At 52.8% G+C, this 57,671-nt stretch carries 50 protein-coding genes (2 of these 50 cut by a window edge); 24 read left to right on the top strand and 26 right to left on the bottom strand.

Annotated elements, in window-relative coordinates; all coding sequences use genetic code 11:
* Window positions 1-285, top strand: the end of a protein-coding gene (locus J9253_RS00850) for a glutamine synthetase III family protein (protein ID WP_210222879.1). Its footprint begins 1,890 nt before the window's first position; the window shows 285 of its 2,175 coding nt (coding positions 1,891-2,175); its start codon lies off the left edge, out of view; its stop codon occupies window positions 283-285.
* Window positions 286-417: 132 nt separating this feature from the next.
* The gene (gene glnA, locus J9253_RS00845; RefSeq protein WP_210222878.1) at window positions 418-1,827 is read left to right on the top strand and encodes a glutamate--ammonia ligase; all 1,410 of its coding nucleotides are present in this window, start codon (window positions 418-420) and stop codon (window positions 1,825-1,827) included.
* 71 nt (window positions 1,828-1,898) lie between these two features.
* Here the strand turns inward: glnA and J9253_RS00840 are convergent, their stop codons facing one another.
* From J9253_RS00840 to J9253_RS00830, 3 genes are all read right to left on the bottom strand, one after another.
* Window positions 1,899-2,684: a hypothetical protein gene (locus J9253_RS00840; RefSeq protein WP_210222877.1), complete on the bottom strand. Its 786-nt coding sequence runs from the start codon at window positions 2,682-2,684 to the stop codon at window positions 1,899-1,901.
* 100 nt (window positions 2,685-2,784) lie between these two features.
* On the bottom strand, window positions 2,785-3,111 hold the full coding sequence (locus J9253_RS00835) for a hypothetical protein (RefSeq protein WP_210222876.1): 327 nt from the start codon (window positions 3,109-3,111) through the stop codon (window positions 2,785-2,787).
* A 93-nt stretch (window positions 3,112-3,204) separates the two neighbouring features.
* Window positions 3,205-3,495 carry a hypothetical protein gene (locus tag J9253_RS00830; RefSeq protein ID WP_210222875.1) on the bottom strand — a complete coding sequence of 97 codons (291 nt, stop codon included), beginning with the start codon at window positions 3,493-3,495 and terminating at the stop codon, window positions 3,205-3,207.
* 699 nt (window positions 3,496-4,194) lie between these two features.
* Here J9253_RS00830 and J9253_RS00825 point away from each other — a divergent pair.
* The 5 genes from J9253_RS00825 to J9253_RS00805 all read left to right on the top strand — a co-directional run bounded on the left by J9253_RS00825 (window position 4,195) and on the right by J9253_RS00805 (window position 11,087).
* Window positions 4,195-4,887, top strand: a complete 693-nt coding sequence (locus J9253_RS00825) for a class I SAM-dependent methyltransferase (protein ID WP_210222874.1) — start codon at window positions 4,195-4,197, stop codon at window positions 4,885-4,887.
* 244 nt (window positions 4,888-5,131) lie between these two features.
* A complete protein-coding gene (locus tag J9253_RS00820) occupies window positions 5,132-5,884 on the top strand; it encodes a WecB/TagA/CpsF family glycosyltransferase (RefSeq protein WP_210222873.1) in 753 nt (250 codons plus the stop codon).
* Complete coding sequence (locus tag J9253_RS00815) at window positions 5,881-7,110, top strand: glycoside hydrolase family 18 protein (RefSeq protein ID WP_210222872.1); 1,230 nt, start codon at window positions 5,881-5,883, stop codon at window positions 7,108-7,110. The genes J9253_RS00820 and J9253_RS00815 overlap by 4 nt, the downstream gene beginning before the upstream one ends.
* A 123-nt stretch (window positions 7,111-7,233) precedes the next feature.
* The gene (locus J9253_RS00810) at window positions 7,234-8,814 is read left to right on the top strand and encodes a sulfatase-like hydrolase/transferase (RefSeq protein ID WP_210222871.1); all 1,581 of its coding nucleotides are present in this window, start codon (window positions 7,234-7,236) and stop codon (window positions 8,812-8,814) included.
* A 224-nt stretch (window positions 8,815-9,038) separates the two neighbouring features.
* A complete protein-coding gene (locus J9253_RS00805) occupies window positions 9,039-11,087 on the top strand; it encodes a hypothetical protein (RefSeq protein WP_210222870.1) in 2,049 nt (682 codons plus the stop codon).
* Between the two features lie 9 nt (window positions 11,088-11,096).
* On the opposite strand, the gene ntrC is transcribed toward J9253_RS00805, so the two are convergent.
* Both ntrC and glnL read right to left on the bottom strand, forming a co-directional pair.
* Window positions 11,097-12,515, bottom strand: coding sequence for a nitrogen regulation protein NR(I) (ntrC, locus tag J9253_RS00800; protein ID WP_210222869.1), 1,419 nt, complete (start codon window positions 12,513-12,515; stop codon window positions 11,097-11,099).
* On the bottom strand, window positions 12,502-13,557 hold the full coding sequence (gene glnL / locus J9253_RS00795; RefSeq protein WP_228291459.1) for a nitrogen regulation protein NR(II): 1,056 nt from the start codon (window positions 13,555-13,557) through the stop codon (window positions 12,502-12,504). The genes ntrC and glnL overlap by 14 nt, the downstream gene beginning before the upstream one ends.
* Window positions 13,558-13,973: 416 nt before the next feature.
* Between glnL and J9253_RS00790 the strand changes: the two genes are divergently transcribed.
* Entirely contained in the window at window positions 13,974-14,228 is a 255-nt protein-coding gene (locus J9253_RS00790; RefSeq protein WP_210222867.1) for a DUF4212 domain-containing protein, read from the top strand.
* 14 nt (window positions 14,229-14,242) lie between these two features.
* A complete protein-coding gene (locus J9253_RS00785) occupies window positions 14,243-16,171 on the top strand; it encodes a sodium:solute symporter family protein (protein WP_210222866.1) in 1,929 nt (642 codons plus the stop codon).
* 68 nt (window positions 16,172-16,239) lie between these two features.
* Here J9253_RS00785 and nhaD read toward each other — a convergent pair whose 3' ends face one another.
* Entirely contained in the window at window positions 16,240-17,649 is a 1,410-nt protein-coding gene (gene nhaD / locus J9253_RS00780; protein WP_210224488.1) for a sodium:proton antiporter NhaD, read from the bottom strand.
* A gap of 145 nt (window positions 17,650-17,794) precedes the next feature.
* Between nhaD and J9253_RS00775 the strand changes: the two genes are divergently transcribed.
* From J9253_RS00775 to J9253_RS00755, 5 genes are all read left to right on the top strand, one after another.
* Window positions 17,795-19,144 carry a dicarboxylate/amino acid:cation symporter gene (locus tag J9253_RS00775; protein ID WP_210222865.1) on the top strand — a complete coding sequence of 450 codons (1,350 nt, stop codon included), beginning with the start codon at window positions 17,795-17,797 and terminating at the stop codon, window positions 19,142-19,144.
* Between the two features lie 55 nt (window positions 19,145-19,199).
* Window positions 19,200-21,353, top strand: coding sequence for an HAD family hydrolase (locus tag J9253_RS00770; protein ID WP_210222864.1), 2,154 nt, complete (start codon window positions 19,200-19,202; stop codon window positions 21,351-21,353).
* On the top strand, window positions 21,350-22,219 hold the full coding sequence (locus tag J9253_RS00765) for an HAD-IIB family hydrolase (protein ID WP_210222863.1): 870 nt from the start codon (window positions 21,350-21,352) through the stop codon (window positions 22,217-22,219). Before J9253_RS00770 ends, J9253_RS00765 begins: the two co-directional genes overlap by 4 nt.
* Window positions 22,220-22,283: 64 nt before the next feature.
* Entirely contained in the window at window positions 22,284-22,982 is a 699-nt protein-coding gene (locus J9253_RS00760) for a S1C family serine protease (protein WP_210222862.1), read from the top strand.
* 2 nt (window positions 22,983-22,984) lie between these two features.
* Entirely contained in the window at window positions 22,985-23,890 is a 906-nt protein-coding gene (locus J9253_RS00755) for a carbohydrate kinase family protein (RefSeq protein WP_210222861.1), read from the top strand.
* A 12-nt stretch (window positions 23,891-23,902) separates the two neighbouring features.
* Here J9253_RS00755 and J9253_RS00750 read toward each other — a convergent pair whose 3' ends face one another.
* The 5 genes from J9253_RS00750 to J9253_RS00730 form a co-directional block, all read right to left on the bottom strand.
* Window positions 23,903-24,964, bottom strand: coding sequence for a succinylglutamate desuccinylase/aspartoacylase family protein (locus J9253_RS00750; protein WP_210222860.1), 1,062 nt, complete (start codon window positions 24,962-24,964; stop codon window positions 23,903-23,905).
* Entirely contained in the window at window positions 24,964-25,869 is a 906-nt protein-coding gene (rimK, locus tag J9253_RS00745; RefSeq protein WP_210222859.1) for a 30S ribosomal protein S6--L-glutamate ligase, read from the bottom strand. Before rimK ends, J9253_RS00750 begins: the two co-directional genes overlap by 1 nt.
* A 28-nt stretch (window positions 25,870-25,897) precedes the next feature.
* Window positions 25,898-26,362: an ATP-dependent zinc protease family protein gene (locus J9253_RS00740; protein WP_228291457.1), complete on the bottom strand. Its 465-nt coding sequence runs from the start codon at window positions 26,360-26,362 to the stop codon at window positions 25,898-25,900.
* Window positions 26,359-27,933, bottom strand: coding sequence for a bifunctional GNAT family N-acetyltransferase/carbon-nitrogen hydrolase family protein (locus J9253_RS00735; protein WP_210222858.1), 1,575 nt, complete (start codon window positions 27,931-27,933; stop codon window positions 26,359-26,361). The genes J9253_RS00740 and J9253_RS00735 overlap by 4 nt, the downstream gene beginning before the upstream one ends.
* 83 nt (window positions 27,934-28,016) lie before the next feature.
* Window positions 28,017-28,370, bottom strand: a complete 354-nt coding sequence (locus J9253_RS00730) for a winged helix-turn-helix transcriptional regulator (RefSeq protein WP_210222857.1) — start codon at window positions 28,368-28,370, stop codon at window positions 28,017-28,019.
* A 103-nt stretch (window positions 28,371-28,473) separates the two neighbouring features.
* On the opposite strand from J9253_RS00730, the gene nfsB reads away from it, so the two are divergent.
* From nfsB to J9253_RS00710, 4 genes are all read left to right on the top strand, one after another.
* Window positions 28,474-29,130 (top strand): oxygen-insensitive NAD(P)H nitroreductase, encoded by a 657-nt coding sequence (gene nfsB / locus J9253_RS00725; protein WP_210222856.1) that lies wholly within the window; start codon window positions 28,474-28,476, stop codon window positions 29,128-29,130.
* Between the two features lie 9 nt (window positions 29,131-29,139).
* On the top strand, window positions 29,140-29,451 hold the full coding sequence (locus tag J9253_RS00720; RefSeq protein ID WP_051542877.1) for a putative quinol monooxygenase: 312 nt from the start codon (window positions 29,140-29,142) through the stop codon (window positions 29,449-29,451).
* 36 nt (window positions 29,452-29,487) lie between these two features.
* The gene (locus J9253_RS00715; RefSeq protein WP_210222855.1) at window positions 29,488-30,162 is read left to right on the top strand and encodes a haloacid dehalogenase type II; all 675 of its coding nucleotides are present in this window, start codon (window positions 29,488-29,490) and stop codon (window positions 30,160-30,162) included.
* A 110-nt stretch (window positions 30,163-30,272) separates the two neighbouring features.
* Complete coding sequence (locus J9253_RS00710) at window positions 30,273-31,538, top strand: Lcl C-terminal domain-containing protein (protein ID WP_210222854.1); 1,266 nt, start codon at window positions 30,273-30,275, stop codon at window positions 31,536-31,538.
* A 71-nt stretch (window positions 31,539-31,609) separates the two neighbouring features.
* Here the strand turns inward: J9253_RS00710 and J9253_RS00705 are convergent, their stop codons facing one another.
* The 5 genes from J9253_RS00705 to J9253_RS00685 form a co-directional block, all read right to left on the bottom strand.
* Entirely contained in the window at window positions 31,610-33,502 is a 1,893-nt protein-coding gene (locus tag J9253_RS00705; protein ID WP_228291600.1) for an aspartate ammonia-lyase, read from the bottom strand.
* A gap of 31 nt (window positions 33,503-33,533) precedes the next feature.
* Window positions 33,534-36,590: an efflux RND transporter permease subunit gene (locus tag J9253_RS00700; RefSeq protein WP_210222852.1), complete on the bottom strand. Its 3,057-nt coding sequence runs from the start codon at window positions 36,588-36,590 to the stop codon at window positions 33,534-33,536.
* The gene (locus J9253_RS00695; RefSeq protein WP_210222851.1) at window positions 36,587-37,789 is read right to left on the bottom strand and encodes an efflux RND transporter periplasmic adaptor subunit; all 1,203 of its coding nucleotides are present in this window, start codon (window positions 37,787-37,789) and stop codon (window positions 36,587-36,589) included. The genes J9253_RS00700 and J9253_RS00695 overlap by 4 nt, the downstream gene beginning before the upstream one ends.
* Window positions 37,790-37,877: 88 nt before the next feature.
* Entirely contained in the window at window positions 37,878-38,339 is a 462-nt protein-coding gene (locus tag J9253_RS00690) for a GbsR/MarR family transcriptional regulator (RefSeq protein WP_210222850.1), read from the bottom strand.
* A gap of 130 nt (window positions 38,340-38,469) precedes the next feature.
* The gene (locus tag J9253_RS00685; protein WP_210222849.1) at window positions 38,470-39,072 is read right to left on the bottom strand and encodes a zinc ribbon domain-containing protein; all 603 of its coding nucleotides are present in this window, start codon (window positions 39,070-39,072) and stop codon (window positions 38,470-38,472) included.
* Between the two features lie 211 nt (window positions 39,073-39,283).
* On the opposite strand from J9253_RS00685, the gene J9253_RS00680 reads away from it, so the two are divergent.
* Window positions 39,284-39,700, top strand: coding sequence for a hypothetical protein (locus tag J9253_RS00680; RefSeq protein WP_210222848.1), 417 nt, complete (start codon window positions 39,284-39,286; stop codon window positions 39,698-39,700).
* 315 nt (window positions 39,701-40,015) lie between these two features.
* Here the strand turns inward: J9253_RS00680 and J9253_RS00675 are convergent, their stop codons facing one another.
* From J9253_RS00675 to J9253_RS00640, 8 genes are all read right to left on the bottom strand, one after another.
* Window positions 40,016-41,248, bottom strand: a complete 1,233-nt coding sequence (locus J9253_RS00675; RefSeq protein WP_210222847.1) for an efflux RND transporter periplasmic adaptor subunit — start codon at window positions 41,246-41,248, stop codon at window positions 40,016-40,018.
* Window positions 41,249-41,253: 5 nt separating this feature from the next.
* Window positions 41,254-43,617 carry an ABC transporter permease gene (locus J9253_RS00670; protein ID WP_210222846.1) on the bottom strand — a complete coding sequence of 788 codons (2,364 nt, stop codon included), beginning with the start codon at window positions 43,615-43,617 and terminating at the stop codon, window positions 41,254-41,256.
* A 19-nt stretch (window positions 43,618-43,636) separates the two neighbouring features.
* Entirely contained in the window at window positions 43,637-44,362 is a 726-nt protein-coding gene (locus tag J9253_RS00665; protein ID WP_038140629.1) for an ABC transporter ATP-binding protein, read from the bottom strand.
* Window positions 44,363-44,416: 54 nt separating this feature from the next.
* A complete protein-coding gene (locus J9253_RS00660; RefSeq protein ID WP_210222845.1) occupies window positions 44,417-46,240 on the bottom strand; it encodes an SLC13 family permease in 1,824 nt (607 codons plus the stop codon).
* An 80-nt stretch (window positions 46,241-46,320) separates the two neighbouring features.
* Window positions 46,321-47,442: a PQQ-dependent sugar dehydrogenase gene (locus tag J9253_RS00655; protein WP_210222844.1), complete on the bottom strand. Its 1,122-nt coding sequence runs from the start codon at window positions 47,440-47,442 to the stop codon at window positions 46,321-46,323.
* A gap of 22 nt (window positions 47,443-47,464) precedes the next feature.
* Window positions 47,465-48,793, bottom strand: a complete 1,329-nt coding sequence (locus tag J9253_RS00650) for a mechanosensitive ion channel family protein (protein ID WP_210222843.1) — start codon at window positions 48,791-48,793, stop codon at window positions 47,465-47,467.
* Window positions 48,794-48,843: 50 nt separating this feature from the next.
* Window positions 48,844-50,208 (bottom strand): magnesium transporter, encoded by a 1,365-nt coding sequence (gene mgtE / locus J9253_RS00645; RefSeq protein WP_210222842.1) that lies wholly within the window; start codon window positions 50,206-50,208, stop codon window positions 48,844-48,846.
* Window positions 50,209-50,211: 3 nt separating this feature from the next.
* The gene (locus tag J9253_RS00640) at window positions 50,212-51,546 is read right to left on the bottom strand and encodes a hemolysin family protein (protein WP_210222841.1); all 1,335 of its coding nucleotides are present in this window, start codon (window positions 51,544-51,546) and stop codon (window positions 50,212-50,214) included.
* Window positions 51,547-51,771: 225 nt separating this feature from the next.
* Here J9253_RS00640 and J9253_RS00635 point away from each other — a divergent pair, with 225 nt between their 5' ends.
* From J9253_RS00635 to J9253_RS00615, 5 genes are all read left to right on the top strand, one after another.
* Window positions 51,772-52,953 (top strand): DUF481 domain-containing protein, encoded by a 1,182-nt coding sequence (locus J9253_RS00635; RefSeq protein WP_210222840.1) that lies wholly within the window; start codon window positions 51,772-51,774, stop codon window positions 52,951-52,953.
* Between the two features lie 177 nt (window positions 52,954-53,130).
* Window positions 53,131-53,766, top strand: a complete 636-nt coding sequence (locus J9253_RS00630) for a paraquat-inducible protein A (RefSeq protein WP_210222839.1) — start codon at window positions 53,131-53,133, stop codon at window positions 53,764-53,766.
* Window positions 53,750-54,406 carry a paraquat-inducible protein A gene (locus J9253_RS00625; RefSeq protein ID WP_210222838.1) on the top strand — a complete coding sequence of 219 codons (657 nt, stop codon included), beginning with the start codon at window positions 53,750-53,752 and terminating at the stop codon, window positions 54,404-54,406. Before J9253_RS00630 ends, J9253_RS00625 begins: the two co-directional genes overlap by 17 nt.
* Complete coding sequence (locus J9253_RS00620; protein WP_210222837.1) at window positions 54,403-56,079, top strand: PqiB family protein; 1,677 nt, start codon at window positions 54,403-54,405, stop codon at window positions 56,077-56,079. Before J9253_RS00625 ends, J9253_RS00620 begins: the two co-directional genes overlap by 4 nt.
* A 15-nt stretch (window positions 56,080-56,094) precedes the next feature.
* Window positions 56,095-56,685, top strand: a complete 591-nt coding sequence (locus J9253_RS00615; protein WP_210222836.1) for a PqiC family protein — start codon at window positions 56,095-56,097, stop codon at window positions 56,683-56,685.
* Here J9253_RS00615 and J9253_RS00610 read toward each other — a convergent pair.
* Both J9253_RS00610 and J9253_RS00605 read right to left on the bottom strand, forming a co-directional pair.
* Window positions 56,682-57,572, bottom strand: coding sequence for a mechanosensitive ion channel family protein (locus tag J9253_RS00610; protein WP_210222835.1), 891 nt, complete (start codon window positions 57,570-57,572; stop codon window positions 56,682-56,684). The two genes, J9253_RS00615 and J9253_RS00610, sit on opposite strands and share 4 nt — an antisense overlap.
* On the bottom strand, window positions 57,559-57,671 hold the end of the coding sequence (locus tag J9253_RS00605; protein WP_210222834.1) for a hypothetical protein. 133 nt of this gene lie beyond the right edge of the window; 113 of the gene's 246 nt are visible here — the last part of the coding sequence; its start codon lies beyond the right edge, outside the window; its stop codon occupies window positions 57,559-57,561. The genes J9253_RS00610 and J9253_RS00605 overlap by 14 nt, the downstream gene beginning before the upstream one ends.

Here is a 57,671-nt window from a genome sequence, read left to right as displayed (position 1 = left end):
TCAGCAACCGCTGGTAGCCTGCAAGAACTTGGCATCACACTGGACAACGCTGTTGCCAAAAGCATTGCTGCTGAAGCCAATGCATTAATGGCAGCCGTAGGCAAACTGAGCGAAGCCAGTGCCAAACATGACTTTACAAGCGTACAAGACCACATGCGCTTCCTGGCTGACACAGTACGCGAGCTGATGAACGAGGTTCGTGCCCATGCTGACACACTCGAAACACTGATCTCTGACGAGATGTGGCCTCTGCCTAAATACAGCGAAATGCTGTTCATCAAGTAAGCTAACACCTGACTGATCGAGGGCGTGATTTATCACGCCCTTTTTTTCACACGTTGTTTACAGCCCCCTTCAGTCTGAGTAACATTCCCGATCATCAGAAAAGTCCTACCCTACAATCATCAGGAGACAACCATGTCTGCACAAGACGTTCTCAACATGATCAAAGACAATGACGCGAAATACGTCGATTTTCGTTTCACTGACACCCGTGGTAAAGAGCATCACGTCACTGTCCCTGCCTACACTGTGGAAGAAGATACGTTCACTGAAGGCAAAATGTTTGATGGCTCTTCCATCGCTGGCTGGAAAGGTATTAACGAATCCGACATGATCCTGATGCCAGACCCTGCCACTGCCTTTGTTGACCCGTTCTTTCAAGACGTTACCGTCAACATTTCTTGCGGCATCGTTGACCCGACCACGATGGAAGGCTATGAGCGTGACCCACGCTCCATTGCACAACGTGCAGAAGCCTACCTACAATCCACCGGTATTGCTGACACGGCCTTCTTCGGCCCTGAACCTGAATTCTTCATCTTTGATGACGTGCGCTGGGGTTCAGACATGAGCGGCTCTTTCGTCAAGATCGACTCGCAAGAAGCAGGCTGGAACTCTGAAAAAGTCTACCCTGACGGCAATATGGGGCATCGCCCAACCACAAAAGGTGGCTACTTCCCCGTACCACCGGTTGACTCTTTCCAAGACATCCGTTCCACCATGTGTAACATTCTGGAAGAAGTCGGCGTTCCGGTTGAAGTGCATCACCACGAAGTCGCCACAGCAGGCCAGTGCGAAATCGGCACACGCTTTGCGACCCTGACGACCCGTGCTGACTGGGTACAACGCCAGAAATACGTTATCCACAACGTAGCGCATCAATACGGCAAAACCGTCACCTTCATGCCTAAGCCTATCGTCGGTGACAACGGCTCCGGGATGCACGTCCACATGTCGTTGGCGAAAGATGGCGTCAACACCTTCGCAGGCGACGGCTACGCAGGCTTGTCTGAAACCGCACTGTACTACATTGGCGGTGTTATCAAGCACGCCAAAGCCCTGAACGCGATCACCAACCCTGGCACCAACTCTTACAAGCGTTTGGTTCCGGGCTTTGAAGCACCGGTTATGCTGGCATACTCTGCACGTAACCGTTCCGCCTCCATCCGCATTCCATTCGTATCCAGCCCGAAAGGCCGCCGTATCGAAGTGCGCTTCCCTGACCCGTCTGCTAACCCATACTTGGCCTTCGCTGCCCTGATGATGGCTGGTTTGGACGGTATCAAGAACAAGATTCACCCCGGTGAAGCGATGGACAAAGACCTGTACGACCTGCCCCCAGAAGAAGACAAGCTCATCCCACGGGTTTGCCACTCTCTGGACATGGCGCTGGACGCACTGGACAAAGACCGTGAGTTCCTGACTGCCGGTGGTGTCTTCACCAACGACATGATTGATGCTTACATCGACCTGAAAATGGAAGAAGTCACCCGCTTCCGCATGACCACTCACCCGGTCGAGTTCGATATGTACTACTCGCTCTAATCGCTCGCGCAGATTAGCAGCATCAACAGAAACGCCCCATCAAAGGGGCGTTTTTGTGATACCTGCACACACTATTTCAAGCATTGCTCATAAGACACGCGAGTCAGCTTACCCACGATCTCAACCGCCGCCAGCTCCACCAGTGAGCGTACCGCCTGTGCCTGCCCCTCATTACGGTTCAGGTTAATATCGAAATAGACACCGAACTTGCTAATGCTGGCATCCGCATCCAGTGAGTCGCCTCTCTGAAAGATGGCTACCGAGTTTTTCGATGAAACACCTGGTACGACACTCATATCGGCTGTCTTCACGACATTTAAATCCAGCGCAACAACACTTAAGGAAGAACCCCGAGCAGCACCAAAACCGCCATCACGACGTGCAAATAAACCGACACTTGCATCGGCACTTATCACACCTTTATCGAATTGACTAATAGATCCTTGAATATCATACAGTGGCACTGATTCATAAACTTTATTATTGTTCGCCGCCTTTAAAAAAGAAATAAGATTACCCGAATCTTTCCCGTACAAAATGAGTTTAATACCATGACTCTTAAATGTCATTTCGGAAACGGCAGAAATCAGCATGTCCCTAACACCCATTTTAATGGCATCAGTCTTATCTTCAACATCCTCAATCATCACAGGAATGTTACTGACATTCTTTGACAGCATTAAGTCATCCATACAACGCAGTGAAGCCGAAAAGTCAGTAATACTTTTATAGGGCGCACCACGTGGCCCTTGTTTTATTTCTGCGAACTCACTTTCCAGTTTTGAATCCAGACTCACACAGCCATTCAAAATGAATGAAGCAATAATACTTAAAGCAAAGCGCTTTGTTTTGTTCATAATAGGCCATTGCACTCCAGAATTTTTTATTTTTTGAAAATAAGAATCCACTCCCCCAGCCTAAAGGGAGAGATTGTAATAACTCAGATAGACTATCTGGTTAACGACAGTTATTAGACTGCATAATATCACCCTGTACAAATACAGTAATATCGTTTGGCACGCCTGTGGTACCATCTAGCACGACATTACCCACATTGAGATTACAACCATCAGTACCCAGCGCACCTACCGCAAAGGGGTCAATATCCGTGCCTGAACTTCGGTAATCTACTTGATAAGCCCTTAATTTTGCGCGATTTTTTGCAAATTTTGATGACATATCCATCATGGAAGGGGGGGCGCTACTGTCAGGCAGCGCTGATGCTTGGCTAGCGAGCATCGCTAACACTGAAAACAATGTGAGCTGTATGGAAAAATATTTCATGGCACATCCCTCTCTAATAAAAAAACCTGTTTTTATATTATACTGTCTTACTAAAATGCCCCTGTCAAAAGACAGAGGCACAACACTTAAGCGTTATTTAGCATTGGTCGTATCACAATCACAAATAGTTGCAATAGTTGCTGACTGAGTGCCATTTTGCCCTTTTTGTTTCTGATAGATTTTGGAATTATGGACATAGATTTTTGCCCGACCATCAAATTGATCATTAACGTGTGAAATGACGGCACGTTGTGTCAAATCAGTACCATCTTGTGCCTGGTAAATTTCAACATCATGTACCAGCATATCAATATCAACTTCGGTAGCAAATGCGGAAGCACTGGCAAAAACCAACATAGCGGAAAGTGTTGCAATCCTTTTCATAACTTAAATACTCCTAATATTTCACTTATCGACACTCATCCCCCGCTGGGGACTAAATAAGCATAGGCTATCTTCTGTAATATTCAAGCCACAATTGTCTTTTTTTAGACACAAAATTTTAAATGGCAATTGTTTGTTTTTTATATGACTATTCGCAAAAAATCATAAAAAAATATTATATTACATTTTAAAAAAACAACTACCATTAAAAAATAGGATAGTCTAATTTTTTAACAAGAATTAAACACCATCTATAAATATGGATTTTTGGAATTCCCATGGAACTTCACATAAATCAAGTAAATCGACAGGATTCGCTTACAAAGTAAAAAACATCAACAAATTGATTAATAAATAATTAATCAGATGCTGTAATTATGATCAACACTCTCCCTACGGGAATTTCCAAAAATTCATAAATATGAAAAATATTGCATAGTCTCAGCCTATTTGATAAATTCTCATGCCATCAATGATAAGAAAAATTATTTAATATATGTAAAAAATAACAACAAATATCAACATAAAAAGTATTTTTATGATTATACTTCAGCAGTGAGGTTATTATCTTTTTAAGTAACTGAGCGGACGTTTTCGTACATTACCTTAAGCTAACCTTTTGAATTAAAAGCCATTAAATTCACGGAAGCTTATGTTCATGTACTTATTAGAAAAATCAACTGATTAGCGAGTGTTATCATGAAAAAAGCTATTGAAGGCGTATTACGATTCGTTGATATGGCTATTTTTTTTGCTGTTTATCCAGCCGCTTATTTTTTAAAAACAATCAGAAAAGCAGGTGATGCTGAATTCCTATACAACCTGATCCGCCTGAAAAAGCCCGCCAGAATTTTTGAGATCGGTAGCGGCAATTCCACCCTCATGGCAATCCAAGCCATCAAAAAGAATCAAGAGGAAGACCCGACTTACCATTGCAAGCACCTCTGCGTCGAACCTTACGAAATGCCGTGGCTGGACAAAACTGGCGTCACCGTCGTCAGACAACGGGTAGAAAAACTGGGCAAAACCCTGTTCCAGCAGTTGGAGGCAGGTGATCTGCTATTCATTGACTCCTCCCACATGATCCGTCCGCAAGGTGATGTGCTGTTTGAATACCTTGACCTACTACCTTCCCTGAACAATGGCGTCATGGTGCATATCCACGACATTTTTTCACCACGTGACTACCCCAGCGAGTGGATCACGGACGAAGTGCGCCTGTGGAATGAACAATACCTGCTGGAAGCATTCCTTTCCTGCAACCAAAGCTGGAAAGTGCTGGCAGCCGTCAACTACCTGCATCACAACCACTTCAGCAAACTCAAGGAGAAATGCCCATTCCTGAGCGATGTCAACGATCCGGGATCTTTCTACATCCAAAAATTGGCTTAGGCGGAAAATGAAAATGAAATCTTTCTGGTTGCGCCGCTGGGCAACGGCGAGTTTACGCAAATTCGATGCAACTTTTTTCAGCCCACCGCAAGTCAGGATGCCTGCGCCTGAACAAACCCCCGCAAAAAGTGGTTGGGCCATAATGCTGGAATCAGCCAGCCGATGCTGGTCAACATGGCATATATAGCACTAGCTAATGGATAACATCTTCGCCAAAAAAATCTCCTGATGAAAGGAAAATCACATGATACCTGTAAATTTTTGTGGAATTAATTTTTCTTGCCTTGAAAACAAGCAACTCTTCACCGAAGAGGAAGAAACCCGTTTTATTGTCACTGTGAACGCTGAGTTTATCGTCAAGGCCAACCACAACCTGAAGTTTATGAACATAATCAACGCCAACTACGCCACGTTTGATGGTCAAATTCCCTATCTATTTGCCCGTATGCTGAACCGGCGACAACATTTCAGTAAAATCAGTGGTTCTGACCTGATTTACGATGCCTGTGAATACGCCCAACTACACCATAAAAGTCTGTTTCTACTGGGTGGTAACAGCACCTCAAACGCCGTGGCAGTTGCGAATATCAGGAAACAGTACGGCATCCGGGTAGAGGGGTATTCGCCGCTTTATGAAACGTATCCTTTCATCCCTGAGCATGACCAGCTCATCCTCGAAACAATCCGCCAGTTCAAGCCGGATTTTCTGTTTGTCGGCTTTGGTGCTATCAAACAGGAATACTGGATCAATGACCACCTCGACTTTCTGCGGCAACAGCAGGTGCGTTTGGTGGTAGGATGCGGCGGCACATTCGACTTCGTATCCGGGCAGGCCATCCGCGCCCCGCGCTTTGTGCAAAAAGCTGGCCTTGAAGGGGTCTGGCGGTTTCTGACCGAACCGCGCTTATTCCGACTGAAACGACTATTAGAAAGTACCCGTTTTTTCAGCGTACTTTATAATCACCACATCGCCCTAGGCAGGAAACACTGGCTTTGAAACCTCATTTTGACATGCACATCCCACCGCGTCGGCTGATCATCATGCTCGCTGTCCTACTCGCCGTCTTGCTGATCCTCGGCTTATGGTATGCGAACACCCGACGCCACCCGACAGAAGCACCACACTACAACGCCCACCCGTGGGTAACGGGCTACCTGCCCGCCTATCACCACAATGGGCGGGAAATCGCCTTTATGGATGAAGCCGATTACACCATGCTGACCCACATCACCCACGCTTCCGCCACCCCCAGCGCGGATGGCTCGCTGGATGTGAATACCAACAGCTACCAACCCGACAGCCGCCGCCTTGCGGTAAAACTTGCCCACGAACACCAACGCCCTATCCTGCTGGTGATTACCGGGCAACACGAACAGTTCAGCCCCGCCATCAGCCCGCGTGTGCAACAAACCTTTATCCGCAATATCCTGCAAATGCTGGATGCAGACGGCTATGACGGCGTAGACATCGACATGGAACCCGTCACGCTGGATGAAAACCAAGATAACCCCGACTTCACCGCGTTTATCACCGAGCTGCACAAAGCCTTGCAAACCCGCACCAGCGCCTTGCTGGGACGCCCACCGCTGCTGACCACGGCCATTAGCAGCCGCGACCGCTACATCATGGCGTCCCTCGCCGACAAGTTCGACCAGATCAACCTGATGAGCTACGACATGGCACAACCTTATGAAGGCTGGATTCCGTGGTTCGACAGCGCCCTGCACAATGCTGGGCTGGTGTTCCCCGGTTACAGCCACCAAGTGCCTTCGGTTGAAAATTGGGTAAACGATTTTCTGGCAGCAGGCGTACCGCGCCGTAAACTGGGCATCGGCATCAGCTTTGACGTGGCTTGTTGGCAAGGCGGCGAAACCGCCAGTGGGCAAGGCGTCACCCGCCCGCGCGAATCCTGGCTCAAGCCACCGCAGTATTTCAAACGTAGCTTTGCGGACATGCATCAGCAAAACCTCATCCCCACCGATTACCAATGGGATGATGTGGCGCAAATGGCGTGGTTTAGTGTGGATGCGGCTGATCCGGCACAAGACATGTTCTGCAACTTCAATGATGCCCGCGCCATTCAGGCCAAGATCGACTTTGCCCGTCAGCAAGGGCTGGGTGGCGTCATCATCTGGGAACTCGCACTCGACCAGCGCAACGACCAACCCGCCGGTCAACGTCGCCCGCTACGTCAGGCACTGGAAAATGCCCTGCAACAATAAAACCCATGAGCTGCAACTAATATGACAATTTGATGACAAACTGGTTATTCTGCCTCTATCCTTTATCTGCTCGGAATAATCATGTTGTCATTCAGGCGAAGCCTTATTTCCCCCGTAATTGCCATGCCAGCCACCCTGTGCATGGTGTACATACTGTTTGCTGACAGAGGCAATGCGGGAGCGTGGGGTTTCGCTTATAACCGTCTGTACATCATCATCATTTGGGCACTATTGTTCAGTGGTGTGTTGTGGTTATCACGCCGCCCGTGGTCTGCGGCTGGTATTACCTCGGTGATACTCGGCGGGTTGTGGATCGGCGCAGGCATCAAATACCAATTTCTCGGCTCACAACTGCTTGCCCCCGATTTGGTGATTGCTGCCCTGAGCGCCGAAACCTTGCTGGAAATGGGCTTGCTGCCTACCTTGCTGGTCAGCGGCTACTTGCTGTTGCTGATGGTCAGTTTCTGGCTGGAAGCACCGACCACAATGCTGGGGCGCAAGCACTTTGCCTTGGGCTTTGCCAGCAGTGCCACGCTGTTCAGCGTCTTGAATCTGCCCGTGTTTTACGTCGACCTGCAATGGACGGCGCAGTACAAACAAACCTTGCCAGTTTTGGTGCAAAGCATCTGGCGCACCCAACTGGAAGAACCCACCCAACCGCACGAAACCAGCTATTGCTGCTTCAAAGCCGACCAGAAAGCCGAAGCCTTCACCGAAACCCCAGACAAAAAGCCCAATATCATTGTGATTCTGGAAGAATCCACTTTCCAGCCGGAACAAGTGCTGGGTTTCAAGCCGCAAGGTGAGTTCTTTCAGGATGCCTACCCGCTGAAGGTGTATACCGCTGGCGGCTCGACGTGGGTACAGGAAATCGCTTTTCTGCACGGCGTTGCCCCACCGCTGTACGGCAATGGCTGGAAGTCGATCAACCTGTTCGCCCCCGGACGGCTGGATGGCAGAATTGCCCAACAACTGGCACACCAAGGCTACAAAACCAAAACCATTTACCCGATTGCCGGGCGCTTTTATGGCGGGCAACGCTTCCACGAACAACTCGGCATTCAGGACTTCATTGACTGCAAAGCCATGCCAGAATGCAATAAACGCCGTTGGAACAAGCTGCCTGACGAAATCTTTTTCGATGAAGCCCTCAAACAGCTCAAGCTCAACGAGCAACCGTTATTTACCTTCATCGCCACCATGCGCCAGCATTCCCCACATGACAAAGACATGACACCGGATGTCCGTCGCTGTAAACCAAGCTTATCCGCCAAACAATGTTCCATCATGCTGGACTATAACGAACGCCTGAAACTCTCGGTCACAGCCTATGAGAACTTCCTTGCGCAACTCAAGAAGCTGCCAGAACGCACCATTGTCGTCGCCTTTGGCGACCATATCCCCGGCGATGTCGCAGCGTATTTCAAGGAAGCTGATTTTTACAAGCAAGACCGCTTCCGTACCTATTTCAATGCGTGGGACTCAGCACGGGGTTATGTCACCCGCAAAGTGCTCGACGGCATGGCCTTTGAAACCGTCGACATCGCCATGCTGGATGCACTGACCTTGCGTTATGCTGGCTTTGAAAGCCGTTACCTGACCGATAAACTGGTACACATGCAAGCCTGTTCTGGGGCTTTTTGTGGTTTTGAAGACGCTGTACCCAAAAATCAGGCCATGCTTAAACGTCCTTCAACGCCTTAAAATCCCTCACTGTTAGCCCCTGGCAAATATTTTACTCATGTGTTCACAGTCACATTCAATCACCATTTATTTGTTTATATTATACGTTAGCTCAATGAAGCAGGCTCATTACTGATATTTATGAACCATAACGGGCAAGACAGAAAACACCTTATCGAGTAAAGCTATAGACAGGTGACAGTGGGTATCATGCGGTAATCCGCAAATATTATTGGGGACATCAAATGTATTTGTTAAGTACAGTATTCAGGTTTAACCAGAAACTTCGCATCAGCATAAATAAGCAAGTGCGGCGCAATATTATTGCTTTCCCTGCCGTCCTGCTGATCGCCTTCCACCTCTCTGCTTGCGGCGGCGGTGGAGTAACAACGGTGACACCTGACTCCGCTACACCCGCTGTAGAAACCCCTGGAAATACTCAAACAGAAAACACCCAACCTGATAGTGGCAGTAGCGATCCTGCGACCTTGCCCGAAATCCTTATGGATCAGAGCGAACCAGTATCGGGCGCGGTAAAACTTTCACTCAGCAATCATTTTCCGTACCCGTCAGTCTCTTGGTATTCAAACCTTCGCCTGATTGGTGTTGGCACGGATACTACCTGGAAGACTACTGATGAAAAAAATGGCACATACTTGATATTAGCCAAGATCCAGCTAGCGGATGGCACTTACGCAGAAATACGCCGCAATATCACGGTTGCAGATGGCAATTTGACAATCAGTGCGGAGATTAACGGTGTAACAGGAACTATTGGTGTCGGGGTATTCGCAAGTTCAAAATACGGTGTTGCCAAGGTTGAGGCATCGTTTGACGGCAATCCGGCTAGCTCTCTGGCTGAACCCAACGGATGCACAGGGCAGAATTGTTTTCGTGTTTTTGGTGTAAAAAATTCTTTTCGCTTTTATCTGGATGCCATGACCGCCGGTTCCGGCGATCACAGCGTGCTGCTGACCATGACGGATACGGCGGGCAACAGCAAAAGCCTTACCGTCCCCTTTACCATATCCAACCCCCCAATAGTCAATATTTCATCACCTTCAACCGATAACATCTTTGCCAATGGCACACTGCTTATCGCTGGCAATTATACCACTGACAAGAAGGATGTAGTAACGGTCACTGCCAGCCTTGGTGACTACACATTCATGCAAACCAGCGATCAACAATTTGCACAAACGTTGGATCTGAGTGGCATAAAGGTGGGCACTTATAACTTAACAGTACAAGCCAAGGACAGCACCGATGGCGTGACCACTATGTCATACAAAGTGATTGTCACCTCAACCCCCGCCTACCAACCCCTCTTTACTATTGATTCCAACAGCCAGTTACTCGCGGCTGAAGGGGATAACGTATTGTATTCAAGCGCATCTCAGGAATTCCGGGTACGCAATACAACCACTGGTCAAGAAATCATCCTGAACAGTGAGATTTCTCTATACAACTGGCAAATCAGTAATGGCTATATCTATGCTTCTGGTCAGTGTACCGAGGCTGACTACCTCAGTAAATGCATCTACCAGTCGTCACCTGACGGTTCAATGCGTAATCTCTCAAACAGCAACAGTTCTCTCAACTCTTTCAACTTTATAGTACATGGTCATTACGTCATGTGGGGCAACGATAATGGAACGTATACGCTCTATGATACGAATTCACAAACGGATACCCAAGGTATTATGCCTTCCCCTGCCATTAGTGGTGATTACGATTTTAATGTCCAGAATGGAATCGTCAGCATTGTTTATCAGGCACTCACGGAAGGATCAGGCTATGACATATTCTGCTGGACATCTGATACCCAAACATCAACGCGCCTGACAAATGACAACATGGTCAAAAACACGATAAAGACCGACGGGATTCAGGTAGCGTGGAGGCAGTACTCCCCCCAAACACCATCCTCATCCTTGCTGGTACAACCAATTTCCGGTGGTAATGCCACCACACTTTCTTCTGATGTAAAGAACTACGCCCTTGCCGGTAATGGCATCGTGAGTTGGCAGGAAACGGGTATGTTAAAGGTTAAAACCCAAACGGGTATCAGCATACTCGCCAGCAACGACCCGACACTGTATGGAGCAGGTGATGGGCAGGTGATATTTAGTGAAGGTGGCAAAACCTATAGCTGGAATGCCACAACAGGCATATCGACATTACGCCTTGACACCACGCCCACTCAGACCTTTATTACCAATGGCAGCGCGTACTTTGTCATTGGTGATGACTATAGCAGCCGTAAGACAGTCTACCGCGTGAGCCTTGACTGACAGCAGCAGCTACTGATCTTCAACCTCCAACTCCTTGAGTTTGCGGGTCAGGGTATTGCGCCCCCAGCCCAACAAATCGGCGGCTTCGATCTTGCGCCCGCCGGTTTTTTTCAGCGCAGCTTGCAGCAAAATACGCTCGAAAATTGGGTTGAGTTCGGTCAATAGATTGGTAGCGCCTTTGTTGAGCTTGTAATCGGCAAACTGTGCCAGCGCTTTTTCCCAGTTGTCTGGCACTTCGGTTTTAGCCGGGTCACTATCCAGCAATTCGGCGGGCAAATCATCCATGACGATTTCACGCCCGGACGCCATTACCGTCAGCCAGCGGCAGGTGTTTTCCAATTGGCGCACATTCCCAGCCCACGGCAGGGTTTGCAAGTGTTCGGTCACCCGAGCGGAGAGGGCTTTAACTTCCACCTGCAACTCTTCCGCCGCACGGTGCAGAAAGTGGTTGAGCAGCAAGGGAATATCTTCGCGACGTTCGCGTAACGGCGGGTTGTGGATGCGGATGACGTTCAGGCGGTGGAACAAGTCTTCGCGGAATTGCCCTTTATGCACCAGCTCTTCCAAATGTTGATGGGTGGCGGCAATGATACGCACGTCCACTTTCACCGGGGTATGCCCGCCGACACGGTAGAACGTGCCTTCTGCCAAGACCCGCAGCAGCCGGGTTTGCAATTCCGCTGGCATGTCGCCGATTTCATCCAGAAACAGTGCGCCGCCATCCGCTTGCTCGAAACGTCCCTTGCGTTGTGCATACGCCCCCGTGAATGCACCTTTTTCGTGCCCAAACAATTCAGACTCCAGTAATTCACGCGGGATGGCAGCGGTATTCAGCGCAATAAAAGGCTTGGTGGAACGGGGGCTGTGGGTATGCAGCGCCTTGGCGACCAATTCCTTACCCGTGCCGGACTCGCCAGTAATCAGCGCAGTAATGCTGGATTTGGAAAGCCGACCAATCGCGCGGAACACTTCCTGCATTGCTGGGGCATGACCAATAATGTCGCGCCCCCCCAGCAACTCCACTACCGGATCGGCAGGCTTTTCGCCCTCACGCTCACGACGCATCTTACAGGCACGGCGTACCAGTTCCAGCGCTTCGTTGACATCGAAAGGCTTGGGCAGGTATTCAAAAGCGCCGCCCTGATAGGCTGACACCGCACTTTCCAGATCGGAATGTGCTGTCATGATAATCACCGGAATGGTGGGATATTCCCGTTGCATCCGCTCCAGCAGCACCAAGCCATCCGTACCCGGCATTCGGATGTCGGTCATCAACGCATCCGGCTGTTCACTGCGCAAGGCAGCGATCACCTGATCCGCCGTCTCGAAACTGCGGGTGGCGATGTCTGCCTTTTGCAGGGTGCGCTCCAATACCCAACGGATCGAGCGGTCATCATCGGCTACCCAGACATTTTCAGTGTGCGACATGGTCATCCTCCAGCGGGATCAGAATGGAAAAACAGGTGCGCCCAGCAACGGACTCACAATGGATCAGGCCATGATGGCGGCGCACCAGCCGTTGGGCAATCGCCAAGCCCAGACCGCTGCCTTCGGAATGACCACTAACCATCGGCAGGAAAATCTTGTTCAGCAAATGCTCCGGCACACCCGGCCCGTTATCACAGATTTCGACTTTCAAGACATGACGGTAACGGGTTTGATGGATCGTGCACTGCCGCAAGACGCGGGTACGCAATTCGATCATGCCCTTCCCATCCAAAGCACGGGTGGCATTGTTGACGATATTCAACACCACCTGCACCATCTGGTTACGGTCGCCCTGAAACTCCGGCAGGCTGGGGTCGTAATCGCGCGAAAACCGCACATCAGCAGGCACTTCCGCACTGACCAGATGCCTGACATGTTCCAACACTTCATGGATATTCACGCTTTCCGTGAGGGGCAAACGGCTAGGCCCTAGCATCCCATCCACCAGATGTTTAAGGCGGTCGGCTTCGGAAATGATAATCTGGGTGTATTCCTTCAGCTCCGGGTTGTCCAGCTCACTTTCCAGCAATTGTGCCGCACCCCGCAGGCCCCCTAGGGGATTTTTGATTTCGTGGGCAATGCCGCGCACCAATTCATGTACCGCCTGTTGCTGATGAATCACTTGCTCTTCACGCACGATGCGTAATTTACGGTCAACACGATGGACTTCCAACAGCAGGTGATTTTGCCAGTCATTCAGGGCAAGTGGGCTGATCACGCAGTCAATGGTTATTTGCTCACCATGTGCCACTTCAATCACGCACTCACGCAGGGATTGCGGGTCACTCAAACTCAAGGCCAAACCCAAATGTTCCAGCACTTCAGCGCTGCGCAGCAGCAAGGCCACGGGAATTCCCGCCGCACGTTGCTGACTTTGCCCAAACAGCATTTCTGCCGCCTGGTTCAGGTAAATAACGTGCAACCCCGCATCCAGCACCACAATAGAGCCAGTCAGGGTATCCAACAGATCACTTTTATTCACGTTTACCTTATTCATGAATAGAACATTGCAATTTTAATGCCAATTAAATTTATACATTTTTTTCAAAGCCTTATGAAACATGCACTACAATATCACCTTATCACACGACTATAGCGCACCATTATAGTGCAGCTTCTTGCCATGATGGCATCCTGTCACCAAAGTACTTTGTAGCGACACATACAATACCGGTATAATGCGTGGATTTCACCTGCTACACAGTTGCTCTAAAAACCGGGATTGTCGACAATATAAAAGTCAATATGCCTAAAATCCCCTACTAAACCCCTTAAACACTGCACAAGAATCTACAAAATGTTAGGCAATCCATAAAATTCACCGTGCTGGCAATTTACATTCTATTTACATTCAGGCTAAACTCATCGCGTTTGTACAACAACGGAGGAGTCTTAATTATGTTGGATAAATCTGCAAAGGCATATTGGGCAGCGAATGTTCGCCTGCTCACGATCTGCCTTTCTATTTGGTTCATTGTGTCGTTTGGTTTTGGTATTTTGTTGTTAGATCAACTGAATACTATTCACCTCGGCGGTTATAAACTTGGCTTTTGGTTCGCCCAGCAGGGTTCCATCTATGTCTTCATCGGCTTGATCACGTTCTATGCATGGCGCATGGGCAAGATTGACCGTGAATTTGACGTTCACGAATAAGGGGAAAGCATCACATGACTGAACTTCAAATTTGGACTTATACACTAGTCGGCCTCAGCTTCATCCTGTACTTTGGGATTGCTTGGTGGGCGCGTGCTGGCTCTACCAGTGACTTCTACGTAGCGGGTGGCGGCATCGGCCCTATCCAAAACGGTATGGCCACAGCAGCTGACTGGATGTCAGCAGCATCCTTCATCTCCATGGCGGGTATCATCGCCTTTAAAGGTTACGATGCTTCTGCTTACCTGATGGGTTGGACAGGTGGTTACGTACTGATGGCAATGCTGTTAGCACCTTACCTGCGTAAATTCGGTAAATTTACCGTTCCTGAGTTCGTGGGTGATCGCTACTACTCCAAAACTGCGCGTGTCGTAGCAGTTGCTTGTTTGATCGTTATTTCCCTGACTTATGTAATCGGCCAGATGAAAGGCGTCGGCGTTACCTTCTCGCGTTTCCTCGGCGTTAGCATGGAAATGGGTCTGGTTGTTGGTATGATCATCGTCTTCTTCTATGCTGCCTTCGGCGGTATGAAAGGGATCACCTACACACAGATCGCGCAATACGTTGTCTTGATCTTGGCTTACACCGTTCCAGCTATCTTCATTTCCTTCAACTTGACTGGCAACCCTATCCCACAATTGGGCTTAGGCTCTACGATGGCTGACGGCAGTGGCATGTACATGCTCGACAAACTGGATCAGGTGGTCACGGATCTGGGCTTCAAAGCGTACAGTATGCAAAACGACAGCACGATCAACATCTTCATGTTAACCATGACGCTGATGATTGGTACTGCGGGTCTGCCACACGTTATCATCCGTTTCTTCACAGTTGCTACTGTAAAAGATGCACGTTCTTCTGCTGGTTGGGCATTGGTTTTCATCGCACTGCTATACACCACCGCTCCAGCGGTTGGCGCAATGGCTCGCTTGAACTTGATGCAAACCGTTCAAACAGGTGAAGTTGGCTCGGCTGACGGTAACTTGGCATTCGACGCACGTCCAAAATGGATGGCAAACTGGGAAAAAACCGGCTTGATCGCCTTCCAAGACAAAAACGGCGATGGCAAAATCCAGTACTACAACGACGGTGGATTAAGCAAAGCACAAGCTGACTTGGGCGCTGCTGAAAAAGCGTTGAAAGAAGCACAGGACAAGGCTGGTAATACAACCGCAGCGCAAGCTGAAGTTGATAAAGCCAAGACCGCCGCTGATGCAGCCATGACTAAATACATGAGCGACGAGAAGACCAAAAAGTTTGCTGATTTTGGTTGGAAAGGTAACGAAGTCACCAAGGTCGACAACGACATTATGGTACTGGCTAACCCTGAAATCGCTAAACTGCCTAACTGGGTTATCGCGCTGGTTGCGGCCGGTGGTATCGCAGCGGCACTGTCTACAGCAGCAGGCCTGTTGTTGGCAATCGCCTCTTCCGTTTCTCATGACTTGTTGAAAGGCATCATGATGCCTAACATTTCTGAGAAAAACGAACTGATGGCTTCTCGTGTTGCCATTACTATCGCGATCATTGTGGCAGGCTACATGGGTATGAACCCACCAGGCTTTGCGGCAGAAGTCGTGGCCTTGGCGTTTGGTTTAGCGGCATCCTCCATCTTCCCTGTGTTGATGATGGGTATCTTCTCTAAGCGCATGAACACTCAAGGTGCTATCGCAGGTATGTTGGCTGGTATCGGCTTAACACTGCTGTACATTTTCTGGTTCAAAGGCTGGTTCTTCATCAAGGGCACTGAAATGGCACCAAACAAACCAGACAACTGGTTCTTGGGCATTTCTCCTGAAGCGTTTGGTACTGTGGGTGCGATGGCTAACTTCGCTGTTGCCTTCATCGTGGCCAAGTTCACACCAGAACCACCAGAGCATATTCAACACTTGGTTGAAGATGTACGTATCCCGCGCGGTGCGGGTGGTGCAGTCGCTCACTAAACCGACTTTCAACTCGGTTGAAAAAAGGCTCCCTCGGGAGCCTTTTTTTATGGGGAGGATTTCTTCTGTCACATCAATAAAGCATTAATCCACAAATGCGCCCAGATACTCACGATATAGCCCAGTGCCACCGCCCACGTCCATTTGAGGTGTGAGCCAAAGGTGTAGATACCACGCGCCTGCCCCATCAGCGCAACCCCTGCCGCCGAACCAATGGAAAGTAAGGAACCACCCACACCCGCCGTCAATGTCACCAACAACCATTGCCCCTGCGACATTTCCGGGTGCATGGTGATCACTGCAAACATCACCGGAATGTTATCCACAATCGCGGACAGAATGCCGACCATCACGTTTGCCCAGGTTGCGCCCATGCCGGTATAGAGCACTTCTGAAACCATCGCCAGATAACCGAATGCCCCCAACCCCCCCACACACAGGATCACCCCGTAAAAAAACATCAGCGTATCCCACTCGGCACGCTGCAACTGGTTGAAAATATCAAACCGACCAACACTGCTGTCAGTGTTATCATTGCTTGGGTCATTATCGAACATTTTCAAATACCAGCCGTAGACTTTCAGCACGCCCAAACCGGTCATCATCCCCAGTACTGGCGGCAAGTGCAGCGAGTTGTGAAAAACAACCGCCATGGCAATCGTCGCAACGAACAAGCCTAACACCACAAAGCCACCTTTTTTGACCACCACTACGGCATTAATCGCAGCAGGCTTACCCTTCTCAATAAAGAACGACATGATCAAGGCTGGAACAAACCAGTTCAGCACCGAAGGAATAAATAACGCAAAAAAATCAGAAAATTTGATCAGACCGGCTTGCCACACCATCAAGGTCGTAATATCACCAAACGGGCTCCATGCGCCCCCTGCATTGGCCGCCACCACAATATTAATGCAGCCCATCGCCACGAATTTGGGTCTGTCAGCAGCGACTGCCACCAGTACTGCCGCCATCAGCAAAGCGGTGGTCAGATTATCGGCAATCGGGGAAATGAAGAACGCCAACACACCCGTAATCCAGAAAATCCAGTACAGCGAAAAGCCCCGCGACACCAGCCACGAACGCAACGCCGCAAACATATTACGTTCATCCAGCGTATTGATGAACGTCATCGCCGCCAACAGGAACAGCATCAGCTTGCCGTATTCCAGCAAATTGTGATCGAGGATTTCCTCCACCTTGTCGATCTGCCCAATCCCCATATAGGCAATGGCAACCAATACCCAAATTATCCCCGCCGCTACAATGACGGGTTTGGATTTGCGCATGTGGATTTGTTCTTCGCCTATGACCAGAGCGTAGGCAAATACAAACAGGATCAAAGCAGTCAAGCCCAACCCTGTTCCGGTCAGGTGTGCGACCTCTGCCCCCCCTTCACTGGCTAAACTGATCACGGGAAACAAGAATACTGCCAGCCCAATCAGACAGGCACTCCAAACATAGCTTAAGTTTTTCATCATAAAGGATTTTTCGTTGCTAAAAACAAACAGATAGTAACATTTTTGGCCTTATTACGCACCATAATCCGGCCTACACATCCCCCTAACCTAGCCCTATGTGTTAACCTCTGTTATTCCACAACCTGAGGAAACGGGAGCCTAGATGAACATCACCAAACCCAACCTAACACTTCAAGTTATCATTGCCATGCTGGCAGGCATTACCGTTGGCTTATTACTCAATATCAGCGGCCTGAACAGCACGGGCAGCTTTGTTAATGAATACATCGTCAATGGCCTGTTTCAGGGTATCGGCAAACTGTTCATCAATGCCCTTAAAATGTTGGTAGTACCCTTGGTATTATTTTCATTGATCTGCGGCGTGTGTGGCATCGGCAATCTTTCGATCTTAGGAAGGGTTGGCATGAAATCCTTTCTGCTTTACATCCTGACCACTGCCATCGCAGTCGCCACAGCCATACTGTTTGCCACGACTACCGGTATCGGGCAAGGGATGCAAGCCAGCGCAACGGCCAGCTTCAGTGCTAAAGAAGCCCCAGCGTTAATCGACGTACTCACCAACATGATCCCCACCAATCCCTTCGCCGCGATGGCCAACGGTGAAATGCTGCAAGTCATTTTCTTTGCCATCCTGCTGGGTGTCAGCATCCTGATGGTCGGCAGAAAAGCCAAAAGCCTGATTGAAGGCGCTGAGCTTGCCAACGAAGTCATGATGAAAATGGTCTCGATTGTCATGGCTGCCGCCCCCTACGCCGTCTTCGCACTGATAGCCAAGGCCATGGCAGAACTCGGTTTTGATTTACTGAGCGTACTGGCAGGTTATGTACTGGTCTTGATCGCCGCCTTGATGTTCCACCTGTTTGGCACGCTGATGGTGTTATTGAAACTGCTTTCCGGCCTCAGCCCGATGCATTTCATCCGTAAAATGCGCAATGTACAAGTATTTGCCTTTAGTACCTCCAGCTCCAACGCCACCATCCCCGTCACGATACGCACCGTGACGGAACGCCTAGGGGTGAATAATTCTGTCGCCTCATTCACCGTGCCATTTGGCGCCACCATCAATATGGACGGCACCGCCATCATGCAAGGCGTCGCCACCGTTTTCATTGCCAACGTCTACGCCGTGCATCTGGGTCTGACGGATTATCTGGTGGTCATTGCCATGGCAGTCTTGGCCTCCATTGGTACAGCGGGCGTGCCGGGCGTAGGTTTGATCATGCTATCCATGGTATTCGTGCAAGTTGGCTTGCCGGTGGAAGGCATCGGCCTGATCCTCGGGGTTGACCGTTTGCTGGACATGATCCGCACCGCCGTGAATGTTTCCGGCGACTCTATGGTCTCCGTCGTCGTCGCCAAAAGCGAAGGCAAACTCAATGAAACCATTTACAACGACCCAATGGCGGGCGTAACTTCCGATACGATCAAGCTGGATCAGGAGGTAGAAAATGAAATGGCCAATGTCATAGAGACCCTACACGCCCGTAAATAACGGAAACTTAAAGTGATACTAAGATTTTGAATAAACGGGAAAGGGAGTGCCAAACATGTCAACAAAGCAACATCAACCCTATATTGTCCTGATCAGCATCCACGGGCTGATTCGCGGGCAAAACCTGGAACTGGGGCGCGACGCCGATACCGGCGGGCAAACCAAATATGTCGTGGAACTGGCTCGCGCCCTCGGCGAACAAGCCTCGGTAGGACGAGTAGACCTGCTCACCCGCCGAGTCGTCGATGCAGCCGTCCATCAAGACTACGCCCAAGCCTGTGAAGCCCTGTCGACCAAGGCACAAATTGTGCGGATTGAGTGCGGTGGCGAGGGCTACCTCCCCAAAGAAGAACTGTGGGATTGCCTCGACAGCTTTGCCGATTCCGCACTGGAATACCTCAAGCAACAACCGCGCCTGCCTGACATCCTCCACAGCCATTACGCGGATGCCGGTTATGTCGGGGTACGCCTTTCCAACCTGCTGGGCATTCCGCTGGTGCATACCGGGCATTCACTCGGGCGCAGCAAACGCCGCCAATTGCTGGCAGCAGGCCACAGCAAAGCAGCCCTCGAAACCCGTTACAACATCACCCAGCGTATTGAAGCCGAAGAAACCACCTTGGGCGTTGCTGAACGTGTCATTACCAGCACTCAGCAAGAAGTGCAGGAACAATACGGCCTCTACAACCATTACCAGCCCGAACACATGCGCGTCATTCCCCCCGGCACTGACCTGCAACAATTTCACCCACCGACAGGCGATGAAGCCAGCCACCCCATGGCAGCAGAACTGGCACGCTTCCTTGCCAACCCGCACAAACCCATGATCCTCGCGCTTTCCCGCCCCGACCCGCGCAAGAACATTGCGGAACTGGTGTGTGCTTACGGTGAATCACCCGAGCTTCAGCAACAAGCCAACCTGATCATCATTGCAGGCAACCGTGACGACATCCGCGACCTCGACACTGGGGCGCAGGAAGTTCTCAACGACATCCTGCTCACGGTTGACCAATACGACCTGTACGGCAAAGTGGCCTACCCCAAACACCACCAATCCAGCGACGTATCCGCCCTGTATCGGCTGGCAGCCCTCAGCAAAGGCGTATTCGTCAACCCTGCCCTGACTGAACCCTTCGGCCTGACCCTGATCGAAGCCGCCGCCAGCGGTTTACCCATCGTCGCCACCGATGACGGCGGTCCAACCGACATTATCGGCAACTGCCACAACGGCTACCTGATTAACCCGCTAGACCGCGCCGATATAGCCGCCCAGTTACTGCAAGTCCTGACCAGCGGCTCAGCAGCGTGGGAAACCCTCGCCAATAACGGCCTGCAAGGTGTGCAGCACTATTATTCTTGGCAAGCCCATGTGGAAAAATACCTGCAAGTCGTACACCCACTCATCGACCGCACAGAAACCATCACCCCAGTGCCCGTCAAGCGCCGCCAACAATTGCACCACGACCGCGCCTTGTTTTCCGACCTCGACCAAAACCTGCTGGGCAAGCCGGAAGCACTGCAACCCTTCCTCACAGCCTTACAAGCCAACCGCAGTTGCGTGCTGTTTGGCATTGCTACCGGGCGACGGCTGGATTCCGCGCTGCAAGCCATGAAAAAACACGGTATCCCCCAGCCCGACGTGCTCATCACCAGCTTAGGCACGGAAATTTACTACGCCCCCAACCTGCTACCGGATACAGCGTGGGAACGGCATATCGACCACCTCTGGAACCCGCGTATTATCCGCCGCGTGCTCGAAGGGCTACCAGGGTTAAAGCTGCAACCCAAAAGTGAGCAAAGCCGCTTCAAGGTCAGCTATTACATTGACCCACAGATTGCCCCCGACATCCAGCACCTCAACAGCCTGTTGCATCAGGAAGGCCAAGCGGTGAATGTGCTGCAATCGTTTGGGCAATTCCTCGACATTATCCCGGTACGTGCCTCCAAAGGGCTAGCCTTGCGCTGGTTTGCCGACCGCCGTGACATTCCGCTGGAACGCATTCTCGCAGCGGGCGGTTCTGGGGCAGATGCCGATATGATGCGCGGCAATACATTGAGCGTGGTAGTTGCCAACCGCCATCACGAAGAGCTGTCCGAACTGGTGCATGAAGGTGTTAATATTTTCTTCGCGACCCAACCGTATGCTGAAGGTATTCTGGAAGCGATTGAACACTATGACTTTTTCCAGACTTGCGAGGTAACGGCTTGAGCAACGACACGAACGCACGGTTGCTGGTTTGCACCGACCTTGACCGCACCCTGATCCCCAACGGGGCAGAGCCGGAATCCCCCAAAGCACGGGAAATGTTTCATGCACTCGCCGCCCTGCCCGACATTACCCTCGCGTATGTGAGTGGGCGAGATCAAGGGCTGGTGCGGGAAGCCATCCACACTTACGACCTGCCCCTGCCCGATTTCGTCTTGGGGGATGTTGGTTCCAGCATTTACGCCTGCAACGGGCTGGACTGGCAGCAGTGGGAAGCGTGGGAAAGCCACATCGCCCCCGATTGGGCGGGACGTAACCGGGAAGCGCTGGCAGCATTGTTGCAAGATTTCCCTGCTCTGCGCTTGCAAGAAGCCGCCAAGCAAAATACCCACAAGCTGAGCTATTACCTTGACCTTGCCATCAAGCATCAGCGCGTGCTGGACGAAGTGCAAATGCGCCTGTCCGCCAACGGCATCCACGCCAGCTTGATCTGGAGCATTGACGAACCCGCCAATATGGGTTTGCTCGACATCCTGCCCGCACGTGCCAGCAAGCGCCATGCGATTGAATTCCTCATGGAAAAGCAGGGATTTGCGCGGGAAAACACGGTGTTTTCAGGCGATAGCGGCAATGATTTGCCCGTGCTAATCAGCCCGATTCCCGCCATTCTGGTCAATAACGCCAGCCCTGAGCTAAAAGCGGAGGCTGTACAGCTTGCCAACAAAGCAGGTACGGCAGCGGCGCTGTATCTGGCACAGGGCGGCTTTCTGGGCATGAATGGCCATTACGCAGCGGGTATTCTGGAAGGTATTGCCCATTATCATCCGTCGATAACAGCCCGGCTGACAGCGTTGGAAAACAGGCTGTAGTTGCTTATACTGGCGGGCATACTAGAACAAACCCCAACTTGCAAAAAAACAGGCCGACATAACGATGAAGAATCACTTACTTGCGATAGCTTTGCTCTGCCTGTCTTTAACAGGGTGCAGCACCTTGCAGATGGAGGAGCGCAGCACCGTTGCCATCTTCGAGCGCAGCAATCCTGCGGTGGTGTGCATCCAGGCCGATGACCAGCCGGAAGATGATTTCGGCACGGTTGCCTCAGGAACCGGCTTTTTATGGGACAAGCAAGGCCATATCATCACCACCCAGCATTTGATCGCGGGTTACAAGACCCTGACCGTGAGCCTTGCGGATAAGCGCACGCTGGAGGCAGATGTCATTGGCTTTAACAAGGAATATGACATTGCCGTGCTTAAACTGCGTTCGCTGGAAAATCTACCGCCCCCAGCCGTAACTGGCAGCAGCGCCAACCTGAAAGTAGGACAAACCGTTTTCAGTATTGGCAATGCTTTTGACCTTGGGCGCAGCTTCACTACTGGCATTATTTCTGCGGTGGGGCGTAACTTTGGCGACCCGCAAACGGGGGGTATCAGCAATCTGATCCAGACCGATGCAGCGATCAACCCTGGCAGTTCTGGCGCTCCCCTGATCGACAGCAGCGGGCGCGTTATCGGCGTCAATGTCGCCATTTATAGTTTGTCGGGTGGTTCCGAGGGCATTGGTTTTGCCGTACCGATGGATACGGTGAAATCTGTCCTTCCACGTTTACTAGCAGGAGATACTGGTTAACCATGACAACGAATACGACTACCACACACCCTTTACGCCCGGTCATTTTTGGCGAAGTCCTGTTTGACCGTTTCCCGGATGGCACAGCAGTGCTGGGTGGCGCACCCTTCAATGTAGCTTGGAACTTACAAGCATTCGGGCTGGAACCGTTATTCATTTCCAGCGTTGGCAATGACCCGTTGGGTACACAAATTCGTACTGCCATGCAAGACTGCGGCATGGACTTGTCCGGCCTGCAAACCGACCCAGACCATCCAACCGGGGTGGTGGATGTCAGCATCCACGACGGTGAACCGCATTATTTGATCGTGCCAGACAGTGCGTGGGATTTTATCCAGCCAGCAGCATTGCCTGACTTGCCCGCCAACACCTTGCTGTATCACGGCAGCCTTGCCGTGCGCCAACCCGTTTCCCGCCATGCTTGGCAAGTGTTGATGCAAGCACCACAGCAACGCTTTATCGACATTAATTTGCGAGCGCCGTGGTGGGATGCCGCCAATCTCGCAACCTTGCTGAACGGGGCACATTTCCTCAAAATCAATGCGGATGAACTGGCGGAAATGGTGCCGCAAGCCAGTGATACGGACAGCCGCATCCAGCACCTGTTCGACACTTTGCCGTTGGAATGGCTGGTAGTGACGCAAGGCGCTGCCGGAGCGCTGGCGATTTCAGTCGCTGGGGAACGTTTGCAGATCAAGCCGGAACGCGCTACCCATGTGGTGGATACGGTCGGCGCGGGCGATGCTTTCAGCAGTGTGCTGTTGGTGGGGCAAATCAAAGGTTGGGCAATGACGCAAACCTTGCAGCGTGCTCAACAATTTGCCAGTGCCGTGGTGGGTTTACGCGGCGCAACCACCACAGATCCTGAGTTTTACCGGACATTCAAAACGCAGTGGCAACTGGGGTAAAGCGCTTAAGCCTCAGAAGATAACATGATCATCCCCTTCGGATGGCTCAAGTTCATTGTGGAAGTCTTCCAGTGAGCGGGAAGCGCTATCCAGCGTATCAAAGCGGGCGATATGGAAGATGGCCTCACCTTCATGCACCAAGGGCAAGGTGGTTTTGCCGATGATCATGCCCGCCGTGGGCGCAATCACAGGTTTTTCGGTTTCTCCAAACGGGTCAGCCACGTAGCCCATAATGGTGCCTTTTTCAACTTTGCTGCCCATGGGTATGATGGAACGCAAAATGCCACTTTGTGGAGCACGCACCCAGCGGCTGGAATGGGCAACAGCCGTTTCAATGTATTGTTTGCGGGGGTGGCGCTGACCGGACAACATGCCAAGATGGCGCATAATGTTCAGGATGCCACGCACCCCGGCACGAATGGCGATTTCGTCAAAGCGCAGTGCCTCACCCGCTTCATACAGCAATACCTTTGTGCTAGAAGTCTGCGTCAGCGCATGGCGCAGGGAGCCTTCGCGCAGCTCGGCATTGAGGATGACGGGGGAATCAAATGCGGCTGCCAACTCCAGCAGTTCCGGGTCGTCGAAAACCTTGCCGCGTATTTGTGGCAGGTTGTCGCGTCCGATGGCTGCCGTGTGCAGGTCAATACCGTATTGGCAACGACGGGCAATCTGTTGCAGAAATACATGCGCCAGCTTACTCGCCATTGAGCCATTTTCTGAGCCGGGAAATGAGCGGTTCAGGTCACGCCGATCAGGCAGGTAGCGGGATTTATTGATGAAACCATAAACATTGACCACCGGAACCGCTATCAGCGTACCACGCATTCGTTTCAGCACGGGACTGGTGATCACTCTGCGGATGATTTCGACACCATTGATCTCGTCACCGTGAATGGCCGCACTGATGAACAATTTAGCACCATCAGCACGCCCATGAGTCACGTGTACCGGCATACACACCGGGGAATGGGTGTAAAGACCCGGCAAGGGCAGCTCAATATAGTGCTCTTCACCGGGTTGGATAATATGCTCCCCCAGTGTGAAGGCTTCTCGATTCGCGGCTCGTTTCGACATTAACCTTTGCCTCGTGTGCGGGTTTTGCCATGAGAAGCATGGGCGGCAATGAATTTGATGATCATGCCCGCCACATCTTTTTCTGTGGCGGCTTCAATACCTTCCAGACCCGGCGATGAATTGACTTCCATCACGACAGGGCCGTGATTGGAACGCAGAATGTCCACACCCGCCACGTTCAAGCCCATGATATGGGCGGCACGCACGGCGGTGGAGCGTTCTTCCGGGGTAATTCTGACCAGCGACGCACTGCCGCCACGGTGCAAGTTGGAACGGAATTCGCCCGGTGCGCCCTGACGTTTCATCGCCGCGACCACCTTGTCACCGATAACAAAGCAGCGAATGTCGGCACCACCGGCTTCCTTGATGAACTCCTGTACCAGAATATTGGCTTTTAACCCCATGAAACCTTCGATGACGCTTTCGGCTGCCTTGTCGGTTTCTGCGAGTACCACGCCGATGCCTTGCGTGCCTTCCAACAATTTGACCACCAGCGGCGCACCACCCACCAGTTTAATAACACTTTTGACATCATCCGGCTTGTTGGCGAAACCGGTTATGGGCAGGCCGATACCTTTGCGTGACAATAACTGGATGGAACGCAACTTGTCGCGTGAGCGGGTAATGGCAACCGATTCGTTCGCCGGGTAGACCCCCATCATTTCAAACTGGCGCAGTACCGCCGCCCCGTAAAAGGTGACGGAGGCACCAATACGCGGGATGACGGCATCAAAACCTTCCAGCGCTTCCCCCTTGTAATAGACCATCGGATTATTGGCGGCGATGTTCATATAGCAGCGCAGCACATCAACAACTTTGACTTCGTGCCCTTGTTGCTCGGCGGCTTCGACTAAACGGCGCGTAGAATACAGTTTGGCATTGCGTGACAGGATGGCTATTTTCATCCGGGGTTCCTCCATGAGTGCGTGGTTATTATGCGTAAATTTTTCGGTAATTGAGTTTTCCCATGTAATAGGAGGCTGCGGGGTCGACCAGTGCCTTATTTTCCATGGCGGTTCTTCCCAGCAACATGCGGAAGCGCATGGAGTCACGGTTTGTCAGGGTAAGTTCGATAGGCCATTCGTGCCCCCTCATAACCAGACGGGTTTCAATGACATAACGTAGCTCACGGTGGCCGCCCGAATCACTGACCATGCGTTGATCCAGTAATGGAGCGTAGCACTCCAGCGCGGGCGTGTCGCGTAGCTGAAGGGGGTGAAGCGCGAAACGGACATAATCTTTTTGCTGGCGCTGAAAACGCTCCAGCTCGAAGGCATGTAAGGCCGATGTTTTCGCACCGGTATCCACCTTTGCCTTGATAGCGGGGATGCCCAGATCGGGCAACGCCAGCCATTCCCGCCAGCCTAACAGGATTTTTTCCATACAGCTTTGGCTCACTTACCTTTCCAGCGTACCTGATAAAGGTCATGACGGCGGTCGCGCAGGTTTTGCACCGTGCCACTGTGACGGGCAGTGAGCAAGGTTTCCGGGCGCAGGTCAGCAATCGCGACCATTTCAGTATTAGGCGTGGTATCCGCCGCAATCCCGTCACGTGCAAACGGCAGGTCGCACGGGGTGAGGATACAGCTTTGCGCGTATTGGATGTCCATATTGGCAACGTTGGGCAAGTTGCCGCAGTTGCCGGACATGACCACGTAAATCTGATTTTCGACCGCGCGTGACTGGCAGCAATAGCGTACCCGCAGGTAGCTTTGGCGTTCATCAGTACAGAACGGTACGAACAGGATTTGTGCGCCCTGATCGGTGAGGTGACGCGCCAGTTCCGGGAATTCTGAGTCGTAGCAAATCAGTACGCCGATGGGGCCGCAGTCGGTCTGGATCACGTCGAGTTCACTGCCGCCTTCGATGTTCCACCAGTAGGCTTCGTTGGGGGTCGGGTGAATCTTGGCCTGTTCGTGGATAGTGCCATCGCGCAGGAAAACGTAGCAGATGTTTTCCACCCGTCCGTTCGGCATCCGCGTCGGGTGCGAACCGCCGATGATGTTGATGTTGTAACGCAGTGAAAGGTCACGCAGGGCTTCTTTCAGTTGCGGGGTGTATTTGGTGAGCGCTTCGATAGCTTGTACCGGGGTAAGCTCCTGCGATTCCATCGACAGCAATTGTAAGGTGAAGAGTTCGGGGAACACCACGAAATCGCCTTTGTAATCCGCCACTACGTCAACGAAATAACGCACGATGTCGATGAATTCCTCGAAGGATTCCACCTTACGCTGCTTGTATTGCACAGAACCGACCCGCACGCTGTCAGGAAGACGGCTGCCGTAGGTTTTCTTTTTGTGCGTTTCTTGCGCCTGCGAAACTTTGGGGTTACGCCACGCCATGTGGATGCCATAACCGAGAGACTGTTTGTCAGCGTCAAGGTAATGCGGCATCACACCGAGGAATTCAAAGCCATTGCGCAATTGGAATGACAGCACCAAGTCACGTTGCTGTTTTTTCTGTACCGCTTCCACATAAGCTTCCACCGTGCCGAAACGCTTGATGCGGTTGGCGAGGGTGGGCAAACGTCCGGCGAACATGATGCCGCGCAGCTCCAGTTTTTCCGCCAGTTGCTTGCGGGCGTTGTAGAGGCGCTGACCGATGCGATAGCCCCGGTAAGCGGGGTCAACACACACTTCCATACCGTACAGCCATTCGCCTTTGGGGTCGTGGGTCGAAGCGTAGCCGTTGCCGGTAATGCTCTCCCAAGTATGCCGCCGCATCCCGACTTGTTCGCTGACCCGCAGGGTGGCGCAATAACCGATGACTTTTTCCCCGGCAACCACCACAAACTGGCCTTCGGGAAAGTGGTTGAGCTGACCGATCAGCACCGGCTCTGAGTAGCCATGCATACCTGTTCCCTCGTAGGCACGGCTGGAAAGATCGGCAATTTGTGGAATATCGGCGACAGTAGCATTGCGGACGCTGAGCTGGGTTTTCGGGTTGGAAAGCGTGTTAGCTGATTTCATATAGGGTTCTTTTTTTGCCAGTAAAGTAGCTATCATACGCTGAACTTGCGCCCTGTCGAAATACTGCCAGACAATCCCACTCTCTATTTCAGCAACTTCGGCAAAGCATGTTGCTCACCCCAGTCCTTGAGAGCCAAGAGAATCGGCTCCAGCGTGCGACCGGTTTCTGTCAGGCTGTACTCCACTTTCGGGGGAATTTCTGGATAGATCTCGCGGTGAATCAAATCAAATGACTCCAATTCCCTAAGCTGCTTGGTCAACATACGCTGCGTCATGTTACCGACGCGGCGCTTGAGTTCGTTAAAGCGCAACGTACCTTCCAGCAAATGGTAAAGGATCATGCCTTTGCCTTTACCACTAAACAATTCCAGAGAAGCCTCTACAGGACAACCTGCTCCAGCATAAGACGCATAACGTGGGCGTTTTACAGTATCCATTATGTACCTATAGCACAAAAATGTGCGTACTTGTCAGATGAAATTATAAGGTTATTATAGATACCAGAAGAAAACATTACCAATCTATCAGGAAAAATCCTTTATGAACTTGACCGATGCCGCCAACTTTCGTTATTCCACCAAAGAATTTAGGACGGATAAGAAAATCCCCGAAGCGGACTTCCAGCAAATTAAAGACTTGTTACGATTAAGCCCATCCAGTGTCAACGGCCAACCATGGCACTTCATTGTTGCGAACACGGATGAGGGCAAACAACGTATTAGCAAAGGCACGCAGGGTATGTTTGTGTTCAATACCGCCAAGGTGTTAGATGCTTCTCATGTCATTGTATTCTGCGCGAAAACAGATTTTGATGATGCCTACCTGAATCACCTGTTGGCAGTAGAAGACCGCGACGGGCGTTATGTGGAGCAAGCGCATAAAGACATGATGAATGGTGGACGTACTATGTTTGTTAACATTCATCGCAACGATTTACAAGATACACAGCACTGGAATGAAAAGCAGCTTTACCTAAATATCGGCACGGCACTATTGGGCGCTGCTGCATTGGGTATTGATACCCTCCCCATGGAAGGTATTGATGTTGAAGCGCTGAATGCGGAATTCGGTCTGCGTGAGCAAGGTTTGACAGCGGTTGCGATTGTTTCCTTTGGGTATCGTAAAACTACTGACTTTAATGCCACACTACCCAAATCCAGACTACCTGAAACCGAAATTTTCACCCTGTTATCTTGAGGAAAAAGCATGACTATCAACTTAATCGCAACCTTACACGCAGCCCCGGCATTACATGAGCGTATCAAGGCTGACATGAACCAGTTAGTGCCGTTAAGTCGGGCAGAACCGGGTTGCCTGCAATATGACTTTTACGCAATTAATCAAGAAGGTGCACCCGGCATAGACAATACTGGTGGCGATTTCGTGGTGATTGAAAAATGGCAGGATGGCGAAGCCCTGCAACAACATGGCGCTAGTCAGCACTTCCAAGCGTTCATGACGGCCTATACGCCTGAGCAATTGCGCCTAACCGTGCAGGTGCTAGCTGAGGCAGTTTAACATTCCGCTTAATTGAGATCGTCAGGAGAAGCACTCATGCCAACCGTACTGGCCTTTGATGTCTACGGCACCTTGATCGACACCCACGGTGTAGTAGTCAAACTACAAGAATTTATCGGTGACAAAGCCGAGGCATTCTCCCGGAGTTGGCGTGAGAAGCAACTGGAATACTCGTTCCGGCGTGGCTTGATGCGCACCTATGCGACGTTCGGGGTATGTACCAGCCAAGCGCTGGACTACACCGATGCTTATCTCGATACGGCACTAACCGCTGAACAAAAAGCGGCGCTGTTGGCTGAATACCGTGTGCTACCGGCATTCGCTGATGTAACCGCCTCGTTAGAACGCTTAAAAGCTGACGGGTATGCGCTGTACGCCTTCTCGAACGGCACGGCTGATGCGGTTGAAACCTTACTCGCAACGGCAGGCATCCGCGACCTATTCGACGGCGTGGTTAGTGTCGATGATCGCCAGACCTTCAAGCCGAATCCTGACGTTTACCAGCACCTGTTGGATACCACGGCAGCCGTGGCCAGTGAAACATGGCTCATTTCCAGCAATCCGTTTGACGTAATCGGCGCGGCTTCTCATGGTTTGAACAGTGCATGGGTACGCCGTTCTGACAAGGCCATATTTGACCCTTGGGGGATTGCGCCGACGCTGACCATTAGCAGTTTGCGTGAGCTTGCGGACGGCATTGGTGGTTTGTAAGACGACCATTGTCCACTGGAAAGTGCACAGTTTCTTCACAGCCTCTCCATAATTGCCTCACTTTGTGGGCATACACTGCTCAACAGTTAAAACAATTAAGGAAGACTGTTATGAACATTTTGCAAAAATATCCCTTAGCCAGTGTGCTTACGCTGGGCTTGGTGCTCGCCGATATTGGTTCTTCGCTGGTAATGGCCTACACAGCCGTTGACACAGCGCAGACCGCCTGTTACGACAACCGTAATGAAATCACCTGCCCTGCCAAGGGCAAAGCTTTTTACGGGCAAGATGCCCAATTCAACAAGGCTACCTCCCCTTTCCTCAATAACAATGACAACACCATCACCGATACTGCCACGGGTCTAATGTGGCAAAAAAGCCCGGACACCAATGGCGATGGTGAGATCAATGCCAAGGACAAACAAACCTATGAGCAGGCACTTGCTGGCGCGAAAACGTTCCGCCTCAACGGTCATGATGACTGGCATCTACCAACCATTAAAGAGCTGTATTCCCTAATCGACTTTCGGGGCGCGGATCCCGACCCAGAGGCAAGCGACAGTAGCAACCTAATCCCTTTCATCGATACCCAGTATTTTGATTTTGCCTACGGCGATACCAAAAATCATGAACGCATCATTGATTCCCAATATGCATCCAGCAATTTGTATGTATCAACCACCGGCCCCCAAAAAGACCGCACCTTGTTTGGCGTCAATTTCGCTGATGGTCGCATCAAGGGCTATGGGCTGAATTTTCATGGCGGGGACAAAACTTTCTTTGTCATGTATGTGCGCGGCAATAGTACTTACGGCGTGAATGATTTCGTCGACAACACTGACAACACCATCACCGACAAAACAACCGGCCTGATGTGGGCGCAGGATGACAGCGCCAAGGGCATGAACTGGCAGCAGGCGCTGGCATGGGTTCAGACAAAAAACAGCGAAAACTACCTGGGGCACAATGACTGGCGGATGCCCAATGCCAAGGAATTGCAGAACTTGGTGGATTACTCACGCTCACCGGACACCACCAATTCTGCCGCGATTGACCCCTTATTTCATACCAGCACCATCAAGAATGAAGCCGATCAGGTCGATTACCCCTTTTACTGGAGTTCGACCACCCACAAAGCTGCTACTCAGACACCGGGTGAAAGAGCTGTTTACGTAGCCTTCGGCAGAGCCATGGGCAAGATGGATGGTGTCTGGAGTGACGTACACGGAGCAGGCTCACAACGCAGCGACCCCAAACAAGGGAACCCGAAGGATTTTGCCGCAGGACATGGGCCACAAAGTGATGCCATTCGCATTAACAACTATGTCAGGTTAGTACGGGATGCCGCACAACCAGCGGCTGCTCAAAAACAGTAATCAGGGCAATGCCCACCGTCTGAGCCGCCGTTCAGAATTTAAAACGGCTCAGGCATTGGGCTTCTTCGATGTCAGCGTTTGGGTCGATACGGCTTGGTCAGGTTATCCGCGTGCATGAAACTCTCCCATTCCGCCGCATCCATAATCCCCTGCGCCAGCACCACTTCCTTCACGGTCTGCCCGCTGCTTATGACTTCCTTCACGATCGCCGCCGCCGCTTTGTAGCCGATACGCGGAATCAGGAACGTCGCCAAACCGGGGCTTTGTTCCACCCGCAGGCGCAGGCGTTCGCGGTCTTTTTCAGTCACGGTAATGCCGCCGACGTGTTCCGCCAGTGTCTTCATGGCGCGGGTCATCATCTCGATCGACTGGAACATGTTGAAGGCGATGATCGGTTCAAACGCATTCAACTGAAGCTGCCCACCTTCCGAAGCAATGGTCACCGTCAAATCATTGCCAATCACCTGAAACGCCACCTGATTAACCACTTCGGGGATCACCGGATTCACCTTGCCGGGCATGATGGACGAGCCGGGCTGCACATGCGGCAAGCGAATATCGCCGAACCCCGCCAATGGCCCACTGTTCAATAAGCGCAAGTCATTACAGATTTTCGACAGCTTCACCGCCACCCGTTTGACAATGCCGGAAAACAGCACAAACGCGCCAGTATCCCACGTCGCTTCCACCAAATCGGCGGCCTGACGTAATTCAATATGGGTGGCCTTCATGTCGGTATGCAACAGCTTATTCAGTTCAGCAATTACCCGAGCCGGGTATTCCGGGCTAGCCAATGCACCCGTGCCAATCGCCGTGCCACCCAGATTGACTTCACCCAACAGCGGCGCATTACGATCCAGTTTGTCGATGTCTTCTTCCAACGTAACACCGAACGCGCGGAATTCCTGCCCCAATGTCATCGGTACAGCATCCTGCAACTGCGTGCGCCCCATCTTGAGAATATGGCTGAACTCTTCGCTTTTGGCGTAAAACGCCTGAATCAAGGTTTCCATTGCCGCTGTCAAGTCGGTGTAGGTCAGCGCCAACGTCAGGCGTAAAGCCGTGGGGTAAACGTCGTTGGTCGATTGCGACATATTCACGTCATCATTCGGGTCAACGATTTTTTCCGCCGTGTAATGGCGCGGATAGCCCAACAATTCGCGGGCGCGTTTAGCAATGACTTCATTGGCATTCATATTGGTGGACGTGCCCGCCCCGCCCTGAATCACATCCACCTTGAACTGGCTGTGTAGGAACTGGTTGCCCGCAATGATTTCATCACAGGCGCGGATAATGGCATCCCCCACCGTCAAATCGAGGGTAGGATTGGGTTTGCGTAGCAGATTGTCTGCATCAGCATTGGCACGCGCAGCCGCCTTTTTGATTAAGGCCAGACTTTTCAGCAGTACCGGGAAGTGCGAAATCGGCAAGCCAGTGATCTTGAAGTTGCGCAAGGCACGTTCGGTCTGCGAGCCGTAATAGGCATGATTGGGCACTTCAATATCGCCCAGCGAATCGGTTTCGGTATGGCTGCGGATAAGGTCTTCACCCTCCATCCGCTGGTAAGCGTTCATCGCCAGTTGGCGGTAAATCTTGCGCGCCATATCCGGTTCGGCCTGTAGCAATGCCTCAATATCAATGCGGCGGATCACCAGCACTTCGGACTCGACAATGGTACGGCAGGAAACGTGGTGGACTTTTTCCGGCTCCAGCAGCATTTCCTCACCGAGAATTTCGTTCTCGTAGCGGGAGGCCACGTGTTCCAGAAAGCCGTTGCGGGCGCGGAAAATCTCGATCTCGCCGCGTCGCACAATGAACAGGGTACGGCGCGGGCGGCCTTCCTCCATGTCATATTCCTGCGGGACAGCGACATCGCCCTCCCTCAGTATTTTCAGGCTGGCAATGGCTTGTAGCTTTTCAGCCTCGGCATCGCTGAGTTCGGGGAAAACGGTTTTGAAGGTCATTAGCACGTGGGTGGTTTCCTATCGTGGCAGGTCATGGCTGGTTGATGGGGAGCGTTGCAACCTTACCCCCCGGCAACATCCCCCGCAACCTTTGTTTCAAACTGCTGACCACGCTGAACAGCGACGGCACAAACAGCAGTGACAACAATGTGGATACCAGCAAGCCGCCGATGACCGCAATCGCCATGGGCGAGCGGAATTCACCACCGACCCCCAGTGCCAAAGCGCTGGGAACCATGCCCGCCACCATGGCAATCGTGGTCATGACAATCGGGCGGGCGCGTTTGTGACCCGCTTCCAGCATGGCTTCATGACGATCCAACCCGTTGCTGATGCCGTGGATGGCGAATTCGACCAGCATGATGGCGTTCTTGGTCACAATGCCCATCAACATCAGGAAGCCAATGAAAACCGGCAAACTGATCGGCTTGTCAAACAGGAACAGCGCGAAAATCGCCCCGCCGATACTCAGCGGCAAGGACAGCAAAATGGTAACAGGCGACACGAAACTGTCAAACAGGATAACCAGCACCACGTAAACCAGCATGATCCCCAGCCCCATAGCCAATGCAAACCCGGTGAACACCTCTGCCATCACTTCGGCATCCCCGCCGCTCTGGATCGCCGTGCCTTCCGGCATGTTTTTAGCGGACTCGGTGGCATACACTGATTCCAGTGCAGGCCCCAGAATCGCGCCATCGGCAAGGTCAGCGGCAACTGAGGTGCGGTTGCGGCGGTCATAGCGTTCCAGACTGCTGGGGCCTTCCGCAAAGGCAATGTCGGCAACCACGCCCAACGGCACGGACTTGCCGCTGCTGCTGGGGATGCGTTGCCCCGCCATTTTCATCAGGTTGCGGCGCACGTCTTCACGCATCCGCACCACAATCGGGACTTGCTGGTCGCCTGCGTTGAATTTAGCGAGGTTCGAGCCGCTATCTCCCAGTGTCGCCACGCGGATGGTGGAGGCCACCGAACTGGCGGTAATGCCCAATTGCGCCGCCAATTCCGGTTTCGGGGTAATGCGGATTTCCGGCTTGGAAACAACCGCAGCCGTGGTCACATCCTTGAGTTGCGGCAACTTGCCCATGTCGGCTGCCAGTTTGTCGGCGGCTTCGCTGACGGCGGCTTCCGTATCCCCTAGCACAATGAGGTTGACATCACGTTGACCATTCGGGGCGAGTACATGCAGTTTGACATCAGGCACATCGGTCAACCCTTGCCGCAAAACATCTTCCAGTTCAAAGGCGGAACGCTCACGCTCTTCTTTTGGCCCATAATTGATGGTCAGCCGCGCTTCGCTAACATCGCCTGAGCCACCGTCAACATAGACACTGTTGACCTCCTCGACCTGCTTGATCCTGCCTGACACCAGCCGGGAAACCGCACGGGTATCCTCCAACGTCGAGCCAGCAGGCAATTCCAGCGTCAGCAGCGAACGACCTTCATCACTGACTGGCACAAAATCAGTCGGCAACAAGGTGGCGGAAAAAATCGAGACCACGAAAATCACCAGCCCCGCCGACAAGGTGATGGCACGGTGCGCCAGTGTCCAGCGCAAAATGTCGAGGTAATGGCGCATAATGAAACCATCCCCGGTCTTTTCCACATGCCCCGGCTCATCACGCAACAGGTAAGCCGCCATCATCGGCGTAATCAGCCGCGCCACCAGCAGCGAAAACAGCACCGCAATCGCCACCGTTAGCCCAAATTGCTTGAAATACTGCCCGGCAATGCCATCCATGAAACTGACCGGCGCAAACACCGCCACGATGGTGAAACTGATCGCAATGACCGTCAGGCCGATTTCGCTGGCTGCCTCTTCGGAGGCCGCGTAAGCCGTTTTCCCCATCTTGATGTGGCGTACAATGTTTTCGATCTCAACAATGGCATCATCCACCAGTATCCCCGTCACCAGCGTAATCCCCAGCAAGCTGATGGTATTCAGGGAAAAGCCCAGCCATTGCATCGCAAAAAAAGTCGGGATAATCGACAAGGGCAAGGCCACCGCAGTAATGAGGGTTGCCCGCCAGTTACGTAAAAACACCAGCACCACAATAATCGCCAGTGCTGCCCCTTCGTAGAGCGTTTCCATCGAGCTTTCAAAATTGCCCTCGGTGTAAACCGTGGTATCGTCGATCATCGTCAGCCTGGTATTCGGGTATTCTTTGGACAACTCAGCAACCCGTTCCTTGACACCCTCGGCGGCTACCATGTCGCTGGCGCCGGTGGCACGCAGAATGCTGATCGCAACCACCGGCTGCCCGTCCAGCATGGCAAACGAGCGGGTTTCAGCCGCGCCGTCGATAACCTTACCCAGATCCGCCAGCCTGACCGTGCTGCCATTGCTCAGCGACAGCGACGTTTGCGCCAGTGCTTCCACCGTGGTGACACTGCCGAGGGCGCGGATGGTGAATTCCTGCCCGCCCAGATCGCCGCGTCCGCCGCCCAGATTGACATTGGTACTGCGTAACTGGCTACTGACTTCCGCAGCCGTCACGCCCAGTGCCAGCAGGCGGTCGGGGTCAAGTTCCACCTTGATTTCACGCTCTGCACCGCCCTTGCGCGACACCTGCCCGACCCCTTGCGCCGTTTGCAAGCGCCGGGCAATCACGGTATCCACAAAATACGACAGGTCTTCAATGCTGCGGGTCGGGTCAGTGACAGCATAGGTCATGATCGGCATACCGGTCACATCCAGCCGTTGGACGACAGGCTCAGTGATGGATTGCGGCAAGTCGCCGCGCACTTTGGCAAGCGCATCCTTGACAGCGTTGAGGGCGCGGTCGGAATCGGCAGACAGTTCAAATTCAATGGTGGTGCTGGAATACGAATCCGATGCCACCGAGGTAATGTGTTTGACACCTGCGATACTGGCGATGGCATCTTCCACCGGCTTGGTCACTTGGGTAATCAGCTCGGAAGGGGCAGCGCCTGCTTGCGAAATACCCACCGTAATGATCGGTAGGTCGATGTTGGGGAAACGGGTAACTGGAAGCTGTTTGAAAGCCACCATCCCGATCACGCACAACACCATAAACAGCGCAATCGCGGGGACAGGGTGACGGATCGACCAAGTAGACATATTCATGGGGCTGCTCCTACCGGAATATCCAGCACAGGTCGGGCAACCTTCACCAGATCACCGTCACGGAAAAAGTTGCCTGCCCGCACCAGCACGGTTTCGCCTGCGGTCAGTCCCTTGATGACTTCGCGTTTACCGTCAAACAGGATACCAGCCACGATGGAACGTTTCTCGATGACCCCATCCTTAACCACGGTAACAGCATCACCTTCCGTATTGGATTGCACCGCAGTGCTGGGAACCATCAGCGCCTGTTTCTTGTTGACGGTAATCCAGCCATCGGCAAACCCGCCGGAACGGATGGCCGGATTCTTGTCCAGTGTGATCCTGACCAACCCCAAACGGGTTTGCGGGTCAACCGTTGGTGAAACGCGCCTGACTTTCCCGGTCTGGTTGCCCGCCCCGGCGATGGAAATATCGGCCTGATTGCCGGGCTGGACACCATTCAGGGCAGTTTCAACCACCTCAGCTTCCAGCTCAATGTCACCATTAGCAATAATTTTCAGCATGGGTTCGCCGCCTGTGCTGGCAATCGCGCCCTGTTTGGCGGTACGTTGCGCAATGATGCCGCCAACCGGTGCTTTGATGGTAGCGCGGGACAGGTTGAGGGCAGCAAGGTCGCGTTGCGCCTGTAACTGGGTCAATTGTGCGGCGGCGACATTCAAACCTTCCTTGGCGGAATCAAACGCAGCTTGCGCCACACCAGCGGCGGCTTGGCTGTCATCCAGCGTAGCGGTGGGAATGCTGCCGCTGGAACGCAGGCGCTGGTTGCGCGTCAAACTGGTGGTGGCTTGCGGCAGGTTGGCTTTGGCAGAATCAATCTGGCTTTGCGCCTGACGTACATTAGCCTTGGCGCGGACGACATCCGCATCGGCCTGCGCCAGTTGCGCTTCGAGGGTGCGGGCATCGAGCTTAACCAGCACATCCCCTGCTTTCACCGTGTCACCGATGTCCACCAGAATTTGCTGGACTTCATAACCGCCAATCTGCGGGTTGATCAAGACTTCCTCTTTCGCCACCAGCGTACCGGAAACATGCGTCCGTGCCAGCAAATCGCCCAAAGCCACGGTTGCCACCGTCACGGTTGGGGTATTCTGGCTATCAGCAACCATGGCATCAGCACCCACACTGACCTGTGAAGACAGGGTTGCCGCCAGCAGCAGCGGGATAAGGATGCGGAGTGAGGGCTTGTAAATGGGCATCATGTTTTCCTTACCTTGTTCAGTATGTTTACTCACAACTAAACAATATGATGAAAAAAACGCCCGCCGGACTTGGCAGGCTCAGGGCTACTCAGCCTTGTTCGAGTTCTTGCAGGAGTGTTCCCATTTGGCGACCGACCACACTGTAGAAGTGCGCCATTTGCTGGAGCCGCTCGGCGGAACCTTGAATGGAGTCGGGAACGGTTTTGGTGGCGGTGGTCATGATATTTTCAACGCGCTTGATCCGCGCCACGCCTGCCTTAATAATTTTCTCACCGGGGTCTTTTGCCAGCCGGTAATAGTTTTGCCGATCGCCCGGAAAGCTGACCCGTTCGATCACGCCGAGGGTGGAAAGCAGCCGCGCATTGGTGCTGATACTGCCCCGGCTGACTTGCAGAATGTCTGCCAGCTCACCAAAGCTGACCGGGCCACCGTAAACGATCAGATAACCGACCATCCGCCCCGCAATACGTGGCAGGCCATCGGCTTCCATAGCAAGCCCCATCTGTTCGATGAACTCAAGGACGGCGGTGTTGGTAGGTGTATCATTCATGGCTGTTAGTATAGGTGTTTACTTTGTTTTGTCAAGACTAAACATCCAAAGTGATGCTATAAAAAACCAAGGGTACGCTCATTGATTTTTACAAAAATTTACAGGATTGCCGGTTGACATCCTCCCCGCCCTAAAGAACGAGGATTCCTCCTGCGAGACGGCTATGCCCAGCCGCGAGAATGTTCCGAGCTGCATTGACATCTCTGTCGTGCAGCGTGCCACACTCGGCACACATCCATTCTCTTATTCCAAGTCCTGCTCTACCTTTCGGGCTGCTGGCGGAAAGACTGCCGCAACACGACCAGGCTTGGGTAGTGTACGCTTCGTCGACTTCCTCAAACACCACTGACCGCGCGATCGCTTTGTATTTCAGTTGAGTTTTCAACATGAACCAGCCTGCATCCAAGACACTTTTTGCCATCGTGGTTTTGGCTAAGGCGGAACTGCTGACGTTGCCGACAACGATGGCAACCACTTCCTGAACGGTGGTGGAGTGGATGATGAAGCCACGTTCTTGCTTGATGCCTTTGAGCTGCTTTTGCAAGTCGAACGCGCTGATGTTGTGACGTATCCAACCTACGCCCGGCACGGGAATAGAACACCACTCAGCGGTTTCCGCATTGGCTGCATTCCAGTCCTGATTCGCCTCAAATGCCATGCGCGACAGAATCGCCGCGTGTTTGTCGCGGATTCTGACCGATAGTGTTTTGAGGGATGTTGTGGGGGCAATCATCAGCCGATGATGACCCGTTTAGGTGTGAGTGACAACGGGGAAATGGCATGAAAGGTCGGAGATACGCCACCAACGGATAGGTTAGCTAAAGACGCTTATATCCCCGACCTGAAGGACGGGGCTTTACGCGAATATTGGTAATAAAGAGGGGGCTTGCTATAATCAAGACCTTCCAGTACATAAGGTTCACTCCCCTTTTTTGAGGTTTTTGATGACAGTTCGTTATCCGTGGAATGCATTTCCTGCTGTCTGGATTCATGCCAATGAGTCAGCAGTCAAACAACATCCCACTTACCTTGCTGCCAAATCCGGCGACCCTGACTCTGCCTACCTATTGGTGGATGCCTTGTTAAACCCAGTCACAGTCGGGCAATTAGCGCTAGCCTTTGGCGAACAAAAGCCTATTCTGGTCTCCGCACACGCTGTCGAAGGCGCAGGTGTGAATGCCATCCCCGAGGCATTAGCTGATATGCTGGCTCAACAGTTGGGTTGGCCTACTGACAGCGGTATTATCCAAACCAATATCGTTGCCCACACTGGGGCTGATGGTTTTTCCCGTCTGGCACGGCAAGCAGCATTTGATGGGGAAGTCTCCGCCGGAAATTGCTATTGGGGGCAATCGTCTTGACAGGAAAGCCCCACTCGGCAAACATAGCTTTAACATCACAAACACACGAGCATTTGAGGCAAAAACATGGCAATGAATTTGAACACTGGTGGGAACAACAGTTCGGCTTCGGATTTGACTGCCTTACAGAGTCTGAAGCACGTTACCTGTTCAACACCCCGGATGTTGACCGTATCCGAAATAAAATTGCTGCGGCAATCCAAGGTTGAAATTGCCAGCAGAGTACGCGAATTGGTACGGCTAAAGAAAATCAGGGTGGCGGCGCCAAAATCGTGATCAAGTCCCCGGCAAACCAGCATACGCCCTCTTTCACTCTTAACCCGAAACCCGCTGTGCGACCTGCATCCCCTCAACCAAGCCAGAGCCGGGATACAGAATCACGCTATCGCCCGCGTTCACCCCTTCGGTAATTTGCGCCTGACTCCCGTTATTCTGCCCAACCTTGACCATTTTCAGGTGCGCGACTCCGGCATCGACCGTAAACACTGCCCAGCCGCCTGCATCGCGGAACAGCGCACTGGATGGCACGGTGAGCGCATCCTTGGCTTCCCACACCACAATTTGTGCTTCCACCCGGAAGCCGTGGCCAAGGCTGGCACGCCGTTCCACCGGGTCAGTAAACTGGATGATGGCATTAACACGCTGCTCGTCAACCCCCAGCGCAGAAACCTTGGTAAAACCCCACGGTTCCACCCGTTCGACAATGCCGTTAAGGGGATAAGCCCCACCCCAGTTGTCGATCAGGACACGGTTGCCCACCGCGACCTTGACGGCATCGGTGGAAAGCAATTCCACCAATACTTCCAGATCGTTGGTGACATCACCGATTTCCAGAATGGGCGTACCGGCAGTAAGGGTGGTGGCACTGCGTTGCATGACTTGCAGTATCCGCCCGGAAACCGGCGCTTTCAGCGGAATCGCGTGCTGGTCGGGCTGTTTGCTGGTAGCCGGAGTGCTTTTGTCATCAAAACCGATCAGTTGGGCGCGGGCATTGGCGAGGTCAGCTTCGCGCATTGCAATGGCAGCCTTGCTCATGTCGGCGCTTGCTCCGGCGGCGCGGGCGGCATTGTTGGCTTGGTCGAAAGCGGCCTTGGCAATCAGGCGGCGGGCGTAGAGCGTGCTGGTACGTTCCCGTTCCGTATCCGCCAAATCCTGATTGGCACGGGCTTTGTTGAGGTCGGCACGCGCCATGCGCAGCGCGGCTTCTGCCGAGTTGATGGCAGCTAACCCTTGCTGGCGGGTGCGGATGTCGAGCGCCGCCGGGTTAACCGGCAACATGCGGGCAACGGTTGTCTGCCCACCTTCCACGGTATCGCCCGGTTCCACATCGACGCGCAACAATTGCCCGGCAATCGGGGCTGACAGTACGTAAGTATCACTCACCTGCGTTTTGGCTTCTTCATCAATGGTCACGACCATGTTGGCCTGGGTAGCTTGCCCCATATCCACCAGCACCGGGCGCGGCCAGAAAGCGTAGGTCAGGGCTACTGCCAGCAAAATGCCCGTCCCCAATATCATCCATGTGCGTGATTTTTTCTTGTTTGCCATACGGTTTACTCCCGTGTTTTGAGTGCGGATACCAGATCGAGCCTGTCCACATCGCGTTTGACCAGCCACCCGGAAATGGCTGATGCGCCCAGCACGGCGAGTGCGGCGACGCCATAACTTTCCGGCACGAAGATCGCCGGGATACTGTAAAGATCGGTACTGAAGGCGACCGATACCGCCATCGACAGGTAATACCCCAGCAGCGAGCCAAGCGGCAGTGCCAGCAGGGTAATAATGCCCAGCTCACCCAGCAGGATGAACCCGGTTTCCCCCGTGGTCAGGCCAATAACCCGCAAGCTGGCAAGGTCACGGGAACGTTCCGCAAAGGTGATGCGGGCGCTGTTGTAGACAATGCCGAAGGTAATGATCCCCGCAATCGCAGCCATGACATAGCGGATCGCTCCCGCGCCGGTATCCATCACTTTCTTGAAAGCCGCGCGTGATTCTTCCCGTAAGCTAACGCCTGCTACAGCGGGCATGTCCTTAAGCTTGTGGTAAATGGCAGCACTGCGGGCGCTGTCGATACGCAAATAAGCGCCGGATACGCGGTTCTGTTCCTTGAGCGCCTGATTCAGTGTGCCAATCTGCATGTAAGTCGGCGCACCCAGCAAGGCTTGGGCAACACCGACCACGGGTACTTGCAGCACTGGCCTGCGGCCTTCGCGCACCTCGACGGTCAGCGTTTCACCGGGCTGGATATGCAGGATGTCTGCCAGCGATTTCGCCAGAATAATGCCGTCTGCACGCACGTAAATGGCCTGCATCTGGTCATCCACCGCCCGGTTGAGACGCGGTTCCGCCACCAGCCCTCTGATGCCGCCACGATAGGTGTACAGGCCATGGCGCAAGGTGGCGGAAATACTGCGGAACGGTTCCACTTCAATCACCCCTTCCATGCGCTGCAATTCATACACAGTCTTGTCCAGCAGCGGCTCGACAAAACTGACGGTGACATCACTGCGCTCAATCACCCCGAAATTCATGTCCAATACCCGGTCAAAACCACTCATCAGGCTGATCATGGCGACGGACAACGCCATCCCCGCGCTAATCCCCACCACCGCCGCCAATGCCCGCCCCGGCTGGCGGATCAGCCCGCGCACCACAATGCGGCTGGGCTGGTCAAGCACTGCCTTGAGGGTTTTGCCGATCCCCACGGAACGGCTGTAATCCGCTGGTGCAGGTGGGCGCATCGCCGTCGCTGGTGTCAGCGCAAACACCTTGCGCAACACAAACACCCCACCAACCGATGCCGCCAGCACACTGACGGCAACCCCCGTCAGGAAAGCCGCCGGGTCAACCTGAAACACCAGAAACGGAAACTTGTAATATTCCTGATAAACGCTGCTAAGGCTCCTGCCCGCCAGCACCCCCAGCAGGCAACCCAACAATGCCCCGCTGATAGCAATCGCCATAATAAACTTGAAATAATGCGCCCCCACTTCCCCGCTGGAATAGCCGAATGCCTTAAGCAAGCCGATTTGCTCGCGCTCGGATTCCACCATCCGCGAAATGACGATGTACAACAGGAAAGCCGCCACCCCCAGAAATATCGGTGGCACGCCTTTGCTCGACATCGCCAAACCCTTGATTTCCTCACTCACAAAGCGGTCGGAAAAATGGTCATCCACCCCATACGCACCGAGACCGCCATAACTCGCCAGCATCCGATCAAGCTGATCCAGCACCTCAGGCAAGCGGGCATCCCGCGTCAGGGTCAGCAGCGCCTCATTAAACGCGCCCTTCAGATCGTAGGCCGCCGCCAGCGAGTGTTCGCCCATCCAGATCACCGCAAAGCGGGCATCATCCGGCATCAACTCCCCCGGCGGGGTGGAATACAGGAACTCCGGGGCTTGCGCCAGCCCGACAATCTGAAAGGTACGCTTTGCCCCGCTCATGGTGGCGGAAAGTTTGTCACCGGGCGACAGACCATGCACCTTGGCAAAGCCTTCCAGCAAGAGGATTTCATCAGGACGGGCGGGGTCAAGACGCCGCCCCGCCGAGAGGTAAAGGTCATTCAGACGCGGTGGTGCAAAGTCGGGCAGTGACACCGCTTGCGCCCGCACCGGCACGGCAATGCCGGGCAAATTGATCAGCGCCCCGGCATTGATGCGCCCTGCCACGGCGGCCACACCGGGAATTTTGGCGATATTGTCCAGCAGGTGTTCAGGCGCACGTTTGACCGGCGCGAACACTTCAGCAAAACGGTAACGCTCGTAATAGGTGCGCTTGGTTTCTGTCAGTGAATTGATCAAGCCATCCATCATCACCAGCATCAACACGCCGAGGGCGATGACCACTGCAATCGCGATGGCTTGGCCTTTTACCCGCCACAAGTCACGCAGCAGCTTGTGGTCAAGCGGTGTCATGGGTTTGCCCCTGCCTGCCTTACCATTGGATGTCCTCCGCTGACAGTTTGGTGGTGTTCACCACCACTTCGCGGATACCGCCATCGGCAAAGTCGATCACCCGGTCGGCCATCTTGGCGGTAGCGGCGGCGTGGGTAATGATCAACACAGTCGTGCCCAGTTCGCGGTTCACATCCTGCAACACGCGCAACACGGCGCGGCCTGTGTGGCTGTCCAGCGCCCCGGTTGGTTCGTCGCAAAACAGGATGGTCGGGCGTTTGGCAATGGCACGGGCAATGGCAACACGCTGTTGTTCACCGCCGGACATTTGCGCGGGGAAGTGATCCAGCCGCTGCTCCAGCCCGACCAGCGCCAGCGCCTCGGCTGGCTCCAGTGGGTTATCGGCAATTTCAGTGACCAGCTCGACATTTTCATAAGCCGTCAGGCTGGGCATTAGGTTGTAAAACTGGAACACGAAGCCAACGTGGTGGCGGCGGTACAGGGTAAGCTCGCGATCACTCATCGCGGTCAGGTCATCCGCAAAGAAATGCACCACACCATCCGTAGCGCGATCAAGCCCGCCGAGGATATTCAGCAAGGTGGATTTGCCACTGCCGGATGCGCCTAACAGCACCACCAGTTCACCGGCGGGGATGTCAACATCCACCCCGCGCAGGGCGTGTACGGTTGACGCGCCCGTGCCGTAGACTTTGGTGACACCTTGTGTCCTGAAAGCAGGGAGCGTTTTGTCGATGAGATGCGGCATAAATATATTCCGTCACCCGTCGGGATTGCGCTTGCTGACTGAACGGGTGATTGTCTAGTGTGGCAAGTAATAAAACATCGGCAATAACACACTGTACGCCAACCACATAATGATGGTTAGCGGCAGACCGACACGCACAAAATCCATGAACTTGTAATTGCCCGCCGCCATGATCAGCAGATTGGTTTTGTAGGCCATTGGCGTCATGTAGCTCATGTTTGCACCAAACAGCACTGCAATCACAAACGGTTCCGGGCTTAATTGCAGCGAATGGGCAATACTGATGGCAATCGGCGTACCGATGACCGCTGCGGCATTATTGGAAACCACATTGGTCAGAATCGCCATCAACAACATCAAACCACTCAGAATCATCGCAGGCGGCGCTCCCGCTGCCAGATGCAGGAATTGCCCCGCCAGAAACTCACTGCCCCCCGTCACCGTCAAGGCATGCCCCAGCGCAAGACTGGAAGCCACAATCATAATGACCGGCAAATTCAAGCCACGGATAACATCCCCCCAATCAATGCAGCGGGTGAGGATCATCAGCAAGACCCCGGCAATCGCACTAATCGCAATCGGCAGAATTTTAAACGCTGCCAGCAGGATAATGCCGAACATGATCAGCAGTGCTAGCGGGATTTTTTTGGAATACGGCAGGTCAGTCGTGCCTTCCAGTACGAAAAAATCTTCCATCAGCGAAAGGGCATTGATGCGTTCGCTGGCACTTTGCACCAGCAAAATATCGCCCAGTTGCAGGGTCAAATTACCCAGACCATTTGGCAAGGCTTTGATCTGGTGGTGACCCTCGCGATGCACACCGAGTGCTACCAGATGATACCTGCTAACGAAATCTACCGATTGCAGACTTTGCCCCAACAAAGGCGAACGTTGGTGAATGAGGATTTCAGCGAGTTGTTGTTTGCCATTATTGAGGTGTTCATGCCCGTCAAAATCCGGGTCATCAGGGTGCAGAATGACCCCCAGCACTTGCTCAAACTGTTTCAGTTTATCCGGGGTGTCATGCACCAGCAGGCGGTCATTGGCACTCAATACTGTGTCGGGCAGGGGTTTTAAACCTTCCTTGGCACTGCGGCGAATCGTAATGATCTTAAGTTCACCGTCGGTTTTTTCGATGACTTCCTGCACTCGCTTGCCATCGGCAAAACTGCCAGCAGGAATATGCAGGTGGGCAGTGAAAACACGGTTGATAGCATTGTTGGCTGTGGCAGGCTGCTTGGGTAACATACGCGGGGCAATCAGCCACAGAAAAGCCATACCAATGCTTCCCGCAATCGCGGCGGGCAGGACAAAATCAAACATTTCAAACTTGGTCACGCCCATTTCCGCCGCCACGCTCACCACCAACAAGTTGGTGGACGTGCCAATCGTCGTGCCCATGCCACCCAGCAAGGTCGCAAACCCCATGGGCATGAGGATGCCGGAAGCCGAACTTTTGGTACGCGCTGCCACGTTAATCAAGATGGGGATCAGCAATACCACAATCGGCGTGTTATTGATGAAAGCGCTCAACACCGCTGAAATGATCAGGGTTGCCAACAGGGAAAGCATCGGGTGCTTGCCCCAAAGTTTGGCAAGCATATAGCCAACCGGTTCGAGCGCCCCGGTACGTACCAGCCCTTGCCCCGCCACCATCAAGGCGCACACCGCGATCAGCGCCTCATGCCCGAAACCGTAGAAAAAATCGACGGGTTCCACCACGCCGTCAGAGCCTTGGTAAGGAAATAACGCAAAGCCCACCGCCAACGCAGCAAGGATCAGCAAACAGGACGTTGCCAGCGGGATACGTTCGCGACTGAACAGGAACAACGCCACCACCGTCAGAATGAGCACTGCAAGGGTATGGTTGTCGAGCATAGGACATTCCTCATTTGACTGGTAAAATGCTTAGACATTACCCCTTGCCTACGCCCGCCGCAACATCTGAGCTGTATTTCCTAATCCGACGCTTCCAGTCGATACAAGCCGCCCTCATCCTCATCGGTTAACACATACAAATAACCATCCGGCGCTTGCTGAATATCACGGATGCGCCCGATGGCATTTTCCAGCAAACGCTCCTCACTGACGTAGCGGTTGCCATCCAGTGTCACGCGGGAAACCAGCTCAGACTTGAGTGCGCCAACAAATAGATTACCGCGCCAAGCAGGGTATTTATCCCCCGTATAAAAAGCCATGCCGGAAGGCGCGATGGATGGCTTCCAGTAAAGTACGGGCTGTTCCATGCCCTCCTGTTGCGTTGCCCCTTTCCCGACAGCACCGCCACCGTATTCCTCGCCGTAAGTAATGACAGGCCAGCCGTAGTTGGCTCCGGCGCCTTCGATATTGACCTCATCGCCACCTTGCGGCCCATGTTCACACGTCCAGACCTGTCCACTAACGGGGTGCAGCGCCATACACTGCATATTGCGGTGGCCATAGCTGTAGATTTCTGGTTTCGCGCCGGGTGTATTAACGAAAGGATTATCGGCAGGAATCCGCCCATCATCATGCAGGCGAATCACGCTGCCCGCATGGCTGGAAAGGTCTTGCGCACTATCACGCTCTCCCCGGTCGCCTAGACTGAGATAGACATAACCGGCACGATCAAACACAATCCTTCCACCGAAATGCTGCCCTGGGTCTGATTTTGGCGTGGCTTCAAACAGCACTTGCCACTGGGTGAGTGCGCCATCCTGATACTGCCCACGCGCCAAATGGGTGCTGTAACCCCCTTTACCCTTACCAGCATAGGCAACATACAGCCAGTGGTTTTTAGCAAACTGGGGGTGAAGGGCAAGACCCAGCAAGCCGCCTTGCCCGTGTTCTTCAATGGCGGGCAAGCCGCTAACGGGTGCAGCCAGCAACTTGCCGTTGTGGATGCGGCGCAAAGTGCCGGAACGTTCGCTGATGAGGATTTCACCATCAGGCAGAAACGCCATGCCCCACGGTTGCTTGAGGCCATCAACGGTTTTCACGGCACTTACCCCTGCCGCCACGGGAAAAGGCAGCATCAACAATAAAACCAGCGTAAATGCCAGTAACCAGCCACCAAACAATCGTTGTTCAGGATGGTACATAGATACCTCGCTAATCCCTCACTTATTTTGACACGAATTGTTTCACCACCGCCTCATCCACACTACGCACATGCAAATCACGCTGCGGGTAAGGAATTTCGATGCCGTGCTCGTGGAATTTCTCCCAAATGCGTAACATCACGGCACTCTTAACATTAGCACAACCATTCATGGGATCGCTGACCCAAATACGTTGTTCCAAGTCCACCGAGTTGTCACCGAAGCCTTTCAGCAGGCAAACCGGCCCCGGATGTTTGAGTATCCGAGGGGTTTCTAAAGCGGCCTCGACACACAAGGCCATCGCTTTTTTGACATCGGTATTGTAATGCACACCCACCGGGATTCTCAGGCGCACATTGGTATCGCTGTACGACCAGTTTTCCACCTGATTATTGATCAGCTCATCATTAGGGATCAGATGCTCCGTGCCATCCCGCGTGATCATCGACACGTAACGGGCGCTCAGCAGGTTTACCCGCCCATAACGTCCACCGACCACAATGGTATCCCCCGGCTTGATGGATTTATCCATCAACAAAATAATGCCCGCAATCAGGTTGGAAAAGACTTTCTGCAAGCCCAGCCCGATCCCGATACCCACTGCACCGCCAAAGAATGCAAAGGTCGTTAGGTCTACCCCCACCATGTTCAAACCGACCAAGAACGCCAGCATCAGCAACATGAATTTGGAGACTTTCCCCAGCAAGGCTTGGGTGGAAACGCTCAGGTTGGGATTATTGTACAGCGAGCGTTCAATCAGATTGGCTGTCACCAAGGCCAACCACACAAACGCCGCCACGGACAAACTCGAAGACACCACGTCATACAAGGTGAAGGCATCCTTGTCAGACCCCAGCTTGATGCTTTCCAGCCAATCAACGATTTTGGATAAGTAGCCGAGGATGTCGAGCGCCGCAATCCCCCAGATCAAGGTTGCCACGGAACGGCTCACCGTTGGATTGGTGATAAACGCCGAAACCAAGCGAATCATTGCCCAAGCAAAGGCCAGATCATTGATCGTATTCATGATCACGTAGGGTATTTTTAGCTCATGATAGACAAACATCGCCAGACGCGTCCACAGCACGAGAATCAGCGGAAAAGAAAGGCGGCGTAACAGCCGATACAGCAATTGTTTCAGCGGCAGGTACTTACCTTCCAGTGGTGCCGGAAAACGTTTACGCACCCACTGGCTGATATAAAACGCCACCACCAGCCCCAGAATGGCGATACCATACTGAATCAGGCGATCAAGACTAAACAGGTTAGCAATAACCCAGTCCTGTACTATATCGGTGGTTTGCAGTAGATCTTCTTTACTGGCTTCCAAGAGCTCTTTGGACTCTGCCATGTTTTTCCCCTAATTTTTGTTAGCCAATCGCGGGATGTTAGCCCGCCACCTCATAGCAACAGCCACGTTGCCAAGCCGAGAAAGCTCATAAAGCCTACCACATCCGTCACGGTAGTAAGGATAACCGACCCCGATAAGGCAGGGTCAATACCCATACGTTCCAGTACCAAAGGCACCGACAGCCCAGCGATAGCAGCGGCAAATTGATTGATGATCATCGCCGCCGCCAACACACCCGCGAGCTTGGGGTCATGGAACCACAGCCAAGCAATCAGCCCGACCACCATTGCCCACACTACCCCGTTAATACCTGCAATCACCACCTCCTTGATCGCCAGCCAGCGGGTATTAGCCACACTGATTTGACCCAGCGCCAAACCCCGAATCGCAAGTGTCAGGGTTTGACTACCCGCAATGCCACCCATGCTGGCCACAATCGGCATCAGCACCGCCAGCGCCACCAGTTTTTCCAGCGTGGCAGCAAACAAGCCAATTACTGAGGAAGCCAGAAACGCGGTGAGCAGATTAATCCCCAGCCAAAACATGCGGCGTTTGGCGGAAGGAATAATCGGGGCAAACAGATCTTCATCCTCATTCAGACCTGCCATGTGCATGACCTGATGGTCAGCCAGTTCGCGAATAATATCGAGGGCATCGTCAACCGCAATGCGCCCGACCAATTTACCGTCGTCATCCACCACGGCAATGGATTCGGTTTCGCGTTCCTCAAACAAATTCACCCAGTCTTCGCTCAAATCCAGCACGCCTACTTTGTCAGCATCCGCTTGCATGACATCGGCCACGCGCTTGCTACCATCCCCGGTCAGCAGGCTGCTGAGGGAAAGCTTGCCTTGGTAATAGCCTTCCCGGTCAATCACCATCAGGCCGTCGGTGTGCGGGGGCAAGGCATCCAGCCGTTTGAGGTAACGCGCCACCACATCCAGCGTGATGTCGGCGCGGATGGCAATCCATTCGGTATCCATGTAACGCCCGGCGGATTCTTCCGGGTACTGGCGGCGCTGCTGGATGGCGCTGCGTTCGCCTTCGGTCAGGGATTTGAGGATAACCCCAGCCAAGCGATCAGAAACGGATTCCAGCAAATCCACTTGCTCCGCCACTTCCATTTCCCGGATGGCGTGGATAACGCTTTCCTCTGGCAAGGTTTCCAGCAGGTTGTTGCGTACCCCATCATCGAGTTCTTCCAGCACGTCGGCCTGACAGGTAGCCGGGATGAACTCCCAGATGTAACGGCGTTCGCGGGGTGGCAGCGATTCCAGCAGGTGGGCAACCTCTACTTCATCCTGTGCCTGTAAAAAATCGCGGATGCCTTGCGGTTCATTGCGCTCGTGTAAATCAATCACCAACGCAATCGGGTCGAATTCGGCATGGTTTCGGGTGGGCGTGCTGCTCGTCATGAATCAAATATCCGTTGGTGAAAAAGTATCAGCGTTAATGGCTTCCAAGCGTACTTTATCGACGCGATGCCCATTCAAGGACATCACCTTGAGTTGGAAACCACAGCAATCAATCGTGTCTCCAGCCTCCGGGATGCGTTGCAGCTTCAACATGAACAGGCCAGACAGGGTATTGGCATCCAGATCGTCGGGGACATCCACACCCAAAGCTTTTTCCATATCACTGACAGGCAAGAGGCCATGCGCTTCCCATACGCCCTCTTCAATCTGGGTAATCGGGTATTCGGATTCGTTTTCATCCATTTCATCAGCGATTTCACCGACGATTTCTTCCAGCAAGTCTTCCAGCGTCAGTTGACCGACAAACGCGCCGTACTCGTCCACCACAAAGGCCATGTGATCTTGCTGGCTGCGCATGGTGTCGAACAAACGCGCCACCGGCAGGGTTTCTGGCACTACCAGCGGGGGACGGATGTAGTCATGCAGGTGTTCCCACGGCTTTTCCTTGCCATCCAGCATGGCATTGAACAGGTCTTTGGTCAGCAATAAGCCGAGCAGATTATCGGTATCACCATCCACCACCGGGAAGCGTGAGTGCGAGGTGCGTCGAATCATCGCCATGTTTTCCTCTGGCGTATGCTGGATATTCAGCATATCGGTCTCCTGCGTGGACACCATGACTTCTTGCACCGTGCGTTCGTCGAATTTGAACAGGTTGTGCAGCATTTCAGCCTGTCCGGTTTCGATAGCACCATGTTCGCCGGACACCCCAATCATGTCCCGCAGCTCTTCCCCCGTCATGACATCGGCGTGGGAAGCTTCTTCCACCCCAAAACGATTCAGGATGAAAGAGGTCGTCAGGCTCAGCAGGCGATTCAGCGGCCAAGCCATCAGATAAAATCCCTGTAACGGGTAAGCCACCCACAAGGACATCGGCTCCGGCTTGCGGATCGCAAAGGTTTTCGGCACTTGCTCACCCACCACAATATGCAGCGACGAGAACAGCAAAAAGCCCAACAGGAAGGAACTGGTATGCAAAGTATCTTCCGACATTCCCCATTCACGGAACAAGGGTTCCAGCAAGGCAGCAATGGCAGGCTCACCGACCCAGCCCAACCCGAGGGAGGCCATGGTAATACCCAACTGGCAGGCGGCGAGGTAGGATTCCAGATTCCCCAGAATCTTGCGGATCAGCACTGCCGAGCGGATGCCCTGATTGGCCAGTTGGTCAATACGCACGCTTTTAGCCTTGACGAGCGCAAATTCAGCAGCGACAAAAAAACCATTAATTATGAGTAACAAGACCGCAATGGTCAGGCTTGTCAGCGGATTATCCATTTGTTTTTTCCAGCATAAGTGAGCAAAAGTAGTTCGACAAATTCAGCAGCAGTAAAGTCACACCGTAGACAATGCAGCCCGTAACTTACATTTTTTTGAAAAAAGTTGTGACTTTATTACAACATGGTGCGTCTTACCTACAAGTGACGCAGAAAAACCACTATAATAGTGGTAACTACGAAACATTTTTCGGTAAGTTTTATGAAAATTTATGGAGATTAGAACATGAAAAAGCACATTCTGACATTAAGCGTTGCCGCTGCGGTTTTGGGCGTAACTGCCCCTGCAATGGCTGATGTTACCCTGTATGACTATGAACAGCCAACCAGCGCCTATGAAGATGCCTATGTATCAGGCCGCCTGAACGTCAACAGCGGCAACCAAGATCAAACCAGCCACGATCTGAACATTGACATGAACTACGATCGCGTTTTCAGCTCGCCTGATCGCGACATCAATATCACTGGCGATTTGCAAGGTTCTTCCAAGCGCGGCTCTAATGCAGGCGATGATACCCAAGAAAACTACATTGGCACTGGCGCGGTTGGCATGAACAAATATTTCCAGCCAAACAGTAAAGGCGCATTCTGGTATACCGACGGTGAAATCGGCGTCAAAAAAGGCGCGGATGATCCACGTGTCAAAGTCGGCGCAGGTGTCGGTTATGGTCGGGTTGTGAATGTCACCCCAATGGCACAGGCTATGCGTCTGGTAGAAGCCCTGCGTGACAAAAACAAGCTGAGCGGCGACCTGAGCAAGGCTGAATACAACCAAATTGCCAACATCATTGCCAAAGAAAGCGAATACCGCGCCAAGTACGGGGCTGCCGATTACCAGCAAAACTGGATTGCCGATATGGAAGCAGTCATGAAAGCTTCCGGTAAAACCAATGGCGAGCTGGGGGCAGTCGGTATCCTGAAGTCCTACGACGTGCTGGTCAACGAACGCATTTCCACCCGTAAATACGGCTGGCTGGTCAAAGCTGGCCTGAGCGAAGTGCTCAAGGACTATGACGGTGGCAATACCAAGCCAGCACTTGATGTTGCTGCGGAATACCATAAGCCTTTGAGCAACCGTACCCAGTTCTCCAATGAAGCGTCTGCCTCCGCCATTTTGCGTGATAACGACAAAAGCTACACCGCGAACAACAACATGAGCTTGACGCATGAAGTATCTGACCGGATTGACTGGCTGAATAGCTGGGCAGTGAATTATGACCACAATGACACCACAGGTCAGGACACTACCACCAACGCAGCAAGCTCTACTTACCGTTACTACCTCAGCAACAAGCTAGCGTTTGACACCGTAGCAGCACTGACCAAGGTAGATGATGACATCGGCGGCAATGGTAACGACGAAGTGGACAAGTCCTTGTTCATGGGTGTCACTTACCGCCTGAAATAACCACATTTTTCATCACGTTTTGTTCGTCTGACGTTATGGTTTCCTGTCAAGAGCCAGCGTCGGCTGGGGGGGCTTAGGCTCCCCCATTTTGATTCTCCCACTGCTATATTTTATTACCCCGAATTCTATTACACTGATTCAAGTTTTAAATGGATGGCTATATGCCCAAATTTTTTCATGAGTGATCTTCCTGATGTTGCCTGCCCCGAATGCGGCCAGTTACACCGTTATCGCCCTATTGCAGCGGGTAAAACAGCCTATTGCACTTTTTGCGGCGAAACCCTGTACCGTAACCGCCCCAACATGGTTGATGCCGTCATGGCATTGACGCTGGCAGGGCTGATTCTGTTTGCGTTGACTAATCTGTTTCCCCTGCTGGGGCTGCGAGCACAAGGCCAGGAGCAGGAAATGCACCTGTTTGGCGCCAGCGTGGCGTTCTGGAATCAGGAATACCGGCTTGTGGCAGTGTTGATCGTGCTGAATATTATCGTATTCCCCTTGTTTGAGTTGCTGGCGCTATTGGTGGTGACACTGACCATCCGCAACCGCTGGGAATCGTCATTCGCCATTTTTCTGTACCGCTGGATGCGCGAGATCAAGCCGTGGGGAATGCTGGAAATTTTCATGCTGGGGGTGCTGGTTTCCGTCGTCAAGCTGGGCGACGTAGCAACCCTGATTATTGGTACGTCATTGTGGTCGTTTGCAGGGCTGATTTTCACAATGGCGGCGGCAAGCGCCATGCTCGACCCCTTCACCGTCTGGCGTGAGCTGGACAAAACCCGCAAGGTAAAGCCGCATGAGCAACGCATCTGAGTTACATACCGCCCGTGAAGCGGGATTGGTGCAGTGCCAGGTTTGTGGCAACCTGAGCAAACAACCTGCACACTTGGGCAAGTATGAGGTTATGTCCTGCCCCCGTTGCGGCGCTCGCATCCAGCGGCGGGAACACAATAACAGCGTGGAAGTGACGTGGGCATTACTGATTGCTTCCATCATCCTGTATATTCCCGCCAACATGCTGCCCGTGATGAGTGTTTACATGCTGGGGCAAGGGCAGCCTGACACCATTATCAGTGGCGTATTGCATTTGCTGGAAGCCGGGCAGTGGCCGTTGGCACTGATCGTGTTTGTTGCCAGTGTGTTTGTACCCTTACTGAAACTGTTTTCCATCGCATTCCTGTTGATCAGCATCCAGCGTAAGTCACGCTGGCGTCAGCATGACCGGATGCGCTTATACAAAATTACCGAATACGTGGGGCGTTGGTCAATGGTCGACGTATTCGTGATTGCCATTCTCGCCGGGCTGGTGCAGTTTGGCAATCTCGCCCGTATTGAGGCGAATGCTGGGGCTTTTTCGTTTGCAGCAGTGGTGGTTCTGACCATGTTTGCGGCGCGGATGCTGGATGAACATTTGATCTGGGATATTTCCCGCAAAGAGGAGCCTGTTGCATGAGCAACCCTGTCGGACAACCTGATACCTTGCCTGATGTCGAGGTACGTGAAGAACGTGGCCTATCGCCCGTCTGGCTGATTCCGCTGGCGGCGGTATTGATTGGCGCGTGGCTAATGTTCCAGACCTGGAATGAGAAGGGCCCCAGCATTACGGTGCAATTCCCCAGTGCCGAGGGCATCGAGGCCGGTAAAACCGAAGTGCGCTACAAGGCCGTTACCGTTGGTAAACTACGTACACTGCGCCTGAGCGATGATCTACAAACCATTGAAGCCACGTTAGAACTTAATAAGGAAATTGGTCGGCATCTGGGTAGTGATGCGCGTTTCTGGGTTGTCAGCCCCCGCGTCAACCGTTCGGGGGTTTCTGGCTTAAGCACTTTCTTTTCAGGCACTTACGTTGGCATGAACCCCGGCACGAATACCGATGACCAAAGTTTCTATGTCGGGGAAGACCGCCCACCCGTGATTGCTCCTTCTGAAAGTGGCAAACGCTTCTTCCTGTTGTCCGACTCCTTGGGTTCGATGGATGTGGGTGCACCGGTTTTCTACAAGCAATTACAGGTTGGTGAGGTCATCGACTACCAATTGTTGCAAGATACCAGTCAGGTACGCATGGAAGTTTTTGTGCGTGACCCATACTTCGATTTCGTGCGCACCACGAGCCGTTTCTGGAACGCCAGCGGTGCCGAATTCAAAATGAGTGCTGCCGGGGCAGAATTCCGCATGGAATCACTGGCCTCCTTACTGATTGGGGGGATTGCCTTTGAAACCCCCACCTCCCTGTCTACTGGAGAAATCAGCAAGGATGGGGACACGTTTCCACTGTACAACAAGTACTCCGATACGCAGGAAAAGCAGTTTACCCAACGCCTGTATTACGTGATGTATTTCAAAGGATCAGTACGCGGCTTAAGCGTCGGCGCACCTCTGGAATTCCAAGGCATCCCAGTGGGGCAAGTCGAAAATATCGACATCAGAATGGACAGGAAATCATTGGATGTAAAAGTCCCGATATTGGTATCCATCCAGCCACAAAACTTTGACCCCGAGATTGGTCAAGGCGAAGCTGAAACAGCCATGAATAAATTGGTAGAAAAAGGGTTACGCGCCAAACTGGAAACCGGCAGCTTGCTCACAGGCCAAAAGCTCATCACCTTAAGCATAGAACCAGATGTAAAACCGGAAAAAATCGTCAAAACCCAGTTCTACAGCGAATTCCCGACGGCGGGTTCTGCGTTTGATAATCTGCCCCTGATGGCAACCGACATCATGGCCAGCTTGCAAGAAACACTGGATAGCATCCAGAAACTGGTCAAAAGCGGCAAACTCGACAAAACCGTGGATAACGTCAACGGCGTACTGACAGAAGCCGAAAAAACCATCAATGCAGCCAAGGATGCCATCAAAGCTGCCGAACAAGCGATCAAAACGGTCGACAAAAACACCTTACCCAGCGTCACCAAAGACGTGAACCAGATCACCATTGATTTGGGTAAAACCCTGCAAAAAATTCAGGGGTCAATGGCACAGGTTGACCGCATGACTGCACAGAACTCACCCACCCAGTTCCAGTTAAAGGAAATGCTGGAAGAAGTGACTTCGGCTTCCCGCTCAGTGCGTAGCCTGACCGAAACCCTGCAACGGAACCCATCCTCGCTGATCCGGGGCAAGTAAAGGAACATGATGATTATGTTGAACAAGAAAACGGTATTGTTGCTAGCCTTGTCATTGACCTTGGCTGCCTGCTCCAGCACCCCGACGCTGTACCACACGCTGGCGGCAGGTTCCGCAGGGGCGGAAGTCGCCAGCGCCACTTCCCAACGCATCAAAAGCCTGGGGGTAGGCCCCATCAACCTGCCTACCCTGCTGGACCGCGAAGGCATGGTGATCCGCAAGGATACCACCACGGTGGAAGTCTCCGACGATCATCTATGGGGTGGGCAACTCGAAGACGAGTTCCTGAGTGCGCTGTCGCAGCAATTGCAATTACGCCTGCCTGCCACGCGGGTGCAAACCATCCCGTGGGAAATCAGCCAAACGCCGCAATATCAGGTAGTGGTCAAACTCGATCAGTTTGATGGAATGCCCGGCGACAAAGCCGCCTTACGCGGGCTATGGCAACTTCAAGCGGGTGATGATGGCAAGATCCTGACCACCGAGCCAGTCGCGCTGGAACGTAAAGTCACCGAACCCGGTGTCGATGCCGTGGTCAAGGCGCAAAGCACCTTGGTTGCCGATCTCGCCAACCAGATCGTGCGGGGGCTGGCAGCAGCACCTTAATCCTGTTCAGCACTAGCCTCTGGTTGCGTCACCCGCACCAGATGCTGGAACAAATGGCTGTTGGGAATGGAAATGAGTTTACCATCAGCCATTTCCAGCAGCGTACTCTGTGCCTGCACTTCACGTAAAACACCGTTGTATTCACTGAAACCGATCTCCTGCCCCGGCGTAAAACTTTCACGCGCATAAAAACCGGCGACCAGATTATGCGCCATCTCACGCCCCCCCAACCCTACCGCCAAGGCAATCGCCAGCCCCATCGACGCAATAATGGTGATCAACACGGTGTAGAGCAATTGCGTGTCCATCCCCATCTGCCCCAGCGCCACCACGATGGTAATCGCCACGGTCAGGCCATACACCAAACCGCCAATGGTTTTGGTTGACGTTAACCCAAGACTGCCACTGCTACCCTGCACTGCCTGACGCAAGAAATTGGCGACCACAAAACCGAACACCACAATAATGATCGCCGCAATAATTTTGGGCAGGAAATTGACAAAACTGGCCATGAGCTGAGTCAACTCACGGATCCCCAGCAATTCAGAAGCAGGCATCAACGTAGCAAAAAATACCAGCCAGAACACCACTTTACCAATCAAGCGCGAAGGTGTGCTGGTCAAACCACCTTCCGACATCATCGCATCGACCCCGGCATTGCGACTGAGTTTGTCTATGCCCATTTTGTGCAGCACCGAACGGGTAATCATCGACAGCACGATCCCAATCAGCAAGCCGACGAACAAAATCAGTACAGCAGCAATCGCTTTCGGCAAAAAGGCTACCAGCAAATCCCACTGTGAAAACAGCGGCTCCAACAAGCGTTTATTGAACAGCTCATCAAACTTGAGCAAGTCGCTAAACTGGCTAGGTTCACTTGGATTCATGGTTATTGTCCTTCGGGTTAGCGACCGCTGCGTGCACTACCGCACCAAACAGTTGAAAAAAGGCAAGTGACAAGAAGCCAGCAAACTGAAACAGATCAC

It is taken from the genome of Thiothrix litoralis (genome assembly GCF_017901135.1).
GTDB classification, from domain to species: domain Bacteria; phylum Pseudomonadota; class Gammaproteobacteria; order Thiotrichales; family Thiotrichaceae; genus Thiothrix; species Thiothrix litoralis.
This window is presented reverse-complemented; position numbering and strand designations above follow the sequence as displayed.

Excerpts from the sequence above, each read along its gene's own strand:
- glnA (WP_210222878.1), top strand. The coding sequence starts at position 418 with ATGTCTGCACAAGACGTTCTCAACATGATCAAAGACAATGACGCGAAA.
- J9253_RS00840 (WP_210222877.1), bottom strand. The coding sequence starts at position 2,684 with ATGAACAAAACAAAGCGCTTTGCTTTAAGTATTATTGCTTCATTCATT.
- J9253_RS00835 (WP_210222876.1), bottom strand. The coding sequence starts at position 3,111 with ATGAAATATTTTTCCATACAGCTCACATTGTTTTCAGTGTTAGCGATG.
- J9253_RS00830 (WP_210222875.1), bottom strand. The coding sequence starts at position 3,495 with ATGAAAAGGATTGCAACACTTTCCGCTATGTTGGTTTTTGCCAGTGCT.
- J9253_RS00825 (WP_210222874.1), top strand. The coding sequence starts at position 4,195 with ATGAAAAAAGCTATTGAAGGCGTATTACGATTCGTTGATATGGCTATT.
- J9253_RS00820 (WP_210222873.1), top strand. The coding sequence starts at position 5,132 with ATGATACCTGTAAATTTTTGTGGAATTAATTTTTCTTGCCTTGAAAAC.
- J9253_RS00810 (WP_210222871.1), top strand. The coding sequence starts at position 7,234 with ATGCCAGCCACCCTGTGCATGGTGTACATACTGTTTGCTGACAGAGGC.
- J9253_RS00805 (WP_210222870.1), top strand. The coding sequence starts at position 9,039 with ATGTATTTGTTAAGTACAGTATTCAGGTTTAACCAGAAACTTCGCATC.
- ntrC (WP_210222869.1), bottom strand. The coding sequence starts at position 12,515 with ATGTCGCACACTGAAAATGTCTGGGTAGCCGATGATGACCGCTCGATC.
- J9253_RS00790 (WP_210222867.1), top strand. The coding sequence starts at position 13,974 with ATGTTGGATAAATCTGCAAAGGCATATTGGGCAGCGAATGTTCGCCTG.
- J9253_RS00785 (WP_210222866.1), top strand. The coding sequence starts at position 14,243 with ATGACTGAACTTCAAATTTGGACTTATACACTAGTCGGCCTCAGCTTC.
- nhaD (WP_210224488.1), bottom strand. The coding sequence starts at position 17,649 with ATGAAAAACTTAAGCTATGTTTGGAGTGCCTGTCTGATTGGGCTGGCA.
- J9253_RS00775 (WP_210222865.1), top strand. The coding sequence starts at position 17,795 with ATGAACATCACCAAACCCAACCTAACACTTCAAGTTATCATTGCCATG.
- J9253_RS00770 (WP_210222864.1), top strand. The coding sequence starts at position 19,200 with ATGTCAACAAAGCAACATCAACCCTATATTGTCCTGATCAGCATCCAC.
- J9253_RS00760 (WP_210222862.1), top strand. The coding sequence starts at position 22,284 with ATGAAGAATCACTTACTTGCGATAGCTTTGCTCTGCCTGTCTTTAACA.
- J9253_RS00755 (WP_210222861.1), top strand. The coding sequence starts at position 22,985 with ATGACAACGAATACGACTACCACACACCCTTTACGCCCGGTCATTTTT.
- J9253_RS00750 (WP_210222860.1), bottom strand. The coding sequence starts at position 24,964 with ATGTCGAAACGAGCCGCGAATCGAGAAGCCTTCACACTGGGGGAGCAT.
- rimK (WP_210222859.1), bottom strand. The coding sequence starts at position 25,869 with ATGAAAATAGCCATCCTGTCACGCAATGCCAAACTGTATTCTACGCGC.
- J9253_RS00735 (WP_210222858.1), bottom strand. The coding sequence starts at position 27,933 with ATGAAATCAGCTAACACGCTTTCCAACCCGAAAACCCAGCTCAGCGTC.
- J9253_RS00730 (WP_210222857.1), bottom strand. The coding sequence starts at position 28,370 with ATGGATACTGTAAAACGCCCACGTTATGCGTCTTATGCTGGAGCAGGT.
- nfsB (WP_210222856.1), top strand. The coding sequence starts at position 28,474 with ATGAACTTGACCGATGCCGCCAACTTTCGTTATTCCACCAAAGAATTT.
- J9253_RS00720 (WP_051542877.1), top strand. The coding sequence starts at position 29,140 with ATGACTATCAACTTAATCGCAACCTTACACGCAGCCCCGGCATTACAT.
- J9253_RS00715 (WP_210222855.1), top strand. The coding sequence starts at position 29,488 with ATGCCAACCGTACTGGCCTTTGATGTCTACGGCACCTTGATCGACACC.
- J9253_RS00710 (WP_210222854.1), top strand. The coding sequence starts at position 30,273 with ATGAACATTTTGCAAAAATATCCCTTAGCCAGTGTGCTTACGCTGGGC.
- J9253_RS00705 (WP_228291600.1), bottom strand. The coding sequence starts at position 33,502 with ATGACCTTCAAAACCGTTTTCCCCGAACTCAGCGATGCCGAGGCTGAA.
- J9253_RS00700 (WP_210222852.1), bottom strand. The coding sequence starts at position 36,590 with ATGAATATGTCTACTTGGTCGATCCGTCACCCTGTCCCCGCGATTGCG.
- J9253_RS00695 (WP_210222851.1), bottom strand. The coding sequence starts at position 37,789 with ATGATGCCCATTTACAAGCCCTCACTCCGCATCCTTATCCCGCTGCTG.
- J9253_RS00690 (WP_210222850.1), bottom strand. The coding sequence starts at position 38,339 with ATGAATGATACACCTACCAACACCGCCGTCCTTGAGTTCATCGAACAG.
- J9253_RS00685 (WP_210222849.1), bottom strand. The coding sequence starts at position 39,072 with ATGATTGCCCCCACAACATCCCTCAAAACACTATCGGTCAGAATCCGC.
- J9253_RS00680 (WP_210222848.1), top strand. The coding sequence starts at position 39,284 with ATGACAGTTCGTTATCCGTGGAATGCATTTCCTGCTGTCTGGATTCAT.
- J9253_RS00675 (WP_210222847.1), bottom strand. The coding sequence starts at position 41,248 with ATGGCAAACAAGAAAAAATCACGCACATGGATGATATTGGGGACGGGC.
- J9253_RS00670 (WP_210222846.1), bottom strand. The coding sequence starts at position 43,617 with ATGACACCGCTTGACCACAAGCTGCTGCGTGACTTGTGGCGGGTAAAA.
- J9253_RS00665 (WP_038140629.1), bottom strand. The coding sequence starts at position 44,362 with ATGCCGCATCTCATCGACAAAACGCTCCCTGCTTTCAGGACACAAGGT.
- J9253_RS00660 (WP_210222845.1), bottom strand. The coding sequence starts at position 46,240 with ATGCTCGACAACCATACCCTTGCAGTGCTCATTCTGACGGTGGTGGCG.
- J9253_RS00655 (WP_210222844.1), bottom strand. The coding sequence starts at position 47,442 with ATGTACCATCCTGAACAACGATTGTTTGGTGGCTGGTTACTGGCATTT.
- J9253_RS00650 (WP_210222843.1), bottom strand. The coding sequence starts at position 48,793 with ATGGCAGAGTCCAAAGAGCTCTTGGAAGCCAGTAAAGAAGATCTACTG.
- mgtE (WP_210222842.1), bottom strand. The coding sequence starts at position 50,208 with ATGACGAGCAGCACGCCCACCCGAAACCATGCCGAATTCGACCCGATT.
- J9253_RS00640 (WP_210222841.1), bottom strand. The coding sequence starts at position 51,546 with ATGGATAATCCGCTGACAAGCCTGACCATTGCGGTCTTGTTACTCATA.
- J9253_RS00635 (WP_210222840.1), top strand. The coding sequence starts at position 51,772 with ATGAAAAAGCACATTCTGACATTAAGCGTTGCCGCTGCGGTTTTGGGC.
- J9253_RS00630 (WP_210222839.1), top strand. The coding sequence starts at position 53,131 with ATGAGTGATCTTCCTGATGTTGCCTGCCCCGAATGCGGCCAGTTACAC.
- J9253_RS00625 (WP_210222838.1), top strand. The coding sequence starts at position 53,750 with ATGAGCAACGCATCTGAGTTACATACCGCCCGTGAAGCGGGATTGGTG.
- J9253_RS00620 (WP_210222837.1), top strand. The coding sequence starts at position 54,403 with ATGAGCAACCCTGTCGGACAACCTGATACCTTGCCTGATGTCGAGGTA.
- J9253_RS00615 (WP_210222836.1), top strand. The coding sequence starts at position 56,095 with ATGTTGAACAAGAAAACGGTATTGTTGCTAGCCTTGTCATTGACCTTG.
- J9253_RS00610 (WP_210222835.1), bottom strand. The coding sequence starts at position 57,572 with ATGAATCCAAGTGAACCTAGCCAGTTTAGCGACTTGCTCAAGTTTGAT.